The sequence below is a fragment of the Mycetocola reblochoni REB411 genome (genome assembly GCF_900163835.1).
GTDB lineage: Bacteria > Actinomycetota > Actinomycetes > Actinomycetales > Microbacteriaceae > Mycetocola_B > Mycetocola_B reblochoni.
In genome coordinates, this window is the sequence record NZ_FUKR01000006.1 from 1 (window position 1) to 57125 (window position 57125).

Consider the following 57125-nt stretch of genomic DNA (forward strand, 5'->3'; position numbering starts at 1 on the left):
GCCCCGCCCCGGCGTCGTCACTCTTCCGCCGTTCCCCGACCACACCGACTGGGCACGGGTCGCGGACGGCATCGCCCGCGCGCGGACGCGGCGGGCCCGCGACGACCTCATGGCCCAGCTCAGGCAGCGACTACCGCGGGAGCTGTTCGTGCCCGGCTTCGTCGCCGCCGACCGGACCGAGGCGATCCGCAGCCTCGGCTCACTGCTCATCCAGCACGGCATCGTCGACGACGGCTACGTCGCCAGCGCCATCGAGCGGGAGCGGCTCTCGTCCACGCTGTTCGCGGAGGGGCTGGCGGTCCCGCATGCGATGGGGCTCACCGCACGCCGGACGGCGCTCGCGGTCGCCGTGTCTCCAGACGGGGTGCGCTGGGGGGACGACCGGGCCCGCCTCGTGGTGTTCCTGGCGATCAGCCCGACCGACAGGGAGCAGTTCCAGTCGCTGTTCGATCGCCTGGTGGAGCTCTTCGCCGACCCGACCTCGCTCGGCAGGGTCGTCCGCTCCGGTACGGACTACGACGCGTTCCTCTCCCAGATCGAGGACCTGTTCGACGCGTGAGCGTTCTGGAGCTGCCGTCGGCTCCGCTGTCCGCCATCCGCCGTTCAGCGCGCCAGCAGCACCGCGTTGATCCTGTCGGTCAGCTCCGCGTCCTGCGGAACCGGCCGGCCGTCGAGCGCGACGACCGGCACGAGCAGCCGGACGCTGGAGGCCAGCCAGATCGCGTCCGCCTCGGCGAGGGCCGACACGGGAACCGGCTCCGCCGCGGTCTCGACGCGCTCGGCGTCGAGCGCGACGAAGGCGTCGTGCTGGGTCGTGCCGGGGAGCACGCCGGCCTCGACCGCCGGCGTCACGATGCGCCCGCCGATCCGGGCGAGCACGGACGAGGTCGGACCCTCCAGGACGTAACCGTCCGTCGAGGTGTAGATGACGTCCTGGGCGCCCCGCCTGGCCGCCTCGCGCAGCGCAGCCATGTTGGTCGCGTAGGACAGGCTCTTCGCTCCGAGCAGTAGCCATGGCGACTCGCTCGCCGCCGTCGAGCTCACGCCGCGGTCGAGCGTGACCACACGGACGCCGGTGCGCCGCTCCGGTACGGCGCTCGGCGCGGACGACACGGCGATCCAGCCGGTCGGGCGGGGTGAGCCCTCGCGCCCGCGACTGAGCACGAGCTTGAGCACGCCGGTGCGGCCCGCGGGGACGGCTCGCGCCGCGCGATCGAGGGCGTACCGCCACTGCGCCCGGTGCGGACGTGCCAGGTCGAGCAGTTCCGCGGAGCGGACCAGCCGGTCGAGGTGCGCCTCCGACGCCTGGACCCTGCCGTCGACGACCGCGAGGGTCTCGAAGACACCGTCGCCCCTGCTGGCCGCCAGGTCGTCCACCGTCAGCGTGCTCTGCGAGCCGGCGAACTCCGTCACCGACTCCTCCAGCATCGTCTCCGGTGCGCTCACATGCGCGGCAAGGACATCAACCATGAAAACTCGCGTCGCCGTCATAGCCACAAGGATAATCCCGGCAGAGTGAACATCGGCCGGACATGCACGACGTGACGCGTCACCTCGGCGGCATGCCGGCCCCGGCGTCGGTGGGTCGCCCCCGACCCCGGCGCCCTAGGCGATGGGGACGGGCGTGACGCCGAAGGGCGCGAGGCCGGCCGCCCCGCCGTCGACCGCGGTCAGCACCCAGATGCCGTCGCGGTGCACGGCGACGCTGTGCTCCCAGTGGGCGGCGTCGGAGCCGTCCTCCGTCGCCACGGTCCAGTCGTCCTCACGGATGAAGCTGTCGATCGAGCCGCCGACCACCATGGGCTCGATCGCGACGACCAGGCCGGGCTTGACCTCGGGACCGCGCTGCTTGACGCGGTAGTTGAACACCGGGGGCGCCTCGTGCATCGACCGGCCGATGCCGTGGCCGACATAGTCCGTGAGGATGCCGTAGTCGCCGCGCTCACGCACGTAGTCCTCGACGGACTCGCCCACCTCGTTGAGGTGGCGTGCCCTGGCGAGGCGCGCGATCCCCGCCCAGAGGGAGCCCTCCGCCACGTCGGCGAGCCGCTGACGGTCCGCCACGAGCTCGGGCCGCGCCGGGTCGGGCACGACCACGGTGATCGCCGCATCGCCGTTCCAGCCGCCGAGGATGGCGCCCGAGTCGATCGACACGATGTCGCCGGGCTCGAGGACCCTGTCGTTGGGGATTCCGTGGACGATGTCGTCGTTCACGGACGCGCACACGGTGTGCCGGTAGCCGGGCTCGAGCTTGAAGTTGCTCGCCCCTCCCCTGGCGACGATCGCCGCCTCCGCGGCACGGTCGATCTGCAGCGTCGTCGACCCGGCCACGATCAGCTCGCGCGCGGCGGCGAGCGACGCCGCCGTGGCCAGGCCCGGCTCGACCATCAGCCGGAGCTGGGCGGGCGACTTGTAGATCGACTTGCGGATCATACGGAGCGGGGGGTGAGCGAGCGCTCGTCGAGCGCGGCCGCGATCGCCTGCGACACCTCGTCGATGCTGCCCATGCCGTCGACCTCGACGACGAGGCCGCGGTCCCGGTACACGGCGACGATCGGCTCGGTCTGCTCGCGGTAGACGTCCTGCCGGTAGCGGATGACGTCCTCGGTGTCGTCGGCGCGGCCGGAGTCGGCGGCGCGCTTGAGCAGCCGCGCGACGACCTCGTCGGTGTCGGCCGTCAGCAGGACGACCGCGTCGAGGGCCGCTCCGCTCGCGGCGAGCACCTCATCGAGCGCGCGAACCTGGTCGACCGTTCGGGGGTAGCCGTCGAGGAGGAAGCCGCCGACGGCGTCGTCCTGGCCGAGGCGGTCGGCGACGATCTCGTTGGTCAGGGAGTCGGGGACCAGGTTGCCCGCCGAGGTGATCTCCTGGATGCGCTGACCGAGCTCGGTCCCTCCGGCGATGTTGGCGCGGAAGATGTCGCCGGTGGAGATCGCGGGGATGCCGTACCGCTCGGCGATGCGGGCGGCCTGGGTGCCTTTGCCCGCACCGGGCGGGCCGACGATGAGCAGGCGCGTGCCCGCGGGGGTGGTGGTCATCGGAGGAGTCCTTCGTAGTGGCGCTGCTGCAGCTGGGAGTCGATCTGCTTCACGGTCTCGAGCCCGACGCCGACGATGATGAGGATCGACGCGCCGCCGAACGGGAAGTTCTGGTTGGCGGACACCGTGGCGAGGGCGACGAGCGGGATGAGCGCGATGATGCCGAGGTAGAGCGAACCGGGCAGCGTCACACGCGTGAGCACGTAGTCCAGGTACTCGGCGGTCGGGCGTCCGGCGCGGATGCCGGGGATGAAGCCGCCGTAGCGCTTCATGTTGTCCGCCACCTCTTCGGGGTTGAAGGTGATGGCGACGTAGAAGTAGGTGAATCCGATGATCAGCAGGAAGAACACCAGCATGTACAGCGGCGAGTCACCGCTGACCAGGTTGTTGCTCACCCAGGTGACCCACGCGGCCGACTCCTCGCCCGCTGCGGGCTGGTTGAACTGGACGAGCAGCGACGGCAGGAACAGCAGCGAGGAGGCGAAGATCACCGGCACGACGCCGGCCATGTTGACCTTGATCGGGATGTAGGTGTTGTGCCCGCCGTAGGTGCGGCGCCCGACCATCCGCTTGGCGTACTGGACCGGGACGCGACGCTGGGACTGCTCGACGAAGACGACCGCCGCCATGATGACGATCCCGACCGCGATCACCATGAGGAAGGTGTTGAAGCCGCGCGCCTCCTGGATGCCCCAGAGCGCTGCGGGGAACGTCGCGGCGATGGAGGTGAAGATGAGCAGCGACATGCCGTTGCCGACGCCGCGCTCGGTGATGAGCTCGCCGAGCCACATGATGAGGCCGGTGCCGGCGGTCATGGTGATGACGATGAGCAGCAGCGAGTACCAGGAGTCGTCCGTGAGGAGCTGGGTGCACTCGGCGGTCCCGCTCGCACCGAACAGCTGGCCGGAGCGTGCGACCGTGATCAGCGTCGTCGACTGGAGGACACCGAGGAAGATCGTCAGGTAGCGGGTGTACTGCGTCAGCTTCGCCTGGCCGGACTGCCCCTCCTTGTGGAGCGTCTCGAAGTGCGGGATGACCACGCGAAGCAGCTGCGTGATGATCGACGCCGTGATGTACGGCATGATGCCGAGCGCGAAGATCGACAGCTGGAGCAGCGCGCCGCCGGAGAACAGGTTCACCAGCTCGTACAGGCCGGACGCGCCCTGGTTCTGCTGCAGACAGGTCTGCACGTTCTCGAAGTCGACGAACGGCGCGGGGACGAACGAACCGAGACGGTAGAGCACGATGACCCCGAGGGTGAATCCGATCTTCCGACGAAGGTCAGGCGTACGGAAGATCCGCGCGATGGCGCTAAACAAGGAATGGCCTCCTGGTTTGAGAGTCGTGACGACCCCATGTACCGGTGAACGAGAAGCCCTTCAGAAACGGACTCAAGGATCAAATCTACCGGATTGTTACCGCCCTGTGGCAATTCGACGACGATTCGCGTCGTGAACGGTAGGCGAACCCTGACCCGTGCAGGCGCGCCGAACGACGACGACGGGGCCGCCCACCGAAGTGGACGGCCCCGTCGGGCAGCGCGTGGCTACTTGATCGAACCGCCGGCGGCGACGATCTTCTGCTCGGCCGAACCGGAGACCTTGTCGACGGACACGGTCAGCGCAACGCTGATGTCGCCGTCGCCGAGGACCTTGACCAGCTCGTTCTTGCGAACGGCACCCTTGGCGACGAGGTCAGCGGTCGTGACCTCTCCACCGGCGGGGTACAGCTCGGCGAGCTTGGCCAGGTTCACGACCTGGTACTCGACCCGGAACGGGTTCTTGAAGCCGCGCAGCTTCGGCGCACGCATGTGCAGCGGAAGCTGGCCACCGGCGAAGCCGGGGCGGACCTGGTAGCGGGCCTTCGTGCCCTTGGTTCCACGACCCGCGGTCTTACCCTTGGATCCCTCACCACGACCCACGCGGGTCTTGGCCTTCTTGGAACCGGCGGCGGGACGGAGGTGGTGCACCTTCAGGACCTGAACGCGCTCCTCCGACTCGTTGACCGCGGTGGCCTTCGACGAGGCGGCAGCCGTCTTGGCGGGAGCCTTCTTCGCCGGAGCCTTCTTGGCGGGAGCCTTCTTCGGGGCCTCCTCGGTGACGTCCTTCTTGTCGTCAGCCATTAGTCGATCTCCTCAACCTTCACAAGGTGAGCAACAGTGTTGACGTAGCCGCGGTTCTGCGCGTCGTCCGGGCGGATCACGGTCTGACCGATCTTCCGGAGGCCCAGGCTACGCAGCGTGTCGCGCTGGTACTGCTTCTCACTAACTTTGGACTTGACCTGCGTGATCTTCAGGCTTGCCATCAGGCACCTACCTTCGCAGCCGCAGCAGCCTGCGCGGCCTCAGCCTCGGCGCGCACCAGACGGGCGGGGGCGACCTGGTCGAACTCGAGACCGCGACGCGCGGCGACCGCACGGGGCTCCTCGAGCTGCTTCAGGGCCTCGACCGTGGCGTGCACGATGTTGATCGTGTTCGACGAACCGAGCGACTTGCTCAGCACGTCGTGGATGCCCGCGCACTCCAGGACCGCACGGACCGGACCACCGGCGATAACACCGGTACCGGCGACGGCGGGACGCAGCAGGACGACGCCGGCAGCGGCCTCACCCTGGACGGGGTGCGGGATGGTCTTCTCGACGCGCGGGACGCGGAAGAAGTTCTTCTTCGCCTCCTCGACACCCTTCGAGATGGCCAGGGGAACTTCCTTGGCCTTGCCGTAACCGACGCCGACCAGGCCGTTGCCGTCTCCGACGACCACGAGGGCGGTGAAGCTGAAGCGACGACCACCCTTCACGACCTTGGACACACGGTTGATCGTGACGACGCGCTCCAGGAACTGGTTCTTGTCGTCGCGGTCGCCGCCACGGCCACCACGGCCGCCGTCACGGCCGCCACGGCCCTGGCCCTGACCGCCGCGCTCGTTGCGACCGCCGCCACGGCGGTTGTCGCGACCGGCGTCACGGCCGTTCTGGGCGGTACCGGCAGCGGTCTCGACCGGCTTGTCGGCGATCGTCTCGGCAGCCACGTTCTGCTCCTTGTTCTCTTCGCTCACAGGTTCAAACCTCCCTCGCGAGCGCCATCGGCGATCGCAGCGACACGACCGGCGTAGCGGTTGCCGCCACGGTCGAAGACGACCTCGTCGATGCCGGCGCTCTTCGCGCGCTCGGCGACGAGCTCGCCGACCTTCTTGGCCTTTGCGGTCTTGTCACCCTCGAAGCTGCGCAGCTCGGTCTCCATGGTGGAGGCCGATGCGAGGGTGTGGCCCTTGCTGTCGTCGACGAGCTGCACGAAGACGTGACGGCTCGAGCGGTTGACGACCAGGCGCGGACGGATCGAGGTGCCCTCGATCTTCTTGCGGAGACGTGCGTGACGACGCGCGCGTGCCGCGGACTTGGATGTGGTGGCCATGGTCTACTTACCAGCCTTTCCAGCCTTGCGGCGAACGACCTCGCCGGCGTACCGCACACCCTTGCCCTTGTAAGGCTCGGGCTTGCGGATCTTACGAATGTTGGCGGCTGCCTCGCCGACGGCCTGCTTGTCGATGCCGGCGACCGTGAGCTTGTTGTTGCCCTCGACCGTCAGGGTGATGCCTGCGGGCGGGTCGATGAGCACCGGGTGCGAGAAGCCGAGGGCGAACTCGACGCTCTGGCCCTTCTGCTGCACGCGGTAGCCGGTGCCGACGACCTCGAGGCCCTTGGAGTAGCCCTCGGTGACGCCGACGATGTTGTTGGAGATCAGGGTCCTGGTCAGCCCGTGCAGCGAACGCGACTCGCGCTCGTCGTTCGGACGCGAGACGACGACGAGCGTCCCCTCGACCTTGGCCTCGATCGGGCTGGCGACGGTGAGCGCCAGCTCGCCCTTGGGGCCCTTGACGGTGACGACGGAGCCGTCAACGGTCACGGTGACACCCGCGGGAATGCTGATGGGGAGCTTTCCGATACGTGACATGTCGCGTTACCACACGTAGGCGAGGACTTCCCCGCCGACGCCCTTCTTATTGGCCTGCCGGTCCGTGAGGAGCCCGGAGGAGGTGGACAGGATCGCCACGCCCAGACCGCCGAGGACGGTGGGCAGTTCGGTCGAGCGCGCGTAGACGCGGAGACCGGGCTTGGAGACGCGCTTGATGCCCGCAATGGACGACTCGCGGTTGGGGCCGAACTTGAGGTTCAGCGTGAGGGTCTTGCCGACGCGGGCGTCGGTGACCTCGAAGCCGGCGATGTAACCCTCGCTGGTGAGGATCTCGGCGATCTTCGCCTTCAGCTTCGAGTGGGGCATCGACACGGAATCGTGGTGGGCCCCATTGGCGTTACGCAGTCTGGTCAGCATGTCTGCGACCGGATCTGTCATCGTCATAGATGGTTTCCTTCGTTCACCAGGTTTCGACGCCCCGTTACACGAGGGCCGACCTGTGGTGGTCAAGGGGCGGCGGATGCCGCTCCTCCTGCATACAAGTGGCCTGCCGGGCCCGAAGTGATCCGGACCCGGACAGGCAACCTGTACAGCATATATTCAGTTGAACGAAAATCCCAGTTGAATTACTGGGCTGCCTCGTTCGACTTGAACGGGAAGCCGAGCGCCTTGAGCAGCGCGCGACCCTCGTCATCCGTCTTCGCGGTGGTGACGACGGTGATGTCGAAGCCGCGGACACGGTCGATGCGGTCCTGATCGATCTCGTGGAACACGCTCTGCTCGGTCAGACCGAAGGTGTAGTTCCCGTTTCCGTCGAACTGGCGGTCGCTGAGACCACGGAAGTCGCGGATGCGGGGCAGAGCGAGCGAGATCAGGCGGTCCAGGAACTCCCAGGCGCGGTCACCGCGGAGGGTGACGTGCGCGCCGATGGCCTGGCCCTCACGCAGCTTGAACTGCGCGATGGACTTGCGGGCCTTGGTGACCTGGGGCTTCTGACCGGTGATCTTGGTCAGGTCCGTGATGGCACCCTCGATGACCTTCGAGTCACGAGCGGCCTCACCGACACCGGTGTTCACGACGACCTTGACGAGGCCCGGCACCTGGTGCACGTTCGTGAAGCCGAACTGCTCCTTCAGCGCCGAGACGATCTCGGCCTTGTACTTCTGCTTCAGGCGCGGCTGGATCTTGCCAGCCGGCGCGGCAGCGGTGTCCGTCATTAGAGGTCCTTACCTGACTTCTTGGCGTAACGAACGCGGACCGTCTTGCTGACGCCGTCCTTCGTCACCTGCTCGTTGCGGTGGCCGACGCGGGTCGGCTTCTTGGTCTCGGGGTCGACCAGCGCGACGTTCGAGATGTGGATCGGGGCCTCGAAGGTCTCCAGGCCACCGGTGCGCGTGCCGCGCTGGGTCTGACCCTGGCGGACGTGCTTGGTGACGTAGTTGACGCCCTCGACGAGCACGCGGTTGCGCTCGACGAAGACCTCGAGGACCTTGCCCTGCTTGCCACGGTCTCCGCCGCGCTCCTGCTTGGCGCCCGAGATGACCTGAACCAGGTCACCCTTCTTGATCTTTGCCATGACTAGATAACCTCCGGCGCGAGCGAGACGATCTTCATGAATCGCTTGTCGCGCAGCTCGCGGCCGACCGGACCGAAGATACGGGTACCGCGGGGGTCTCCGTCGTTCTTCAGGATAACGGCGGCGTTCTCATCGAACTTGATGTAGGAGCCGTCGGCACGACGGGTCTCCTTCTTGGTGCGAACGATGACGGCCTTGACGACGTCACCCTTCTTGACGTTGCCGCCCGGGATCGCGTCCTTGACGGTCGCGACGATGGTGTCGCCGAGGCCCGCGTAGCGACGGCCGGAGCCGCCGAGGACGCGAATCGTGAGCAGCTCCTTGGCGCCGGTGTTGTCGGCGACCTTGACTCGTGATTCCTGCTGAAGCACTGTTTACTCCTTCTACAAAGTAAGCCGGGGGCTTACTTAGCCTTCTCGAGGATCTCGACCAGGCGCCACCGCTTGGTCGCACTCAGCGGACGGGTCTCGCTGATGACGACCAGGTCGCCACGGCCGGCAGTGTTCTGCTCGTCGTGCGCCTTCACCTTGGTGGTGCGGCGGATGACCTTGCCGTACAGCGGGTGCTTCACGCGGTCCTCGACCTCGACGACGATGGTCTTGTCCATCTTGTCGCTGACGACGTAACCACGACGGGTCTTGCGGTAGCCGCGGACGAGCTCCTCGGCGACCTTCTCGTTGGTCTCAGCCATGGTTACTTGGCCTCCTCAGTCTCGGTCTCGGCTGCCGCGGGAGCGGCGTCCTTGGTCGCGCTCTTCTTGGCCTTGGTCTTCTTCTCGGGGACCGCGGCCGGAGCGGGGGTGGCCCGGATCCCGAGCTCGCGCTCACGGATCACGGTGTAGATGCGGGCGATGTCGCGCTTGACCGCGCGCAGACGTCCGTGGGTCTCGAGCTGGCCGGTGGCCGACTGGAAGCGCAGGTTGAACAGCTCTTCCTTGGCCTTCTTCAGCTCGGACGCCAGACGCTCGTCCTCGAATGTGTCGAGCTCGACAGGGGTGAGCTCCTTGGAACCGATCGCCATTATGCGTCGCCCTCCTCGCGCTTGATGATGCGTGCCTTGAGGGGCAGCTTGTGGATGGCGCGGGTGAGCGCCTCTTTGGCGAGCTGCTCGTCGACGCCGGCGACCTCGAAGAGGACGCGACCCGGCTTGACGTTGGCGACCCACCACTCGGGGGAACCCTTACCGGAACCCATGCGGGTCTCGGCGGGCTTCTTGGTCAGCGGACGGTCGGGGTAGATGTTGATCCACACCTTTCCACCACGCTTGATGTGACGCGTCATGGCGATACGAGCGGACTCGATCTGACGGTTGGTCACGTAGGCGGGGGTCAGTGCCTGGATACCGTACTCACCGAAGGCCACCTTGGTGCCGCCGGTCGCCTGACCGGTTCGCTTGGGGTGGTGCTGCTTGCGGTGCTTGACTCTGCGTGGGATCAGCATTCTTTAGCCTTCCGCTCCTGCCGCGACCGGCTGCTGCTCCTGGCGGGGAGCGCGGCGCGGGCGGTCGCCTCGGTCGCTGCGGCCGGGCTTGCTTGCCTGCTCGCGAGCGAGTTCCTTGTTGGTGATGTCGCCCTTGTAGATCCAGACCTTCACGCCGATGCGGCCGAAGGTGGTCTTGGCCTCGTAGAAGCCGTAGTCGATGTTCGCGCGGAGGGTGTGCAGGGGCACACGGCCTTCGCGGTAGAACTCGCTGCGGCTCATCTCGGCGCCGCCGAGGCGGCCGGAGACCTGGATCCGGACGCCCTTGGCGCCGGCGCGCTGTGCACCCTGCAGGCCCTTGCGCATGGCGCGACGGAACGCGACACGGGCGGAGAGCTGCTCGGCGATGCCCTGCGCGACCAGCTGAGCGTCGGCCTCGGGGTTCTTGACCTCGAGGATGTTCAGCTGGATCTGCTTGCCGGTGAGCTTCTCGAGGTCGGCGCGGATGCGCTCGGCCTCGGCGCCGCGGCGGCCGATGACGATGCCGGGACGGGCCGTGTGGATGTCCACGCGGACGCGGTCACGGGTGCGCTCGATCTCGATGCGCGAGACGCCGGCGCGGTCCAGCTGGGTGGTGAGCAGCGCACGGACCTTGATGTCCTCGGCGACGTAGTCGCTGTAGCGCTGACCGGGCTTCGTGCTGTCCGCGAACCACCGCGACACGTGGTCGGTGGTGATTCCGAGACGGAAGCCGTAGGGGTTGACTTTCTGACCCATTAGTTGCTCGCCTTCTTGCTCGTACGACCGACCACTACCTCGTCCGGAGTGGCAAGCACAACGGTGATGTGGCTCGTGCGCTTGTTGATCCGGAACGCGCGGCCCTGGGCACGCGGCTGGAAACGCTTGAGGGTCGTGCCCTCGTCGACGTATGCCTGAGCGACGTACAGGTCCTGCTCGTCCAGGAAGGTGTTCGCGGCGTCGGCCTTGACCCGGGCGTTCGCGACGGCGGATGCGACGAGCTTGTAGATCGGCTCGCTCGCGCCCTGCTGGGCGAACTTCAGGATGGCAAGCGCCTCCTGGGCCTGACGGCCACGGATGAGGTTAACAACGCGACGAGCCTTCTGGGGGGTGACGCGGATGTGTCGCACACGTGCGATTGACTCCACCATTTCTTCTCCTCCTTACGTCCCCGCCTTAGCGGCGACGGCCCTTCTTGTCGTCCTTCACGTGACCACGGAAGGTGCGGGTCGGGGCAAACTCACCGAGCTTGTGGCCGACCATGGCCTCGGTCACGAAGACCGGGATGTGCTTGCGACCGTCGTGCACGGCGATGGTGTGTCCCAGCATGTTGGGGACGATCATCGAGCGGCGCGACCAGGTCTTGATGACGTTCTTGGAACCGGCTTCGTTCTGAGCAACAACCTTGCGAAGCAGGTGCTCGTCAACGAAGGGGCCCTTCTTAAGACTGCGTGGCATCTTCTACAACTCCTACTTACGCTTCTTGCTGCTGGGACGACGACGAACGATGAGCTTGTCGCTTTCCTTGTTCGGGCGACGGGTACGGCCCTCGGGCTTACCCCAGGGGCTCACCGGGTGACGTCCACCGGACGTGCGACCCTCACCACCACCGTGGGGGTGGTCGACGGGGTTCATCACGACACCACGCACGGTTGGGCGGACGCCCTTCCAGCGCATGCGGCCGGCCTTGCCCCAGTTGATGTTCGACTGCTCGGCGTTGCCGACCTCGCCGATGGTGGCGCGGCAGCGGGCGTCGACGTTGCGGACCTCGCCCGACGGCAGACGGAGCTGCGCGTAGGGACCGTCCTTGGCGACCAGACGCACCGAGGCACCCGCCGAGCGGGCGATCTTGGCGCCGCCGCCGGGCTTGATCTCGATGTTGTGGATGACCGTACCGGTGGGGATGTTCTTCAGCGGCAGGTTGTTGCCCGGCTTGATGTCCGCGCCGGAACCCGACTCGACGACGTCGCCCTGCTTCAGCTTGTTGGGGGCCAGGATGTAGCGCTTGGTCCCGTCGACGTAGTGCAGCAGTGCGATGCGCGCCGTGCGGTTGGGGTCGTACTCGATGTGGGCGACCTTGGCGTTGATGCCGTCCTTGTCGTTGCGACGGAAGTCGATCACGCGGTACTGGCGCTTGTGGCCACCACCGATGTGACGGGTCGTGATGCGACCCTGGTTGTTGCGGCCACCGGTCTTGGGCAGCGGGCGCAGCAGCGACTTCTCGGGCGTCGAGCGCGTGATCTCAGCGAAATCGGCGACGCTCGAGCCGCGACGACCAGGGGTCGTGGGCTTGTAGTTACGAATTGCCATAATCTGTGTCCTCTAGTCCCGGCCGCTTAGCTGGCTGCCGTGAAGATGTCGATGGAACCGGACTTCAGCGAGACGATGGCACGCTTGGTGTCCTTGCGCTTGCCGATGCCGAAGCGGGTGCGACGGGTCTTGCCCTGACGGTTCAGGGTGTTGATCGTCGCGACCTGGACGTTGAAGATCTTCTCGATGGCGAGCTTGATCTCGGTCTTGTTCGCGCGCGGGTCGACCTCGAAGGTGTACTTGCCCTCGTCGATCAGGTTGTAGCTCTTCTCAGAGATGATCGGACGGACGATGACGTCGCGGGGGTCCTTGTCGTGGACGGCGCTCATGCGGAGACCTCTTCCTTCTTCGACTTGGCGGCGACGAATGCCTCGAACGCAGCCTTCGTGAAGACGATGTCGTCGGAGACCAGAACGTCGTACGCGTTCAGCTGGTCGGGGGTCAGGATGTGCACGGTCGGCAGGTTCCTGACCGAGAGCACGCTCGCCTGGTCCTCGCGGTCGACGACCACGAGAACGTGCTTGGACGTGGCGATGCCGGCCAGGAAGGCCGCAGCGGCCTTGGTCTGACGCTCCGCGGCGACGGCGAGCGACTCGACGACGTGCACGCGGGAGCCGCGGGCGCGGTCGCTGAGCGCACCGAGCAGCGCGGCGGCGATCATCTTCTTGGGGGTCCGCTGCGCGTAGCTGCGCGGAACCGGACCGTGGACGATGCCACCACCGGTCATCTGGGGCGCACGGATCGAACCCTGGCGGGCACGACCGGTTCCCTTCTGCTTGAACGGCTTGCGTCCGGCACCGGACACCTCACCGCGACCCTTGGTCTTGTGGGTTCCCTGACGGGCGGCGGCCAGCTGGGCCACGACGACCTGGTGAATCAGGGGAACGTTGGTCTGAACGTCGAACAGCTCCGCGGGGAGGTCGACCGAGCCGGCCTTCTTCCCTGCGGTGTCGATAACGTCGAGCTTGGTAGCCATGGAACTAGGCTCCCTTCACTGCGTTGCGGACGAAAACGAGGCGGCCACGAGCACCGGGAACGGCGCCCTTGACGAGGATGAGGCCCTTCTCGGCGTCAACCGAGTGAACGCGGAGGTTGAGAACGGTGACCCGCTCGCCACCCATGCGGCCGGCCATGCGCATGCCCTTGAAGACACGGCTGGGCGTCGCCGACGCACCGATCGAACCGGGCTTGCGGTGGTTGCGGTGGGCACCGTGGCTGGCGCCGACGCCGGAGAAGTTGTGACGCTTCATGACACCGGCGAAGCCCTTGCCCTTGGAGGTACCGACGACGTCGACCTTCTGGCCAGCCTCGAAGACGCCCTCGACGGTCAGCTCCTGGCCTGCGCTGTAGTCAGCGGCGTCGGCGGTGCGGATCTCGGTGACGTGGCGGCGCGGGGTGACCCCAGCCTTGTCGAAGTGGCCGGCGTCGGGCTTGTTGACCTTGCGCGGGTCGATCTGGCCGGCGGCGATCTGGACGGCGCTGTAGCCGTCGATCTCGGGCGTGCGGACCTGGGTGACCACGTTCGGCGCGACCTGGATCACGGTGACGGGGACAACCTTGTTGTTCTCGTCCCAGACCTGGGTCATTCCGACCTTGGTGCCGAGCAGACCCTTGCTGGTCTTGTTCTGGATAGACATTGTTCCGGGCCCCCTTACAGCTTGATCTCGATGTTGACGTCGGCAGGGAGGTCCAGACGCATGAGCGAGTCGACCGCCTTGGGGGTCGGGTCGACGATGTCGATGACGCGCTTGTGCGTGCGCATCTCGAAGTGCTCGCGGCTGTCCTTGTACTTGTGAGGGGAACGGATCACGCAGACCACGTTCTTCTCGGTGGGAAGCGGCACGGGGCCGACGACGGTCGCGCCCGCACGGGTCACGGTGTCGACGATCTTGCGCGCCGAGGTGTCGATGACCTCGTGGTCGTACGACTTAAGTCGAATGCGGATCTTCTGTCCCGCCATGTGTGACTCACTCTCTGTCTTGCGTCTTACGGTTTCTCGCATTGGACGCGGTTCTGATGTGCGCTCCCCGTCTGGGACGGCTCGCCGCACCTCTATTCATCTGTCAATCCACGTGGTCACCCGCGTGGCCCCACCCGGGCGTCGCCCGTGCGGCGGGAGGGCCCACCGCAGCAGCGTGCTGACGGCACGCATCGAATTGACATCCGATGCTTGTGAGGAGGTGTCCTGCTACCCGCGGCCTAGGGACCGATTGCCCTATGCACTGCCTGGCAGTGAGCCGGCCCACTCGGAAGGGGGCAGACGTGTTGAACCCCCCAAGCTTAGCCGGAGCCGGAAGGCTCGTGCAACCCGGGCGTGTCACTTTTTTCGCCGCGTGTTTCCGGGGCTGTCGCACTCTTCCACCCGAGCGCTTCGCCGGCGACGGCCGACCCTGCTCCGACGGCTTTCCACACGCCCGTCAAACACTCTCGACGGCGGAGGGGCGATCGAGCTAGGGTAGCCTCACCTAACCGAACTGGGGCGACGTCTGCCCCGGGAACGCGCCTGGAGTGACACCGTGCCCCTGCCCCGGATCAGCCCGTACGAGCTGCCGCCCGTCGACACAACCCAGAATCGAACCAGCTGGCGGATCGAGCCCGACCGGGCCGTGCTGCTCGTGCACGACATGCAACGCCACTTCGTCGACGCCTTCGTCGACGCCCCCGAGGCCCAGATCTCCACGGCGATCACCGCGATCCGCGCTCTGCTCCGCCGCTGCAGGGCACAGGGGATCCCCGTCGTGTACACCGCCCAGCCCCCCGGGCAGGACCAGGCCGATCGCGGCCTGCTCACCGATCTCTGGGGGCCAGGCCTGGCCACCCCGGAGTCGGCCCGCATCGTGGACGAGCTCGAACCGGCCGCGAGCGACGACGTCCTGACGAAGTGGCGCTACTCCGCCTTCCACCGCTCCGACCTGGCGCACCGGATGCGTAACCGCCGGCGCGATCAGCTCATCGTGACGGGCGTGTACGCGCACATCGGCTGCCTGACGACCGCGCTCGACGCCTTCATGCAGAACATCGAGGTGTTCTTCGCCGCCGATGCCCAAGCCGACTTCTCTCTCGAGGAGCACGAGATGGCGATCCGCTACGTCGCGGGGCGATGCGGACAGGTGACGACGGCCGCGGGGCTCCTCGACGACCTCGACCCGCAGCCGGCGCAGGCCGCGGGAGCCGCGCTGTGAGCGCCGATCGGCGCCAGGCCATCGTCGTCACGGGTGCCGCGGGCGGAATCGGCTCGGCGATCGTGTCCGCGATCCTCGCCGGGCCCGCCGACCACGGTGCGGCGCGCGTGTACGCCCTGGACGCCCACTGGCCGGACGACGCCCCCGCCGACACGGCCGATCTCGTGCGCCGGCGCATCGACGTGACCGACGAGGAGGCCGTCGCCTCGTTCTTCGACGAGCTCGGCGAGCGCGAGACGCTGCGGGCACTCGTCAACGCCGCGGGGGTGCTCGCCACCGGGCCGGCCGTCGAACTGGATCGGAGGACCCTCGACCGCGTGCTCGCCGTCAACGTCGTCGCCGTGATCGGCGCCTCCCTCGCGGCGGCGCGACTCATGCTCCGTCAGGGGGCGTCGGCGGCGCGGCACAGGGATCGGTCCATCCTCACCGTCGCCTCCAACGCGGGGACGATCCCCCGGGCCGGCTTCGCCGCCTACGGTGCCTCGAAGGCCGCGGCATCGCAGTTCACCCGGAGCCTCGGGCTGGAGCTCGGCCCAGCGGGGATCCGCTGCACCGTGCTCAACCCCGGGACGACCCGCACGGCGATGGTGGAGCGCATGTGGGGCGGCAGGGACAGGAGCGCGGAGGCGATCGCGGGCGACCCGGCGCTCTTCCGCGCCGGAATCCCGCTCGGACGCGTCGCCGAGCCGGAGGACATCGCCTCCGTCGCGGCGTTCCTGATCGGGGACGGAGCACGTCACATCACCGCGGAGGAGATCACCGTCGACGGGGGTGCGACCGCACGATGAGCCCGAGCAGCATCCCCCCCCTCCTCAGCCGGACGACCCCGACGGCGGACGAGCGCCGCGGAACCCCCGGGCCCGGCCACGGGTCGGAGGCGACCGGCGACGGGACGACGGACGTCGGTCCGGCGCAGCTGCAGTTCTCCTCCGGGCCGTGGACGCTCCGGGCCCGGGGCGGACGGACGATCACGCCCGCCTTCGGGGCCGACCCGGCCGAGACGGCCAGGACGATCATGGCCGGGCTGGCGCGGCAGGCCGAACGGACGGGCGGCTCCCCCATCGTCTGCGGTCTGATCCCCTTCGAGCTGGACCGGCCGGCACTGCTGCACGTGACCGACGACGCCGTGTTCACCCCGCGTTCGGTCCCGCCGGACGCGGAGCCGAGCGCCGCAGGCGGGGCCCCGCTCGCGGCCGCACCCGCCCCCGCCGCCGTGCCCGACTCCCCCCGCTACCGGGACATCGTGGCGCGGGCGATCCGCGCGATCGACGCCGGACGGCTCGACAAGGTCGTGCTCGCCCGCACGATGGACGTCGCCGCTCCGGATGACATGGACGCCGACGAGCTCACCCGGGTGCTGCTCGAGCGACTCGCGGCCGCCGACCCCCTGGCCGACGTGTTCGCCGCACGGCTGCCTGACGGCGGCACCTGGCTGGGCGCCAGCCCCGAGGTCGTCGCCGACGTGCACGACCGTTCCTTCGTCACCCACCCGCTCGCCGGCTCCCGCCCGCGATCGGACTCCTCCGAGCCCGCCCCGGCGTTCGACGGGGTGGACAAGGACGCGCGCGAGCACGCGCACGTCGTGGAGCACATCAGGGACGCGCTGAGCCCGCTGGTCGAGGCGCTCGAGGTGCCGCCGACGCCGACGGTCATGGCCACCGACCGCATGTGGCACCTCGGCACCCGGATCACCGCGCGCCTCCGGCCGGGCGTCTCGGCCCTGGAGGCGGCGGTCACACTCCACCCGACACCGGCGGTGTGCGGCGTGCCGACCGCGGCCGCGGCGGAGGCCATCAGCCGGCTCGAAGATCGGCCGCGCGGCTTCTACTCCGGACTGGTCGGCTGGACGGACGCCGACGGGAACGGCCGCTGGTCCCTCGTGCTGCGCGCGGCACTGCTGGCCGACGGCCACCTCACGCTGCACGCCGGCGCGGGCATCGTGGCCGGGTCCGACCCCGCCGAGGAGCACGCGGAGACGGCGGCGAAGTTCGGCACCGTTCTCGGTGCACTGAAAGGAACGCGATGACACCCACCACGGACCGGACCCGGCCGTCGGACGGCGCCCCCCTCCACGACGCGGGCGACCAGGATTACCTCCGCCATCCCGCGACGGCGGCCGCGCGCTACCTCGCCGACGGCCTGTGGGGCACGTCGACGATCGACGAGCTGCTGCTCGCGCCGGGGCTGCGCGCAGGGGCCGACGCCCCCGCGGTCACCGCGGACGGCCGGACGGTGAGCCACGCCGAGCTGGGCACGCTCGTCGACGCCGCGGCGGGTGCGCTCGCCGACGCCGGCGTCGAGCGAGGCACCCGGCTCGTCCTGCACCTGCCGAACGGTCTCGACGTCATCGTCCTGACGATCGCCCTGCTCCGTATGGGCGCCGTGCCGGCCTTCGCGCTTCCGGCGCACCGGGCAAGCGAGATCGTGCACGTGGCACGGACCGCGCGTGCGAGCGTGCACCTGCTCGGCGAGCTCCCCGGCCTCGACGCGCGCTCGGGCGAGCGCCTGCGCACCGAGACCGCCGCCGGAGCGCCGGGGATCGTCACGCTGGACTGGCCGACAGGGCTCTGCCTGCGACTCGCGGAGCAGCGGCGCGCGCCCTCCCCGCCCGCGGCGACCGTCGCCCCCGGCACGGGCGATGCCTCCGCGCTGGCGTTCTTCCAGCTCTCCGGCGGCACGACGGGACCGTCGAAGCTCATCCCCCGCGCCCACAGGGAGTACGCGTACTCGTTCCTGCGCAGCACCGAGGTCTGCGGCTTCGACTCCTCGACCGTGCTGCTGCCGGCCATCCCCCTGACGCACAACTTCCCGATGTCGTCGCCGGGCTGGATGGGTGTGCTGGCCGTCGGCGGCCACGTCGTCGTGCCGTCCGCGCCCGATGCCGTGACCGTCGGGGCGGCGATCACGGAGCACGGCGTCACGCACGTGCAGGCCGTCCCTCCCCTCGTGCACAGCTGGCTGGACGCGGAGTCCTTCCCCCGGCGGGCGCTGACACGGATTCTCGTCGGGGGCGCCCGGCTGGCGCCGAGCATCGCGCGGCGCGTGCACCGCGAGCTCGCACCGCTGCAGCAGGTGTACGGCATGGCCGAGGGGCTGGTCTGCTACACCCCGCTCGAGGCGGAGGAGGAGCTGATCGTCCGGACGCAGGGCCGTCCGATGTCGCCGGCGGACCGGGTCAGGGTGGTCGATGCCGACGGCGCCGAGGTGCCGCCGGGGACACCCGGCGAGCTGCAGGTCGCCGGTCCGTACACGATCCCGGCGTACTACCGCGCGGGAGCGGCGGGCGAGGCGTCGTTCTGCGCGGACGGCCACTACCGGACCGGCGACATCGTCACGCGCACCGCCGAGGGCGACCTGACGGTCGTCGGCCGGGTGAAAGAGCAGATCAATCGCGGCGGCGAGAAGGTGGCGCCCGCCGAGGTGGAGTCGGCGCTGCTGCGCCACCCCGGCGTGGCCGATGTCTGCGTCCGCGGCATCGAGGACGAGGTCCTCGGCGAGCGCGTCGAAGCGTACGTCGTCGCCAAGCCGGACGCCGACGGCGTCGACACGCGGACGCTGCGGCGCCACCTCAGGGACGCCTCGCTGGCCGACTTCAAGATCCCCGCCCGCTTCCACCTCGTCGACCGCTTGCCGCAGACCGCCGTCGGCAAGATCGACCGGCGGGCGACCGGCGGGGACGGTGACGCGGCGAGCACTGTGGACGCGACCGCGGGCAGCACGACCGCGGCATCCGGACGGTCCGCCGACGGGGCCGACACCGAGGTGGACGTCGAGGAGGTCGACGTACTCGGGATCGGCTTCGGGCCGGCGAACATGGCCGTCGCCGCCGCGCTGCGCGACGTGCCCCGGGACCGCGCACCGCGCGCGCTGTTCCTCGACGCCGCCGACGGGCCCGGCTGGCACACGGGGATGCTCCTGCCGGGCGCGAGCCTGCAGGTGTCCTTCGCCAAGGACCTCGTGACCTTCCGCAACCCGCGCTCGGAGCTGAGCTTCCTCAACTTCCTCGTCGAGCAGGGCCGCATCCACGACTTCTTCAACCGGGGCAGCACCGCGCCGCTCCGGGCCGAGTTCGCCGCCTACCTGCGCTGGGCGGCGGAGCGGCTCGGCGACAGCGTGCGCTACGGCCACCGGGTGGAGTCCGTCGAGCCCGTCGTCGAGGGCGGTACGATCGTCGGCTACCTGGTCCGGGCCGCCACCGCCGGGGGCCCGCGCCTGTTCCGTGCGCGGGACGTGGTCGCCGCCGCGGGGCTGCGCGCGCACACGCCCGCGGAGTTCGGCTCGCACCCGCGGCTGCTGCACTCGTCACGGTACCTGCACGAGATCGACGACATCCCCGTCGACGCCCGCCGCGAGGGCGGGCCGCAGCTCGTCGTCATCGGCGGGGGCCAGTCGGCGGCGGAGGTCGCCCTCGACCTGCGGACGCGCCACCCCTCCGCGACGGTGCACCTCGTGCACTCCCGCTTCGGCCTCATCCCCTCCGACGCGACGCCGTACGCGAACCGCATCTTCGACCACGACGCGGTCGACCGGCTCTTCGACGCCCCCGCCCCCGTCAGGGAGCGCCTGGACGCGGAGCACCGCAACACCAACTACTCGGTCGTGCACGAGAACACGCTTCAGGAGCTGTACGACACCGAGTACGCGGACAGCTGGGCCGGCCGGCGGCGGCTCGTGATCCACGACGCCTCCCGCATCGCCCGGGTCGGCGCGCGGACGGACGACGCGGACGGGACCGGCCTGCTCACGGTCGACATCGAGCACGAGCTCGACGGGGGCGGCACGAGTGTCGCCGCCGACGTCGTCGTGGCCGCGACCGGATACCGCGCCTTCGACCCCTCCGAGTTGCTCGGCGCCTCGGCCGCGTCCCTCGTCCGCGACGCGGCCGGCCGGCCGGTGGCCGAGCGCGACTACGCGCTGCGCTGGCGGTGCCCCGCCGAGGGACGGTTGTTCTCGCTCGGCTCCAGCGGTCACCAGCACGGGATCTCGACGACGCTGCTGTCCGGGGTGGCGCTGCGGGCGGGCGAGGTCGTCGACACCCTGCTCGTGGCACCGGACGCCGCGTCAGCACACGGGCGAGCGGACGGGCACGGGAGCGCCGCACGCGAGCGGGTGGAGGCACGATGAGCACGTCGACGCCCCTCGCGTCGTCGGCCCCCGACGGCGGAGCCACGATCGCCTGCCGATCGCTGTCGGCGAGCTACGACGGCGAGACCGCCGCGCTGGCCGAGGTGACGCTCGAGCTGCCGCGCGGCCGGTTCACCGCCGTCATCGGCCCGAACGGCAGCGGCAAGTCGACGCTGCTGTCCTGCCTGGCCCGGCAGATGCCGCACACCGGAAGCGTCCTGCTCGACGGTGCGGAGGCCGGCACGATCCCGCGCAAGGCCTTCGCCCGCCGGGTGGCGTTCCTGCCGCAGTCCCCCACGGCGCCGGACGGCGTCATCGTGCGCGGGCTGGTCGAGCGCGGCAGGGGTCCGCACCGCTCCCCCTTCGCTCCGCTGCGCGCCGCCGACCACGCCGCCGTCGACGCGGCCCTGTCGCGGCTCGGGCTGGACGAGCTCGCGGACCGGCCGCTCTCCTCACTCTCCGGCGGCCAGCGGCAGCGGGCCTGGATCGCACTCGTGCTCGCCCAGGACGCGCCCGTGCTGCTGCTGGACGAGCCGACGGCGTTCCTCGACCTGGCCCACCAGGCGGCGCTGCTCGAGCTGGCGCGCTCCCTCGCCGGGGAGGGCAGGACCATCGTCGCGGTGCTGCACGACCTCAATCTCGCCACGGCCTTCGCCGACGAGATCGTCGTCCTCGGCGGCGGAGGCGTCCGCGCCCAGGGCGCCCCGGCGGAGGTGGTGACGCCCGCGCTTCTCGGCGAGGTCTTCGCGCTCCACTCGGACGTGATCGACGACCCCGTGACGGGCGCCCCCGTCATCCTCCCCCGACCGGCCGCCACGGCCGGAGCCGAAAGGACACCCTCATGATCCGCGCAGCCGACGTCCTCGAGCAGCTCCGGCTGGCCTCCGGCCTGGACTCCGTCGACCCCGCCGAGGAGCTGTTCGACCTCGGGATCGACTCCGTCCGGCTCATGCGGCTGACGGAGGGCTGGCGCGCCGAGCGGCCGTCCCTCGACTTCGCCGCCGTCGCCGGTGCGGGCACCGTCGCCGAGCTGCTCGACGTGCTCGGCGCCGAGCGCTGACCCGCCGCCGCACCAGCCGCGACAAGCGCGACCGGCTCGACCGGCGCAACCGACCCGCCCACCGCAGCACCACACCGCACTGCACCACACAGCACAGGAAGGCACCACCATGACCCGTCCCCCCACCCGCCGCCGCACGGCCCTCGCGGCGACGCTCCTCACCTCGGCGCTCGTCCTCACCGGCTGCAGCGCGCAGTCCGCCGACGATGCCGGAACGACCTCCAGCTCCGAGACCGTCTCCGTCGACACCGCCTTCGGTCCCGTCGACATCCCCGCCGAGCCGGGCACCGTCGTCGCGCTCGAGGGCGCGGTCGGACCGCTGCTGAGCGCGGGGATCACCCCCGTCGCGACGGCAGACGGCGACAACCCTGAGGGGCTGCTTCCCGACGAGTACGACGCCGTGAAGGATCTGCCCATCGTGCTCGGCCCCGACGGCTGGGACTACGAGGCCATCTCCGCCGCCGAGCCCGAGCTCATCATCGGCTTCGTTCGCGCGGGAACGACGGAGGAGATCTCCCCGGAGTCCAGGGACGAGTACGAGCGCCTGTCCGGCATCGCCCCGACGGTGTTCGTCCTCGCCGAGGGGTCCGCGTCGACGAAGGACGCGACCCTGGAGATCGCCGAGATCGTCGGCTCCGGCGCCGAGGCGGAGAAGGCGAAGTCCGAGTACGACGCCAAGGCGGCGGAGATCGCCAGCGAGCACGCGGATGTCCTCGATCAGGTGACCTTCGCGCCCATCGACCACTACGAGGGCACCGTGACCGTGTACACGCCGATCTCCTGGCTCGGCGGCATCCTCACCGACGCCGGGGCCACGATCGACCCGATCGCCGCCGAGGTGACCGACAGCAACGGGGTGGACATCTCGACCGAGGAGCTCGGCACGCTGAGCGACGACAGCGTCATCCTCACCGAGAAGACCGTCGACGGACAGCCGGGCCTCGGGGCCGAGGAGCTGGAGTCCGTGCCCACGTACACGGAGCTCCCCGCCGTCGTCGACGGGCGCAGCTTCGGCGTGAGCTACTTCTTCGCCGACCGCTACGAGACCGGCATCCTCGTCCTCGACCAGCTCGACGGCATCCTCGACGAGCTCTGAGCCGATGACCCCCTCCCCCTCCACCCGGAACCCGGCCGTGCGCATCCCCGCGGTGCTGCCCGCGGAGCCCGCGCCGCTTCCGCTCACCGGCTCGCAGCGCGGGATCGTGGCGGCCTGCCTGGTCGACCCCTCGTCCACCGACTTCGTCGTCGGCGACGTGCTGCACCTGGCCGGTCTCCCCGCGGGCGCGCCGGGGCAGGAGCCGCACGGCGAGCTGCGCAGTGCGATCCTCGGCGTGCTCGCCGAGACGCCCTGGCTGGGGTTCCGGGTGTCCGGTGCCGGGGAGGGGGACGCCGCACGGCTCGTGCCGGGGAACGGGGTGACCCTGGAGGTCCATGACGTCAGGGGCGACAACGACGCCCTGGCGCTCGCACTGGCCGCCGCCCGCACCGACGCCTCCACCCCGCTCGCGCCGGATGCCGACTGCCTCGCCCGGCTGCGGCTGTGGCTGCTGTCCGACGACGAGGCAGCCGTGTCGCTCGTCGTGCACCACGTCCTGCTCGACGGCTACGGCGTGCACGCCGTGCTCCGGCGCTTCCTCAGCGCGTACCGCTACCTCCGCGGCGAGGGCGAGCTGCCCCGCCCCTGGACCGACCCCGCCGAGGTCGTCGCGCTCGAGGCCGCCTACGCCTCCTCCACGCGGGCCGAGGAGGACAGGCGGCACTGGGCCACGGCCCGCCCCGCCGCGGAGGCGGTGCACTCGTTCCAACTCCCCCGCGACCCCTCGGCCCCACCCGCGCACGCCGAACCGCTCGTCCTGCACCTGGGGGCGGGGCCGGAGGAGCTCGCCGAGCGCACCGGCACGACCTTCGTCGACGTCCTCGCCGCCGCGCACGCGATCGCGCTGTCACGGTGGTCGGGCGCGAGCCGCGTCGTGCTCGGCGTTCCGCTGATGAACCGCACCGGTGCCGCGGCCGGGGCGCCCAGCTGCACGGTCAACGTCCTCCCGCTCGCCCTGACCGTGGACAGGGGGGCGGACGCGCGCGCCCTGCTCGCCGAGGTCGCCGCCGCACGGCGCCTGCTGCGCCGGCACGGACGATACCGCGCCGAGGAGCTGATGACCCTGCACGGCCACCTCGCCGAGGGGACGACGGCGACCGGCACGGAGCTGAACGTCAAGCTCTTCGAGGCGCCGCCGCGGGTGGAGGGGCTGAGCAGCCGCGTGATCCCCGTCGCCGAGGGCCCGGTCGACGACGTGTCGATCTCCGTCCTCGCCGACGAGGCGGGGCTGCAGCTGCACCTCCGCGCCCCGGAGGGGAGCTCGCGGGAGGCGCTGCGCGCCGTCGCCGACCTCGTCGTCGACGGCGTGGCCTCGCTCGTCGACGCCGCCGAGGGGGAGCCCCTCGCCGCAGCCGCCGCCCGCATCGCCAGCGCCCGGCTCACCGCCGCCGGTTCCCGTTCCAGCACCGGCACCGGCAGCGGCACCGGCACCGGCAGCGGCGTCTCGGTCAGCCCCGGCGGGCCCGCGCCCCAGCCGCCCGCCCCGCGGCTGCACGAACGCCTCAGCGCCGCGGCCGCCGACCACCCCGACCGGGCGGCCCTCCTCCACGGCGAGCAGCTCTGGACGCATGCCCGCCTGCACGCCGAGGTCCGCACGCGGATGGCGGTCCTCTGCACCAGGGCCGCCGTCGGCCAGCCCGTCGTCCTCGGCCTGCCCCGCGACGCCGACGGCCTGGCGTGGTACCTCGCCGCGGCGGCCTCCGCCCGGCCCGGGGTGCCCGTCGACCCCGCCTGGCCGGCGAGCCGGACCGCGGCGATCACCGCCCACCTGACGGCCGCGGCCCCGGACGATGCCGCGCCGATCGTCCTCACCCCCGCGCGCGCCGCGCGCTGGCTCGCCGCGAGCGCTCCCCTCGACGACGCCGCGGAGCAGGCCCTGCGCGACCGGCTCCGGGCGATCCCCGACGACGCGCTCGCCTACGTGATCCACACCTCGGGGTCCACGGGAGCGCCGAAGCCGGTCGCCATCACCCAGGCCGGCCTCGCCCGCCACCTGCACAGCTACGGCAGCCACATGTGGGGCAGGCCCCTCCCCGGAGGCGACGGCCACGCGGAGCACCGGTCGGCGCTCACGCTCCCGCTCGTGTTCGACGGCTCCTGGGACATGCTCAGCGCCCTCAGCTGGGGGCACGGCGTCGTCCTCGTCGACCATGCCGTCGCCCAGGACCCGCGCGCCTGCGTGCAGGAGATCCGGCGCACGCGCGCGACCGCGATCGACTCGACGCCCACGGTCGTCGCGGCCCTCATCGACGACGGCCTGCTCGCGGACGGGCACAGCCTCACCCAGATCAACGTCGGCGGCGAGGCCTGCCCCCCGGCCCTCTGGGAGCGCCTCCGCGCCGCGCGCACCTCCGACGGGCGGCCGATCAGGGCCCAGAACTACTACGGCCCCACCGAGTCGACGGTCGACGCCACCCGGCTCGTCTCCACGGACCCCGACGACACGGCGAGCGCCGCCGTCGCAGCTCACAGCGGCGGCTCGGCCATCGGCCGCGCCGTCGAGGGCACGAGCGCGATCGTGCTCGACTCCTGGCTCCTGCCCTGCCCGCACGGGGCCAGGGGCGAGCTCTACCTGGCGGGCGAGCAGCTGGCGGCGGGCTACCTCGGTCTGCCCTCACGGACCGCGGAGCGCTTCGTCGCCCACCCGCTGAGCACCGACGGCTCGCGCCTGTACCGGACGGGGGACGTCGTGCGGATGCTGCCGAGCGGGCACCTCGTCTACGAGGGCAGGAGCGACGACCAGCTCAAGGTGCGCGGCTACCGGATCGAGCCGGGCGAGGTCGAGGCCGCGCTCGAACGGCTCGACGGGGTGCGCCAGGCGCTCGTGCGCGCGGACGACAGCAGGCTGCTCGCCTGGGTCCGTGTCGACGGCGACGCGGGAGCCGGCACGGACGGCGACGCTGCCCGTGCCGAGCCGCTCCTCGACGCCGCCTCCGCCGTGCTGCCCGGCCACCTGCTCCCCGCCGCGATCGTGCCCCTGACGACGTTCCCTCTGACTCCGACGGGGAAGATCGACGTCGCCGCGCTGCCCCGCCCCGCGCGGAGCGAGACGGGCAGGGCGGCCGGTACCGCCGCCGAGCGTGCCGTCGCGGCCGCGTTCGCCACGGTGCTCGACATCGACCCTCCGGGTGCCGACGCCGACTTCTTCCGCCTCGGCGGGGACTCGATCCGAGCGATCCGCCTCGTCTCCCTGCTGAGGGAGGGCGGCTGGGCCACGAGCGTGTCCGACATCTTCACCCGGCGGACGCTGGCCCGGATCGCCGAGGCGTGCACCACGGCGCGACCCGCGGCCGAGGCGGAGCCGGAAGGGACTGCCCCCGGCGGTGCCGAGCTGCTCACCGACCCGGGCGCGCTCGCCGCGGTGACCGCCCTGCTGCGCTCACGGACGACACGACCGGAAGGACGACTCGACGGATGACCACCCCCCTCCTCTGGCCGACCACCCCGCTGCAGCGGGGCCTGCTCGCCTCCCCCACGGCCTACCTCGGCCGGACCGTGATCGCCGTCGACGGGCCGCTGCGCCCCGAACGCTTCACCCGCGCCGTCACCGCCCTGCACGAGGCCTACCCGCAGCTGAACGCCGGCTTCCTCGTGACGGCCGACGTCGAGCCGACCCAGTTCGTGACCGCGGTGGCCCCCCGAGTGAGCACGACCGTGCTGGACGGGGACGTCGACGACGCCGAGCTCGACCGGAGGGCGGAGGGCATCGCCGAGGCCTGGGCCCTCGATCCCGTCGAGCTGAGCGACCCCCCTGCACTGCGCTGGCATCTCCTCACCACCGGTGCACGCGGCCGCATCGTCCTCGTCGCGCATCACGCCGTGCTGGACGCCTGGTCCGTTCCGCTGATCGTCGCCGAGCTGGGGCGGCTGTCCTCGGACGTTCCCGGGCCGGCCCCGGCGAGCTGCGACTACGCCGCGCACCTGCAGCTCCTGCAGGGCGCGGACCGCGCGGCCGCCGCGGAGCACTGGCGCGACGCGCTCGGCCACCTCACGCGGCTGAGCGTCCCGCGCTGGCTGGAGCTGCCGGGGGCGGACGGCGCCGGCACGGCGACGGCCCCGCAACCGCCCACCGCGAGGACGACCGCGGAGGAGGTCCTCGACCCTCGTCTCACAGCCCGCATCACCGCCCGCGCGGAGGAGAGCGGGCTCACCGTCGCCGACGTGCTCCGTGGCGCCGTGGCGCTCGCGGTCGACTGGCTCTCCGGCGCGCAGGGAACCCCGCTGGTCACGCCCGTGCACGGCAGGGACCCGCGGCTGCCGGGGGTGGAGAACACGCCCGGCCTGTTCACGGACTCGGTGATCGCCGGGCATCCCTGCCGCCCCGGTGCGCTCGGGGACGCGCTCGCCGAGCACGCGGCCGCGTGGGCGGCGGGGCTGGACCACCACCACGTCGGCCTGTCCGGGATCCTCGGCGCGCTGGGGATCGCCGACCCGTCGCGCGTGCTGTACGCGCACGAGGTCGACGCCGGGCCCGTGTCCTCACCGGTCGCCTACGACGACGGGGAGACGGCCACGCTGCGGCTGCTCCGCGTGGAGGACACGACCCACTACCCCGTCGAGGCGACGACCGTGCTGCGAACCGCCGGAGGGGACGGTCCGACCGTCGCCGTGCGGGTCGACGCCGACGAACGGCTCGCCCCCCGGTCGGCCCGGCGGCTCGTCCACGCGATCACCGTGCTGCTGCGCGCCCTCGCGGACGCGCCGACGACGCCGCTGAGCGCGCTCGACCTGCGGCTGCCGGAGGACGCCGTCCTCGCCAGGACGTCGGCGGCGGCCGACGGCCCCGGCGACGCCGCCACGGCTCCGCTCCTGCCCGAGGCGCTGGCGACGGCGCTGGCCGCCGCACCGTCGGCGACCGCGCTGGTCACCGATGAGGGCAGCTACACCGCGGCCGAGCTGTCCGCCGCGATCGCCGAGACCGCCGGACGGCTGCTGGCCGCCACGTCCTCCGCGGGGAACGCCGACGCGGGCCGCGGCGAGCGCCGGCCCCTCGTCGCGCTCCAGCTGCCGCGGACGGCCGCCGCGGTGATCACGCTCCTCGCGGCGGTGAGCGCCGGGCTGCGGTGCCTCGTCCTGGACCCGGCGATGCCGCCACGGCTCCTGGACGAGACCCTGGACGAGCTGGACGCCGCCCTCCTCATCGACACCGACGGCCTGCACCGGCGCGGGGACCACGGTGCCACGGCCCCGGAGGGCGCCCCGCCCGCGCCCCACCCCGTCCGCGGAGGCGACACCGCGTTCATCGTGCTGACCTCCGGCTCCACCGGGCGCCCGAAGCCCGTCGCCGTGCCGCACCGGGCCATGGCCGCTCTGCTCGACCACCACCGCACGCGGCTCTGGAACGACAGGGTCCGGGTGCTCGCCCACACCAACGCGCTGCACTTCGACGCGCACTGGGACGCCCTGCTCGGGCTGTTCGACGGCCGCACGGTCCGACTCGTCGACACCGCCGTCCTGCTCGACCCGCGTGCGCTCGCACTGCTGCTTGAGCGGGAGCGGATCGACTACCTCGACATCGGCCCGGCCGTGTGGTCGTCGCACCTCGCCGCGGGGACGATCCGGCGGTTGCCGGCCGTCTGCGTCGCGGGCGGCGAGGCGTTCCCTCCCGAGCTCTGGCGGCGGATGGGGTCGCTCGCTGCGGCGCAGCGGCGGTACGGCGGCCCCGCGGCACGCGTGCTCAACCTGTACGGCCCCACGGAGAACGCCGTCGACGCCCTCCTGGCCGACGTCGCCGACTCGGACGAGCCGCGCGTGGGACGGCCGGTCGGCGCGACGACGGCGCGCGTGCTCGACGACTGGCTCCGGCCCGTGGCTCCGGGGACGGAGGGCGAGCTCTACCTCGGCGGGGACCAGCTCGCCCACGGCTACCAGGGACGAGCGGCGCTCACCGCCGAGCGGTTCGTCGCCGGGGACGGTGGCGAACGCCTCTACCGGACGGGCGACAGGGCCTGGCTCGACGAGGACGGGTCGCTGGCCCTGCTCGGGCGCAGCGACGAGCAGATCGCCCTCAACGGCTTCCGGATCGAGCCGGGGGAGGTGGCCGCAGCGCTCAGTGCCCTGCCCGGCGTCGCCCAGGCTCACGTCGCGGCGCTGGCGCACCCCCGCGGGGGTGCGCGCCTGGTCGGCTGGGTGGTGCCCGCACCCACCGCGGAGGGCGAGGCGGTCGCCGCGGCGCCGGCCGCGCTGCGTGAGGCACTGACGGCGCGGCTCTCGCCCCACCTCGTCCCGACCAGCGTCCTCGCGGTCGACGGCTTCTCCGTCACGAGCAACGGCAAGCTCGACGTCCGCGCCCTGCCCCGACCGGTCTGGGCGGAGGAGCGGGCGACGCCGCAGACGACGGATCAGCGGCGGCCGTGGCCGGACGGCACGGGTACCGCTCCGGCGGCGACGTCCGGCGCCACGGCGGCGCTGCTCCGGGCGACCGAGCACGTCCTCGGCACCGCCGATGCGGGCAGCAGCCTGCTCGCGCTCGGCGGGGACTCGATCTCGGCGATCCGGGTGTGCGCCGCCCTGCGGCGGGAGGGCTGGACCCTCGCTCCGTCCGCCCTCCTCGACGGCTCCCCCCTCGCGGTCGCCGCCGGCCGGGCCGACGCGCGGAACGGGGGCTCCGACGCCGACGCCGTCACGGGCACAGACACAGACACCCGCTCCAGCGGGGACGCCGCCGTCCCCGGCCGCCGCGCAGGCGACCCCCCGAGGACGGCTCACCCCTGGTCCGCTGGTGCGCCCGGCTCGGCACTTCCCGCAGAGATCGCCGCGGGCCTGCCCGACGGCGCGGGCGTCGAGGAGGTCCAGCCGCTCGGCGGCTCCGCCACCGGGATCTACGTCACGGGCATGCGCGCGGGCGGCGACGACCCCTACCGGACGGCGACGCTGCTCCGGGTGGACGGTCTCGGCCCCGACACCGACGCCGCGGCGCTGGCGACGGCGTGGGATGCCGTCGTCCTCGCCCACCCCGCACTCCGGGTGGTGGCGGTCCAGGGCGCCGCCGACCTCCCCTCAGCCGTCGTGATCGACCGGTCGACGACCGTGCACCACGTCGTCGAGGCGTCCGAGCAGGACGCCGAGGCGGCCAGGACACGGGCGCTCGCGCTCGCACTGTCCGAACAGGACCTCGCGGCCGGCCGGCTGAGCGTCGCGGTCTGGCTGCGGCTGACCGGTCCCGACGGCTCCGTGCGCGTCGAGCTCGCTCTCGGCCTGCACCATCTCCTCGCCGACGGCTGGACGACCCCGCTCCTCGCCGCCGAGCTCGCCCGCGCGCTCGGCGGCCTGCCCCTCGCACCCGAGCGGGTGTGGCTGGACTATCTGGCCTGGCTCGACGCGCAGGACGACGACGCCTGGCGGCGGCTGTGGCGCGAGCGGTTCCCCTCCGACGGGCCCGTGACGCTGCTCGCCCCGTCCCGCGACGCGGGTGCGGCTCCGGGCACGGCAGAACGCCGGATCGCGCGCTGGACCCCCGGCGCGGCGGCCACCGCGGCTCTCGGCTCGGCCTGCCGCTCGGCGGGGGTGACGACGGCCACCGCCGTGCAGGCTGCGTGGGCGCTGACCCTCGCCGAGCGCACGGGTCGCGGCCGCATCGTGTTCGGCCTCACCGCGGCGGGAAGGGGCGTCCCGCTCGACGGCGTCGAGGATGCCGTCGGTGCCTTCCTCACCACCCGGCCGATGGCCGTCGACACGACGCCGCCGGCACCGGAGCTGTTCGCCGCGATCGTCGCGGAGACGGCGGCCACGGAGGAGGCCGCCCACCTCGGGCCTGCGGCGATCGCCGCGGAGACGGGGACCCGGTACGACTCGCTCGTCGTGGTCGAGGCCGAACCGCGGGCGGCGCGGGGACGGCCGGACCCGGGCGAGACCGCCGCGGTGTCGGTCGTCCCCGTGCGCGGCGAGGACGCCTCCGGCTTCCCCGTCACCCTGACGCTCGGACACGGCCCGACGGGCACGAACTACGAGGTGGAGCTGGACCACGCGGGCGCCGACGACGACACGGCCGCGGAGCTGGTGTCCGCGTTCGCGCGACGGCTGGCCTCGCTCCTCGGCGTCACGCTGCCCCCGATCACGGTGACGACCCCGCGGCAGCTCGGGACACCGCCGGGCCCCGGTGACGCCGCCCCTGCCGCACCCGCCGCCCTCCCCGAGGCGGCGGAGGAGGGTTCGGCTCCGCTCGACGAGGTGCGCCGGGTCATGGCCGCGGTGCTCGGCGTCGGCGAGGTCGGCGCGCACGACGACTTCTTCGATCTCGGCGGCGACTCGATCCTCGTCATGGCACTGGTCGGGGCGCTGCGCCGGGCGGGCCACGACGCCGCCGTCGCCGCGGTGTTCCGCGGCCGGACGGCGGCGGGCATCGCCGCCGCGTCGACGCCTGTCGCGTTGCCCCCTGCCGGCTCGCCGCCGGCTCACGGCGGGAATGCGGAGCCGCTCCCGCTCACCCCCGCGCTGCGCTGGTATCGCGACCACGTGGGCGACTCCGACGACCCGTTCGTCCAGTTGCGCGTCGTCGCGCTGCCCACAGGAATCCCGAACTCCCGGCTCGCCCGTGCCCTGGACGAGCTCGTCGCCCGGCACGAGGCACTCCGGCTCCGGCTCATCGACGGCGGGGAGACGGTGCGGATCGCCGAGCCGGCCGCAGCCGGAGGGCGGGGGCTCCTCGTCGACGGAACCGGTGCGGACGACCCGCTCGCGACCGCCCGTGCCGCGGCCGGACGGCTCGACCCGCGCCGCGGTCGCCTGCTCGCCGGGGTGCGTCTCGACGGAGATCGCCTCCTGCTCATCGCCCACCACCTCGGTGTCGACGCCGTGTCGTGGCCGATCCTGCTCGCGGAGCTGCGCGAGCTGAGCGAGGGCCGCCCGCTCCGGGCCGCGCCGTCGTTCACGGCCGCGGCACACGCGCTCGCGCTGGCCGGTGAGGCACGGCGACCGCAGGCCGAGGGGATCGCCGCCGTGCTGGCCGGGGCCGATGCCGCCCAGTGGGAGGAGCACGCCGCGCACTCGGGCGATGCCCCGATCCCTGGCGCCGCGGCTCAGGAGCCGGCGGCGGGGGCAGGGGCGGATGCTCCGGCGCTGTCGACGGTCGCACAGGCCAGGCGCCTGACCGTCGCCATCGGTGCCGAGGCGACCGGGGCGCTGCTCGCCCGCACGGATCGGGCGCTCCCCCTGGACGTCCTGCTCGCCGCCGCGGCCGCACGGGCAGCCGGTCGGCCGCTCACCGTCGAGTTCGAGGGCCACGGGCGGCCGCTCGACGCGACGGGCGACGCCAGGGACGACGTCGACCTCGCCGGGACCGTCGGCTGGTTCACCTCGACGTGGGCGCTCACGCTCCCCGGCCCGGCGGGCGCGGACCAGGGGTCGCACCTTGCCGCGTGCGCCGCGGCGGCGGCCGCGGTCCGCCGCCTCGCCGACCCCATCGCGCTGTGCGACGTGCGGCCGCCGCGGACCCCGGAGCTCCTGGTCAACTACCTCGGCTCGGAGGGACGGGCGGACCCCGGCCCCTCCTCCGCGTGGGACGTGGTCGACGATGCGGCAGAGCTGGAGGACGCGCTCGGCCTCGGCGGCTCGCTGCGGGCCTCACACGCCTGGGAGCTGAACGCGGGCCTGTCCGGTGGCGAGCTGGTCCTGCATTGGCAGTGCGCGGACGACACCGTGTCCGACGCCGAGGTGGAGGAGCACATCGCCGCGACCGTCACGGCCCTGCACGCTCTGGCGGGGCGGACGCCCGACCGCGCCCGGCCCCCGGCGGTCGCCGGGGCGGACTCGGGTGCCGACGCGAACACCGTTGTCGACGCCGCACGGACCGCGGCCGGCACGCCCCTCGACCTCGTCGGCCTCAGCGGACGGCGGCTCGCGGCCCTCGCCGCGGAGGGCGTCGACGGTGTCTGGCCGCTCAGCCCCGCGCAGACCGGCATCGCGCTCGAGAGCATCACCGACCCCCACGGCCGCTACCTGGCCAGGACCGAGCTCGTGCTCGACGGGCCGCTCGACGCCGACGCGCTCCGCGCGGCGGTCGACCGGCTGGCCGCCGCCGAGCCCGCACTCCGGATGCGCCTCGTCGCGGAGGGGCGCGGACACGTGCTGACCTCGGCCACGACGTCAGCCGTCCGGCTGCGCGTCCTCGACGCCGCCGAGGCGGAGGCCTGGCTGTCGTCACCGCTGGACGTGCTCGGCGACCCGCTGCTGCGCTGGGCGCTCGTACGGGAGTCGCCGCGGCGGCACCGGCTGGTGCTCGCCGACCACCACCTCGTGCTCGACGGCTGGTCCGTCCCCCGCGTCGTCGACAGGCTGTTCGCCCACTACCGCGCGGAGCTGGCCCGAGGGGACGCTCCCCCCGGCCCCTCCGCGTGGCGGGGCGGCCTCGCCGACCTCGTGCTGACGCGCACCGGATCGGCACGTCCCGCCGCGCAGGCCGCCGAGGAGTGGGAGCGCGTGCTGCCTGTGGCCGCCGGCGGCGCGCTCGTCCCGGCGGCGGAGGGCGAGCACGTGGCCGCCGAGGCAGCGATCAGCGCCGACCTCGCGCTGGCGGCGAGCACTCACGGGCTCTCCGCGGCCGAGGCGGTGTCCCTGGCCTGGCTGAGCGTGCTGGCCGCCCTGTCCGGCCGGTCCCGGGTGGTCGGAGGCCAGGTGGTCTCCGGCCGCTCGGAGGCGAGCACCGACACGATCGGCATGCTGCTCGGCACCGTGCCGATCGCCGCGGCCCTCGATGCCCCGACGCTGACGGACACGGTCGGCTCGCTGAGCGCGACGACCCGGCTCGCGCAGACCGTCGTCGACGCCCCGCTGACCAGGCTCGCCCGCGCCAGGGGCGAGGCGGTCCTGTTCGACACCCTTCTCGTCGTCGAGAACTACCCGTCGCCGGCCGGGGCCGACCTCGCCCCCGGCGTGCACCTCGTCGAGGTGTCCGGCGAGGACGACACCCACTACCCGCTGTGCCTCACGGTCGAGCTCGCGCCGACGCGCCGGGAGGCCGAGGGCGACCGCGCGCTCGCCTCGGGCTCGGGCCCGGGCTCGGTGGCAGCGGCCTCCGTCACGGGGCACTCCGTTCCGGGGGCGTCCCGGCACACCGTCGGCTCGCTGCGCCTCGACCACGCCTCGGGGCTGTTCAGCACCGAGGCCGCCAGAAGCGTGCTCGCGGCCGTCGACGCGGCGGTCTCCGCCTTGGCCCGCTCCTCAGCGGGCACCGACCCCGCGGTCCTCGTCGACGCGGCGAGCGCGGCCCTCACCGCCGAGGCGCAGCGGGCGCTCGACGGGGAACGGGGCGGTCCCGGGGGGACGGCGCCGGACGGTGCCGCGCCCCGCGTGGCGGCCGAACCCGCGCCGGGCGCCCTCGACGCCGTCCTCGACGCGATGACCGAGACGATGGGGCTGTCCGTGAGGCCGACGGAGGACTTCTTCTCCCTCGGCGGCGACTCGCTCACGGCCATCGCCCTCGTCACCGCCGTGCGGTCCCGCGGCTGGGAGCTGACACCCGCGATCGTGTTCGGGCACCCGACGGCGGAGCGGATGGCGGCGCAGCTGCGTCCGCTCGCGGCGGAGCCGGCCACGCCGCCCGCGCCGGCCGACCCCGGCATCCGGCTCGACGATGCGGGCGCGCAGGCCCTCGGCGCCCTGCTGGCGGGCATCGAGGGGCTCGGCGGGCTCAGCGACCTCAGCGGGTTCGGCAGCTCCGGCGGCACGACGACGAACGACGACAACGACGGAGGAACACCATGACGACCACTCCCGCCGTGCAGCTCTGGCCGCTCGCCCCGCTCCAGGAGGGGCTGCTCTTCCACGCCCTCGGCGACGACTCCGCGCTCGACGTGTACACGATGCAGTCCAGCTACCGCTTCACGCCCGCACCGGGCAGCGATGTCGTCGCCCGCGCCTGCGCGGCACTGCTGGAACGACACGAGGTGCTGCGCGCGGGCTTCACCACCGCGGTGGCCGAGCGGCCCGTGCAGTTCGTCCCCGCCACGGTGCGTCTGCCCCTGGTCGTCGAGGACCTGCGCGGCCTCCGCCCCGACGAGGTCGAGCCGGCCCTCGACCGCATCCAGCGCAGGGAACGCCAGACCCGCTTCGTGATGGACCGGCCGCCGCTGATCCGCTTCGTGGACGTCCGGCTGCCGGAGCGCGACGGCGCACCCTCCTCGATGCTCGTCGTGACCAACCACCACATCCTGTTCGACGGCTGGTCGGACGCGCTGCTGGTCACCGAGCTGCTCGCCCACCTGGCCGCCGGGGGCAGGGACGAGACGCTTCCTCCGCCGCCGTCGTTCCGCGACTACCTCGGCTGGCTCGGCGCGCGCGACACGGAGGCGGCAGCCCGGAGCTGGCGGACCGCGATGGACGGGGTCCGCGGCGGGACGCTCGTCGCGGAGAGCGCGTCGTCCGACACGGTGCTGCCCGGGGTCGTCGAGCGGGACCTCGGCCCGCGGCTGACCGCGGCCGTCGACGCACTCGCGCGGCGCTGCGCCGTGTCCGTGTCGACCGTGTACTCGACCGCCTGGGGCCTGGTGCTGCGGGCGCTCACCGGGTCAGACGACGTGCTGTTCGGGACGACGGTGTCCGGCCGCCCGGCCGAGCTCCCCGGCGTGGAGCGGATGGTCGGCCTCTTCCTCAACACCGTCCCCCAACGGGTCAGGGTCCTGCCGCACCGCAGCGTCGCCGAGCTGCTCGTCGAGAGCCAGCGGATGCAGGCGGCCGTGCTCGACGCCCACCACGTAGGGCTCGGCGCGATCCAGCAGGCGGTCGGCGTCGGGCCGCTGTTCGACACCCTCTACGTCATGCGCAACACCCCGGAGGACGACGAGGGGCTGGACGCGCTCTCCGCCGCGACCGGCCTCACGGAGCTGGAGGGCGGCGACGCCACCCACTACCCGCTCACCGCGATCGTCCACCCCGGCCGCGACACCCGCCTCACCCTCAGCTATAGGGAGGACGCGTTCTCGGCCGCCGACGCCGAGCGCATCGTCGCGGCCCTGGGCCGGACCCTCGCGGCCATGACCGACGACCACAAGGCCCCCGTCGGCTCGATCAGGGCGTGGCCGGAGCCGGTCGCGGACGTGCGACGCGGTTCCGGGACGCTCGGGCCCGAGTCGCTCGGGCCCGAGTCGCTCATCGCCCTCCTCGAGCGCTCCGCGCGGGCCCACCCGGACCGCATCGCGCTCATCGACGCCGACGGACCGCTCAGCTACGCGCAGCTGTGGACCGGCATCGTCGACACGGCGACGGCACTCGGCGACGCGGGCGTCAGCGCGGGGCAGCTCGTCGGCATCGACCTGCCGCGGGGCTCGGCGACCGTGGTGGCGATCCTCGGCGTCCTCGCGCGCGGGGCCGCCTACGTCCCCGTCGACCAGTCCCACCCCGCCGCGCACCGGGCGGCGCTGCTCAGCGGTGCGGGGGTGCGCTGCGTGCTCGCGGCCGGGGACGCGGCCGACGCGAGCGTCCCCGTCGTCGCCGTCCCCGCGGCGGCCGAGGTGACGGCCCCGCCGTCCGCCACGACCGCGGACGAGCTGCACCCCGGCTACCGCCACGACGACCTCGCCTACGTCATCCACACCAGCGGGTCGACGGGCGCCCCGAAGGCCGTCCAGATAGCCCACGCGGGGCTGGTCAACATGCTCGACAACCACCGCAGGCGGATCTTCGAGCCGGCCGGCGCCGACCCGTCGACGCCGTTCACTGTGGCGCACGCCGTGTCCTTCGCCTTCGACATGTCGTGGGAGGAGCTGCTCTGGCTGGTCGACGGGCACACCGTCCTGGTCCTGGACGAGGACACCCGCCACGACCCCGCACTCATGGTCGCCGCGCTCGAGCATCACCGGGTCGACGTGGTCAACGTGACGCCGTCGCTCGGCCAGGTCCTCGTGGAGGCCGGGCTGCTGCGCGGGCACAGCCCCCGCCTCGTGCTGCTCGGGGGCGAGGCCGTGACGTCCGGGCTCTGGGAGACGCTCCGCGACGCCCCCGGCGTGGTCGGGTACAACCTGTACGGGCCGACCGAGTACACGATCAACACCCTTGGCGGCGGCACGGAGGACTCCCCCACCCCCATCGTGGGACGGCCCATCGACCGCACCGAGGTGCACGTGCTCGACTCCTCCCTGCACCCCGTCGCCGTCGGCGTGCCCGGCGAGCTGTGGGTGACGGGGATCGGCCTGGCGCACGGCTACCGCGGCAGACCGGGCCTGACGGCCGAGCGCTTCGTCGCCTGCCCCTTCGGCCCCGAGGGCGCGCGGATGTACCGCACCGGCGATGTCGTCGTCCAGCGCCCGAACGGCCAGCTCGACTTCGTCGGCCGCGGGGACGACCAGGTGAAGATCCGCGGCCACCGGGTCGAGCCCGGCCAGGTCCAGGCGCTCGTCGCCCGGTCCGCGCTCGTGGCCTCGTGCGCGGTCGTGGCCAGGACCGCGCCGTCGGGCGGAAGCGTCCTCGTCGCCTACGTGGTCCCCTCCGCCACCGACCCCGGCGACCCCGGCGACCCCGGCGCCGGAGAGCTGGCCGATCGGCTGCGCTCGGAGCTGCGCGCGCAGGTCCCCGAGCACCTCGTCCCCTCCGCCGTGGTCACGCTGGACGCCCTGCCGCTGACGGTGAACTCCAAGCTGGACGTCCGCGCCCTGCCCGAGCCGGAGCTCGGCACGGGCGCGCGGGTCCCGGCCAGGACACCGCTCGAGCAGCAGCTGTGCGACGCCTTCGCCTCCGCGCTCGGCGTGGACGAGGTCGGAGCGGAGGACGACCTGTTCGCCCTCGGCGGGCACTCGCTCACCGCCATGAGGGCGGCGAGCCTGGCGACGGCGAGCACCGGCAGACGCGTCTCCGTCGGCGCGGTCATGGCCGCCGCCACCCCGCGGGCTTTGGCGGGACGGGTCGGCACCGCCGCCGACCCGCACGCCGTGCTGCTCCCGCTCGGGACGGGTGGCGCGGGCGGTCGTCCCGGCCGTGCGCACCGCTCCGGCGCCGCCGCAGCGATGCCAACGGTCTTCGTCCACGGTGCCCTCGGTCTGGGCTGGTCGTTCAGCACCCTCGCCGCCCGTCTGCCGGGTGCCCCCGCCGCGTGGGCGCTCCAGTCCCCCGGCCTGAGCGGCTGGCCGGACGGCGTGCCGGCCACCGCAGCACAGCTCGTCGGGCCGCTCGCCGCCGCGGTGGACGAGGGCACGCGCCACGCCAGGGGTGACGGCGGGCTGCGACTGGTCGGCTGGTCGTTCGGCGCGCACCTCCTCGGTCACCTGGAGGCGGCCCTGGCCGATCGCGGCGTCTTCGTGACCTCGGCCGTGCTGCTGGACCCTGGCCCGCCGTCGACCGCCGAGGCCGCGGCCGCCCCCGACGCCGGGGGCACGTCCGATACGGCGCTGACGGACGGCCAGAGGCACGAGCCCGCCGCGGAGCAGGAGGCCCTCGCCTTCCTCGTCCGCGCCTCGGGCTCCGAACCGCCGGAGTGGCTCACACCCCCGTACCGGCGTCGCGAGGTGCTGGCGCACCTGGCCGAGGGCGCCGGGGTGTTCGCGACGTTCAGCGAGCAGGAGCTGGAGGCGATGCTCGACTGCTTCGCCGTCAACAGCCGGCTGCTCGCCGGTCTCCCCGCGCGCCCTCCGCGCGCCGAGACCGCGCTCGTCTCGGCGACGATCGGCACCACCACGGCGGAGCTGGACCTCGCCGAGCGCGGGTGGTCGGGGCTCGCGGCGTCGGTCGGGTCCACGCTTCGCACACTGCGGCTCGACGTCGACCACGACTCGTTCACCACGCCCTCCGGGGCCGAGCAGCTCATGCGGCTGCTCGCCCACGAGGACGCCGACACCGCCGGGGACGCACCGCGCTCCTCCCCGGCCCCCACCCCTCCACACGACAAAACGACCACCACCACGACCACGACCACGACCACAGGAGAGTCATGAACCCCTTCGACGATCAGACGGGAACCTTCCTCGCCCTCGTCAACCCCGCCGGCCAGCACAGCCTCTGGCCGGAGTTCGCCCCGGTCCCCGGCGGCTGGACCGTGGTGCACGGCCCGGGCGCCAGGGACGAGGTCCTCGCCTGGATCGATGACAACTGGGCGGACATCACCCCGGTCGTCGATGCGTAGCTTCCTCGCCGAGTGGGGGATCGACGTCGGGCTGCTGCGCTCCAACCCGATCTTCCGCACCCTGTTCATCGGCCGGCTCGTGGCGGTCTTCGGGCTGTCGATGCTGTCGGTGACGGTCTCCATCCAGGTCTTCGAGCTCACCGGCTCGTCGCTGCAGATCGCCCTGGTCACCTCCGTGCTGGGGGTCTGCTCCGTCGCGGGATCGTTCATCGGCGGTGCCGTCGCCGACCGCGTCGACCGCAGGACCGTGATCCTCGTGGCCCGCGGCGTCGCCGCCCTCGGCTTCGCCGCGCTCGCCGTCAACGCCATGCTCCCCGGCGCGACCCTGCCCTGGATCTACCTGATCACCGCCGTCGACGCCGCGGTCGCGTCGGCGGGCGCCGCCGCGTTCGGGGCGGCCGTCCCCGCGGTGGTCGACCGGAAGGACCTGCCGTCGACGGGGGCCGTCATGGCACTGAGCATCGACATCGGCTCCGCGCTCGCCCCCGTGCTCGCGGGCGCGCTCATCGCCTCGGCCGACATCGCCACCGTCTACTGGCTGGTGCTCGCCCTCGCCGTCGGATCATGGCTGGTGCTGTTCCGGCTCCCCCCGCTGCCGCCGCGCCACGACGACGCGGACGACGCCCCCGTCACGCCGGGCCGGCGGCGCTCGATCCGGGCCCTCGCCACGGCGGGCCTGCACCGTCTCGGACAGCAGACGGCCCAGGCCTGGCGCTTCTCGCGCGGCGACCGGGTCGTCGGCACCGTGCTGCTGATCGGCTTCATCCAGATCCTGCTGGCCTCGCCGTTCGCGCTCATCCCCGAGTTCGTCACGACCCGCCTCGGCGGGGGCACGACCGAGATCGGCCTTCTCTACGCCGCCCCGGCGGTCGGGGCGCTCGTCGCCGGGCTCGCCTCCGGCTGGATCACCCGGGTGCGACGGCTCGCGACGACGGCGGTGGTCGTCTTCGCCGCCTCGGCCGTCTGCATCGGCGCGCTCGGCCTCAGCTCCTGGCTCTGGGCGGCCGTTCTCCTGCTCGCCCTCGCGGGCGCGGGCGACGTGGTCGGCGAGATCGTCCGATTCACGATCCTGTCCGCGCGCACGCCGGACCACCTCCGCGGCCGCATCACCGGTCTGTGGCAGGCTCAGGCCACGGTGGGAGACACCCTGGGCGGTCCGCTGCTCGCCCTACTCGCCCGCGCGGTCGGCCCCGGACCGGCCATCGCGCTCGGGGGGTTCCTCGCCGCGGCCCTCACCGCGGCGACGCTGCTGCGGGCCCCCGTCAGAAACCACCGTCACGACCCGGAAGAGGACACCACACGATGACACGCAACCCCATCATCCCCGAGGCACCCCGCGGCCGCTGCTGGACCGGTGAGACACCCGACACCGACGGCGAGTTCAGCTCCGCGTTCTGGTTCGAGCTGAAGCCGCGGACCCTCACCGTCGAGGAGGTCGCCGCTCTGTCCCCCACGCTGGTGCGGATCCGGTTCAGCTCCGACGACGACTTCGACGGCTTCCCGACGGCCGGGCCCGAGGACCACGTCAAGCTGTTCTTCGACGTCGACGAGGCGGGCGCTCCCGTGCTCCCCTCGATGGCGAACGGCCGCTGGTCGCCGCGCGGCCTGACGTTCCGCGACTACACGATCCGCTGGTTCGACCGCGACACCCGTCGCCTGGACGTCGACTTCGTGCTGCACGACCACGGCGTCGCCGGGCGCTGGGCCATCGACGCCGCCCCCGGCGACCGGATCGGCGCGCTCGGCCCGCGCGGGGCGCACGTCATCGCGGACGTCTTCCCCTGGTACGTGCTCGCCGCCGACGAGACCGCCCTGCCCGCGCTCGCCCGCTGGGTGGAGGGCCTGAGGCCCGGCGTGCCCGTCACGGCGTACGTCGAGGTCGACGACGAGGCATCGCACATCCCGCTGCCCACCGAGGCCGAGCTGACCGTGGTGTGGCTGCACCGCTCGGACCCGGCGTCCCCGAGCACGCGGCTGTCCGATGCGGTCATCGCCCACGACTACCCCGACCTCGACGGCTTCGTCTGGGTCGCCGGCGAGGCGCTGAGCATCAAGCCGGCCCGGCGATTCATCAAGTCGACCGGTTTCGACCGCGACCACTGGGACGTCGACGGGTACTGGCGCCGCGGCGTGGCCAACCTGGACCACCACCAGGACGACGACGAGGACGAGACCCCCGGCGACGCCTCGTGACCGGGCTCGGACCGACGGCGTCACCGGCGCTGCGGGCGCTGTCGGCGTCGGGGCCGGGGGCGGGGGCGCACGCCGCCGCGGTGGTCTGCTTCCCCCCGGCCGGGGCGGGGGCGTCGTTCTACCGTTTCCTCCCCGAGGCGATCGCCGGGTCCGCGGGGGACGAGCCGACGATGGGCAGGACGGGGACGACGGCCGTGCCGTCCGTCTTCGCCGTCCAGTACCCCGGGCGTGAGAGCAGGACGGGTGAGCCCGCCGCGACCGGGAGGGCCGCGCTGGTCGACGAGGCCGTCGACGCGATCCTCCGCGTCCTCGCTCCGGGCAGCCCCGTGGTGCTGCTCGGTCACAGCCTCGGCGCGCAGCTGGCCTACGAGTGCGGCCTGCGGCTGCGCGAGCACGGCAGGACCCCGGACGCCCTCGTGCTGTCGGCGCGCGCGGCGGACACGGTCCCGCACACGGCTCCTGACCCGCGGTCGGCCACCGACGACGAGCTGCTGGACTGGCTGCTGACGCTCGGCGGCACCCCGCGGGTCGTGCGCGAGCACCCCGAGCTGGCCGCGCTCGTCGCCGACGCCCTGCGGGCCGACCTGCTCGTCTCCGCCGACCCCGGACCGGTCGATCCGGCACCGCTGACGATCCCCGTCCTCGTCCTCGCCGGGGACGCCGACCCCGCCGTGCCGATCGGCGCGACGGAGGGCTGGGCGCAGCGGAGCACGGCGGCCGTGACGACGCTCCGGCTCGCGGGCGATCACGATGCCATCCGCACCGACCGGAGCTGGCTCCCCGCGCTGGGCCGCCTGCTCGCCCCCGCCGGACTCGCCGACGCTGGACGCGGCGACACCGGACGCGCCGACACCGGATGCGACGTCGGGCGCGACGGCACTCGACGCGACGACACCCCGGCGAGCCCGCCCCGGACGTCCGCCGTGACCGGCGCCCGACGATGACCGGCTCCGGCGCGGCGGCGACGTCCGCGCGCACCGCCACCCGACCGGGCGCGCGGGCGGATCGGCCCAGACGACGACTGCTTCTGTGGTCGGCGCTCGTGCTCCTGCTCGTCGCCGCGACCGCCGCCAGCATCGCCGTCGGCACCCACCCGCTCCCGCTCGACGCCGTGGCGTCGGCCCTGGCCTCCCCCGACACGGCACCCGCCGCGGACACGGCGATCGTGTGGGGCCTTCGTCTGCCACGCACCGTGCTCGGCCTGGTCACGGGGGCGTGCCTCGGACTCGCCGGGGCGCTCGCCCAGGTGCACACCCGCAACCCGCTCGCCGACCCCGGGCTGCTCGGCGTCACCTCGGGTGCGGGGCTGGCCGTGGTGGCGGGGATGGCGTTCCTCGGGCTCACCTCCCCCGTCGCGGCGGTGTGGCTCGCGCTGCTCGGCGGGCTCGCCGCCGGGGCGGTCGTCCTGGTGATCGCCGCGCGCGTCCGCGCCTTCGGGCAGCTGACGACGCTCATCCTCACCGGTGCGGTCACGAGCGCGCTGCTCGGAGCCCTGAGCACCGCGATCCTGCTCACCCACGAGCCGATCATGCGGTCCTTCCAGGGCTGGTCGACCGGCTCCCTGCTCGACCGCCCGCTCGAGCTGCTGCCCGCCACGGCACCGCTGCTCGTCGCCGGGCTCGTGCTGACACTCCTGAACCTGCCCGCCTGGTCGTCGCTCACCCTCGGCGACGCGCTCGCCGAGGGTCTCGGCCGCAACGTCGCCATCGACAGGGCCGTCGGCGTGACCGCCATCGTGCTGCTCGCGGCCGTCGCGACCGCGATCGCCGGTCCGATCGCGTTCGTCGGCCTGTTGTCTGCACACCTGGCCAGGGCGCTCGCGCGGGGGTCCGCGGTCGCCGGCGTGCTGCTCGCCGCACCGTGCGGTGCCGCCCTGCTGCTCGCCGCGGACGTGCTGGGACGGATCGCCGCGCCCGCGGGCGAGCTCTCGGTGGGCGTCGCCGTCGCCGTGGTCGGCGCCCCGGTGTTCGTCCTGCTCGCGCGGGCGGCCACGCGATGACCGCCCGCGACGCAGCGACGCACCGTCCAACGCAGACGCGGACGCGGACGCGGACGCGGCGTCCCCGGCGCCTGATCGTCGCGGCCGCGCTCGGCGCCGTCGGGCTCGGCATCGCGCTGCTGTCCCTGTCGACCGGCGAGTCGACGGTCCCGCTGTCCGTCGTGGTGGACGCGGTCGTCGGACGCGACACCGCGGGGGCCGGGTACATCGTCGCGGAGTTCCGTCTGCCCCGCGTCCTCGGCGCGGTGCTCGTCGGCGTCGGACTCGGCGCGGCGGGGGCGGTCACCCAGTCGCTGCTGCGCAACCCGCTCGCCAGCCCCGACATCATCGGGGTCACCTCCGGTGCGAGCACCGCGGCGGTCGTCGCCCTCGCCGCCACGGCCGGCCTCGCCTCCTCCCCCGCGGGGGCCGTCGCGGGGATGCCCGTCGCCCTGGCCGCACTGCTCGGCGGGCTGCTCGCGGGCGCCCTCGTGCTGGCGGGGGCGTGGCGGCGCGGCCTCGAGCCCGGACGGGTCGTGCTCGTCGGACTCGGCGTCAATGCGGGCTTCGGGGCGTTGACCTCGTGGGTGCTGCTCCGCGCCGAGCTGCCCGGCCTGCAGACCTCCCTCGTCTGGCTGACGGGGAGCCTCAACAACGCCAGGATGACGACGATCCTCCCGGTCGCCCTCATCGTGCTGCTCGCGCTGACGCTGCTCGCACTCGGGTCGCGCACGCTCGGCATGCTCCGCTACGACGCCCGCGTCGCCGCCGCGCTCGGCGTGCGCGTGTCGGCCGCGCAGCTCGTGCTGCTCGGGCTGGCGGTCGTCCTGGCCTCGGCCGTCACCGCCGTTGCCGGACCGGTGCCCTTCGTCGCCTTCGTGGCCCCGCAGATCGCGCTCGCGCTGTTCCGGACCGAGGGCCCGCCGCTGGCGTACTCCGCGCTGCTGGGGGCGGTGATGATGCTGGCGTCCGACCTGATCGCGGCGCGGGCGTTCGCGGTCCCGCTCCCTGTCGGCATCGTGACCGCGGTGCTCGGCGTCCCCGTGCTGCTCTGGATCCTGCTGCGCGCCGGCCGGCGCGAGCGCGGTCGTGGGCGACGAGGCCGGCGCCGGAAGCGGGGGCAGCTCGAGCGGCGGGGGCGAGGCGGACGTGAGCGGTCAGGCCGGCCCGAACACGGTTCGGGCGCCCGACGATGAGAGCGCTCAGCTGGTCCCCGCTCCCGCCCGCTTGCGCGGGAGGGATTCCTTCGCTGCTCACGCTGACCGCGGCCGCGGAGTGCGTCCGCCCGGACGCAGGGCGCATGCCCGGACAGCGAACATCCGCGGAGGGTGAGACGTCCCCGGAGCCGACGACGCGGCCCTCGACACGGCCACGTGCGCTCGCGCCGCCCGAGGCGCCCACTGCGCGCGTCGGGATCGACAGGATCGACAGGATCGACGGGATCGACGGGGTCGACGTCTTCCTCGCCGACCTCGACGCCGCCGCCGTCACCGTTACCGGAACACCGTGTGAGCGGGCCCCCGCACCCCTCGGGCACAGCCTGCAGGAGTGGGCGCTCGCGAGAACCGACGTGCTCTCCGCCGAGGAACGGCACCGCGCGGCCCGGCTGCGCCTGCCCGCCCTCGCCGCACGGTGGAGCGCCGCGCACGTGCTGCTGCGAATCCTGCTCTCGGCACGGACGGGCGTTCGGCCACAGGACCTCCGCTTCGCCACGGGCGAGCACGGCAAGCCACGCATCGATGGCTGTGGCCCTCACCCGCCCTCGTTCTCGCTCTCCCACACCGGCCCCCACGTCCTCCTCGCCGTCGCGACCGGCGGCGTGGAGCTCGGCGTCGACATCGAGTCGGCCATCGGCGTGGCGGCGGCCCGCGACGTGGCGGCCGCCCTGCACCCGCGGGAGCGCGCCGAGCTGGACGCGCTCGGCGATGCCGCTCTGCCGACCGCAACCGCGCGCGCATGGACACGAACGGAGGCGGCGCTCAAGGCACTCGGGACCGGGCTGAGCCGTGACCCCTCGATCGACTACCTCGGCACCGGTCCGCAGCCGGCGCAGCCGAGCTGGCTCGGCGCGCACGGTCTCGTCAGCGATCTGCCCGCTCCGCCCTCCGCGGCACGGGTCCGTGCGGCGATCTGCGTGCTCCCGGCCCCGGGGGAGAACCCCTGACCGTCGCTCGCGGCCGGCGCTGACACGCGGGAGGGGCCCCGGCTCGATGAGCGAGACGGGGCCCCTCCGTGTGCGAGCGACGTCAGCTGATGGACGGCGTCTCACTGCTCGGCGGCGTCTCGCTGCTCGGCGGGGTGCTGCTGCTCGGAGGCGTGGGCTTCGACCAGTCGCACCAGGAGTGGATCCAGTCGAGCTTCTTCTGGATGATCGACGACACGATGTCGCCCTTGCCGTGGTCGCCCCAGCCGAAGGTCGTCTGGACCTGCGTGGCCGCCGCCCCGCTCGCCGGAGCGGCCTGGGCCGCCCCCGCCGCGCCGAGCGATCCGATCGCCAGTACCGCGCCGACGCCCGCGGCAACCGCGGTCCGTCGGATGACGTGTGAGTTCTGAGACATGTGTCTCCCCCTTGTGTGTACGCCGGCTCTGCCGGCTGGACGCACCGCAGCCGTCTGGATGCGGCGGTCGCTCCCCCGATGCGCGACATCGCGCTGACGTCCCCCGTTCGGGGGTGGCGACGGCGACAGCATATGCCCTCCCACCGGCACGGTCCGCGGACTTATCCACGGTCACCGGAGGACGTCCGGCGGTGGCCCCACCGTGCGCCGACCGCCCCGTAGGCTCGTGGTTCGTGACCCCAGGCCCGTCCCCCTCCCTACGCCGCGGCCGTTCCCCCCGGCAGACGCTGCTCGTCGCGGCCGGCGTCCTGTGCCTGGCCGCGATCGCCGCCATCTGCCTGTGGCCGCAGCACGTGGACGCCGAACTCCGCGCCCCGCTCGGTGGATGGCTCGACTCCGCGCACCGGAACGGGCTGCCCTCCTGGATCGGCTACGCCACGGTCGAGTCGCTCGCCAACGTCGCGCTGTACCTCCCCGCGGCCGCCATCGCGGGCGCGCTCGTCCCACCCCGGTTCGTGCCCGCCGTGCCCGTCGCCGCGCTGCTGCTCTCTGTCGGAGTCGAGCTGACCCAGGATCTGCTCCTCCCCGGGCGCACCGGGGATCCGCGCGACGTGCTCGCGAACACCGCGGGCGCGGCCATCGGTGCCGCGATGCTGCTGCTCATTCGTCGGCGACGACGTCGACGGGCGGGCACCGCCCCCGCCACGGAAAAAACACCCGGCCCCGGAGCGTGAGCTCCGGGGCCGGGTGAAACCAGCAGTAAGGCTACTTACTTGTTGATCTTGGTGACGGTACCGGCACCGACGGTGCGGCCACCCTCACGGATCGCGAAGCCGAGGCCCTCCTCCATGGCGATCGGCTGGATCAGCTGAACGCTCATGTCGGTGGTGTCGCCGGGCATGACCATCTCGGTGCCCTCGGGCAGCGTGATGACGCCGGTGACGTCGGTGGTGCGGAAGTAGAACTGCGGGCGGTAGTTCGTGTAGAAGGGGTTGTGACGCCCACCCTCGTCCTTGGACAGGATGTACGCGGTGCCCTCGAACTCGGTGTGCGGCGTGACCGAACCCGGCTTCACGACGACCTGACCGCGCTCCACGTCCTCGCGCTTGGTGCCGCGGAGGAGCAGACCACAGTTCTCGCCGGCCCATGCCTCGTCGAGCTGCTTGTGGAACATCTCGATACCGGTGACCGTGGTCTTCTGCGTCGGGCGGATGCCGACGATCTCGACCTCGGAGTTGATCGCGAGGGTACCGCGCTCGGCACGGCCGGTGACGACGGTTCCACGACCGGTGATCGTGAAGACGTCCTCGACGGGCATGAGGAACGGCTTGTCCTTGTCGCGCACGGGGTCGGGGATCGAGTTGTCGACCGCCTCCATGAGCTCGAGAACGGCGTTGACCCACTTCTCGTCGCCCTCGAGAGCCTTGAGGCCCGAGACGCGGACGACGGGAGCGTTGTCGCCATCGAAGTCCTGGCTGGAGAGCAGCTCGCGGACCTCGAGCTCGACGAGCTCCAGGATCTCCTCGTCGTCGACCATGTCGGACTTGTTCAGCGCGACGAGCAGGTAGGGAACGCCGACCTGCTTGGCGAGCAGAACGTGCTCGCGGGTCTGAGCCATCGGGCCGTCGGTGGCGGCGACCACGAGGATCGCGCCGTCCATCTGAGCGGCACCAGTGATCATGTTCTTGATGTAGTCAGCGTGGCCCGGGGCGTCAACGTGAGCGTAGTGACGCTTCGGGGTCTCGTACTCGACGTGCGAGATGTTGATGGTGATACCGCGCTGACGCTCCTCCGGAGCGGAGTCGATCGTCGCGAAGTCGCGCTGAACGTTGGTGTCAGACGGGTACTTGTCAGCCAGAACCTTCGAGATCGCCGCGGTGAGAGTGGTCTTACCGTGGTCGACGTGACCGATGGTTCCGATGTTGACGTGCGGCTTGGTCCGCTCGAACTTGGCCTTAGCCACTGTGGGTCCTCCTCAGGACTTCATGTAGCACAGGAACGAACGCTGGATTGCGTCCGGCTGACTACGGGGTGTGTATTTATGTTACGGGATTCGGCTGGGCGGATGAACCCACCCGGTGCCGGGGGCGCGACCTCACGGGCACGCCCCCGACCAGGCGTCGGGACTACTCGCCCTTGGCCTTCTGGACGATCTCGTCGGCAACAGCCTTCGGGACCTCGGCGTAGCTCTCGAAGCTCATCGAGAACACCGCGCGACCCGAGGTCTTCGACCGAAGGTCACCGATGTAGCCGAACATTTCCGACAGCGGGACGCTGGCACGGACAACCTTCACGCCCGACGCGTCCTCCATCGACTGAATCATGCCACGGCGCGAGTTCAGGTCGCCGATGACATCACCCATGTACTCCTCGGGCGTGCGAACCTCGACGGCCATGAGCGGCTCGAGCAGCACGGGCTGCGCCTTACGGACAGCCTCCTTGAAGCCCATCGATCCGGCGATCTTGAACGCCATCTCGGAGGAGTCGACATCGTGGCTGGCGCCGTCAAGCAGCGAGGCCTTCACGCCGACCAGCGGGTAGCCGGCAAGGATGCCGACGTTCATCGCGTCCTGGAAGCCAGCGTCGACCGAGGGGATGTACTCGCGCGGAACGCGGCCACCGGTGACCTTGTTCTCGAACTCGTAGGTCTTGTCGCCCTCGACCTCCATGGGCTCGATCGCGAACTGGATCTTCGCGAACTGACCCGAACCACCGGTCTGCTTCTTGTGGGTGTAGTCGTGACGCTCGACGGCCTTCTTGATCGTCTCGCGGTACGCGACCTGCGGCTTACCGATGTTCGCCTCGACCTTGAACTCGCGCTTCATGCGGTCCACGAGGATGTCGAGGTGCAGCTCGCCCATACCCTTGATGACCGTCTGACCGGTCTCCGGGTCGAGCTGGACGCGGAAGGTCGGGTCCTCTTCGGCGAGCTTCTGGATGGCGACGGAGAGCTTCTCCTGGTCGGCCTTCGTCTTCGGCTCGATGGCGACCTCGATCACGGGGTCGGGGAAGGTCATCGACTCGAGCACGACAGGGGCAGCCGGGTCGGTCAGGGTGTCACCGGTGGTGGTGTCTTTCAGGCCGATGACCGCGTAGATGTGGCCGGCGGTGACCTCGGGAACCGGGTTCTCCTTGTTGGAGTGCATCTGGAAGATCTTGCCGATGCGCTCCTTCTTGCCCTTGGTGGAGTTCAGCACCTGAGCACCGGACTCGACCTTGCCCGAGTACACGCGGACGTAGGTCAGACGACCGAAGAAGGGGTGGACGGCGACCTTGAAGGCCAGCGCGGAGAAGGGCTCGGTCGCGTCGGCGTGCCGGAGGATGACCTTCTCTTCGTCCTTGGGGTCGTGCGCCTCGATGGCGGGAACGTCCAGGGGCGAGGGCAGGTAGTCCACGACCGCGTCGAGCATCGGCTGAACACCGCGGTTCTTGAACGCGGAGCCGCAGAGCACGGGGTAGATCTCGCTGTTGACCGTGAGCTTACGGATCGCAGCCTTGATCTCGGGGATCGTGATCTCTTCGCCGCCGAAGAACTTCTCCATGAGCTCGTCGCTGGTCTCAGCAACGGTCTCGAGGAGCGCGTTGCGGTACTCCTCGGCGCGCTCCTTGAGGTCCTCGGGGATCTCACGGGTCTCGTAGGAGGCGCCCATGGTGACGTCACCCTTGGCGTCTCCCGGCCAGACGAGGGCCTTCATCTCGACCAGGTCGACGACGCCGACGAAGTCGTTCTCGGCACCGATCGGCAGCTGCATGACGAGCGGCTTCGCACCGAGGCGCTTCACGATCGTGTCAACGGTGAAGTAGAAGTCGGCACCCAGCTTGTCCATCTTGTTGACGAAGCAGATGCGGGGGACGTCGTACTTGTCGGCCTGGCGCCAGACGGTCTCGGACTGGGGCTCGACGCCCTCCTTGCCGTCGAAGACGGCGACCGCGCCGTCGAGCACGCGGAGCGAGCGCTCCACCTCGACGGTGAAGTCGACGTGCCCGGGGGTGTCGATGATGTTGATCTGGTTCTTGTCCCAGTAACAGGTCGTCGCGGCCGACGTGATCGTGATGCCGCGCTCCTGCTCCTGCTCCATCCAGTCCATCGTCGAGGCACCGTCGTGGGTCTCACCGATCTTGTGGTTCACACCGGTGTAGAACAGGATGCGCTCGGTGGTGGTGGTCTTACCAGCATCGATGTGCGCCATGATGCCGATGTTGCGGACCTTGTTCAGGTCGGTGAGCACGTCAAGTGCCACGGGGTTCCTCCAGGGAGTTGGGTGGGGTGAGGTCGAACTTGGCTGAGGAGCCGGCCGGGGAGGGGCCCGATACCTTCCGGCATCAGACCCCGCCCCGAACTGCCGCCACCAGGTGGCGCCGGCGGCTCCGACGCGCTACCAGCGGTAGTGCGCGAAGGCCTTGTTCGACTCGGCCATCTTGTGGGTGTCCTCGCGACGCTTCACAGCGGCGCCCAGACCGTTCGAGGCGTCGAGGATCTCGTTGGTGAGACGCTCGGTCATCGTGTTCTCACGACGGCCCTTCGCGTAGCTGACCAGCCAGCGCAGGGCCAGCGTGTTCGCACGGTGGGGCTTGACCTCAACGGGGACCTGGTAGGTCGAGCCACCGACGCGGCGCGAACGCACCTCGAGGGTCGGCCGGACGTTGTCCAGGGCCTTCTTGAGCGTGGCGACGGCGTCCTGACCGTTCTTCGCGGCGACACCGGCGAGCGCGTCGTACACGATGCGCTCGGCGAGGCCCTTCTTGCCGTCGATGAGGATCTTGTTCACCAGCTGGCTGACGATCGGTGCGCCGTAGACCGGGTCTGCGACGACGGGGCGCTTCGGAGCGGGGCCCTTACGAGGCATTACTTCTTCTCCTTCTTCGCGCCGTAGCGGCTACGGGCCTGCTGACGACCCTTGACGGCCTGGGTGTCCAGGGCGCCGCGGACGATCTTGTAGCGAACACCGGGGAGGTCCTTCACACGACCACCGCGGACTAGCACCATCGAGTGCTCCTGCAGGTTGTGGCCCTCACCGGGGATGTAGGCGGTGACCTCGGTGCCGTTGGAGAGCTTCACACGAGCGACCTTGCGCATCGCCGAGTTCGGCTTCTTCGGGGTGGTGGTGTACACACGGGTGCACACACCACGCTGCTGGGGGTTGGCCTTCAGGGCGGGCGCCTTGGTCTTCGAGACCTTGGGGCTGCGACCCTTGCGGACCAACTGCTGAATAGTTGGCACTGCTTCTCCTTGATTACGCTGCACGGTGACAGCTGCTCCATGACGGGCTAGCATTCACACCACGGCGAGCCGGGTGTGAGTTCAGATGGATCCGCCCGGAACCGGGGACCGGGACCGTGATGGACGGATATGCCGTGGGGGCACCGCGGACGGCACCCGATGGGCCGGTCCAGGGAACCGAATCCGAGGATCCCGCTCTCCGCTACTCCCGCCTCGCGGCGAGGATGCTCCAGCCCTGCGGCGAGGATCGGCACCCGCTCGCCCTGCTTTTGGGCAGGGTCCACCGGCGCGTCAAAACGCACACTGGATCAGTTTATGCTCGGCGCGCCTGCCGGTCAACTGGACACAGACAGGGCATGGCGGCGCTCACCAGGCGGTCGGCGGCAGCTCGAGGCTGTCCCCCAACTCGCCCAGCAGCGCGGTGACTTTCGGCTCGACGTCGGCGGCCACCGCCTGCCCGATCTCCCCGCGGTATCCGGCGAGGAGCTCGCACACGCGGTAGCCGAGCTGGCGGGCGCACACGTCCGCCCTGCCGATCTGCTCGCGCAGCAGCGCGGCGTGCTCCGCGTCGAGCGGATCGTGGTGCTCCCCCTGGCCGTGCTCGGCGTCCTCATCCGTTGCACCGCTCGCCTCGCGCCGCCCGTCGCCCGGCCCCTGCGCGGCCAGCGGCTGACCGGCGAGCTCGGCGAGGGTGAAGAGGTACGGCGCCCCGTCGACGGGCTCCGGGTCCAGCGGTGCGCCGCTGAGCTCGGGGGGAAGCCCCCTGTCGGGTCGGTACCTCCGCGCGTTCCGCCGCTCCGCCCTGCTCAGCTCGGCCGCGAGCAGGGGCAGCTCCGCCGCGGTGAAGCGGTCGACCTCGTCGTCGATGACCGCCGTCAGCCTGGTGGCGAGCGAGTGCTGGACCGCGTGCGGCACGTCACCGTCGAGCCCCGCGGAGGCGATGAGCGGCGACCCGAAGCAGCGCCGGCAGATCCGGGTGCGCCCCCGGTGGGTCGACGGCTGCCACGAGGGCAGCCAGTCCAGCCACGCGACGACCGCGTGGCCGACACGGGACTCGAGGGTGTGCTCCACACCACAACGCTAGCGCGCCGACACGCCCGAGACGCGGAGGCGGCTGCGCGGGCGGCGCGTGTCAGCGGCCGTCCTCGTCCTCCCACGGCCAGCGGGCGGGGCCGCCCGGCTCGTCCGGCGAGGCGACGAGCAGCGCACACAGCAGCACCGTCGGGACGGCGAGCACGCCGTCGGCGATCGTGAACGGCGACCCCAGGCGGTCCCCGGCGAAGCCGAGCCCGTGCAGCACCGATCCGCTCTCGACCCACACCGCCAGGCCACCGGCGACCGCCGCGCCCAGCCAGGCGGCGACGCCCCCGACGAGGGCCGCGCCGACGGAGGGCCGCATCGGCGCGGTGGGCTGTGCCCTGCGCGCCAGGACCCGCAGCTGCGCACCGCGCAGGCAGGCCACCCCGACGACGGTGACCGCCGTGATCGGCATGACGAGCCCGACGAGGATGCTGTGCTCCCCCTCGACGACGTCCCGGTCGAGCAGCAGGCTGAGCACGCCGGACACGGCGATGACCAGCGCCGCGTACACCAGCGTCGCCAGGAGAGCGACGACGACGGCACGCGACGCGAAACGGTCGGGAGCGGGGGACGGATCAGTCATCGCCGCTCCGGGAGATCCGCAGGGGGCACTCGCCGAGGACGACGATCGACCCGGAGACCGCGAGCACGTCAGTGGCGTCCCCGGCGGGGAGCGGGACCCCGGCCGGCGACAGCACGACGGTGCCGTTTGTGGACGACAGGTCGCGGACGAGGACGCCCCCGGCGACGGGGACGAGCAGGGCGTGCGTCGCGGAGACGCTGAGGGCCGACTCCCCCCTCACGGGGACGGACACCGTTCCGGGCCGGGGCCGGGGAGCGCGCCCGAGCAGCAGCGGGACGTCGAGGGCACGGGAGGCGCCGTCGGGGAGCAGCAGGACGAGGGCGTCGGCTCCGCCGTGCGGCACCGGCTCGGCTTGACCCGGCGCGTCGTTGAGGAGCGCATCGCCGACGAGGAAGCGCCGCACGCCGGCGGTGGAGGCGGTCGGGGGCGTCGGGCCGGCGCCCGGCTCCGGCCCGTTCCCCTCCGACGCGGTCGCGGCCCCCGGAGGCGGGCCGATGCGGCCGGGGACGGCCCGGTCGGGGGAGGTCTGCGCCATGCCGTCCCTCCCGTGATCACTCGGCCGTGCGCCGACGGCGTGCGAGCCGGAACAGGCTCCGCAGTCGGCGGTGCCAGTTTAGCCCTCGCGCCATCCGGTGCTCCTGCTCAGCCGCGACCGCCCAGAGCCGGGCGACCTCGTCGCCGTCGGGCTCGGCGCCGGAGAACACCGCCCTGTCGACGTCACGGGCGAGGCCGAGCAGCTGCGCGTCCTCCTCCTCCCGCATGCGCGCGGCCGCGCTTTCGCGGTGCTGGCGCCGTGTGGACGCCGCGTCCGGCTCGCCTCCCCGATGCCCGGATGCGTGGTCGACATGGCCGGAGGCGTCGGCGGCGGCGTGGCCTCGCCCGATCGGACGGGGCCCGCTGCCGACCGGGGCGTGCCCGCTCCGGGCCGAGGGGGGTCCGCTCCGATGACCGGGGGGCTGCGCGGCGAGCACCGCGTTCAGCCGCGCCGCCCTGTGCTCCCTGCTCCCTCCCTCCGGCACGGGCCAGCCCAGCTCGACGCCCCGGTCGATGAGCTCGTCCCACGCCGCGGCGGCGACACGATCGGGCCGTCCCGTGCGCCGTCGACGCCAGGACCGCCCGGCCCGCACGGCCGCGAGCGCAGCGGCGACGGCCGCGAGCGCCGCGGGCAGGGCCAGCACGAGGCCCGCGGCGCGGAGCCACACGAGCCAGTCGTCGTCCCGTCGATCGCGCTCCTCGTCCCTGTCGTCGAGCTGGGCGGAGCCGAGCAGCTCGTCGACGGGCGCGTCGGCGCGCGGCGGCTGACGGATCTGCGGCTGGGGCTCGGCCTGCGGCTCGGGCTTCTGGTCCTGCGGGATCTCGGTGTCGTCCGGCGTCGGGTCGAAGCTCACCCAGCCGACCCCCTCGAAGGGGACCTCCACCCAGGCGGTCACGTCCGCCCCGGTCACGGGCGTCGACGCGTCCCCGTTCCCGTCCCCGTCCCCGTCCTCGGCGGAGGCGTCGGGGAGGAACCCCATGACGACACGGGCCGGGTACCCGAGCGTCCGGGCCATGAGGGCGAAGGCGGAGGCGTACTGCTCCTCGTCGCCGATCATCTGCGACCGGCTCAGCAGCTCGTCGACCCGGTCGGACCCGTGCCCCGCGCGCGACGGCGCCGAGTCGTCGGGCAGGCCGTGGCTGAGGTAGCCGGTCGTGGCGAGACGGTGCTCGATCGCGCGCAGCCGGGCGATGGCCCCCTCCTCGCCCGCGGCGAGACGCGTCGCCGTCTCCCGTACCGACTCGGGGACGTTCCGGGGCTCCGGCAGGGCGATGTCGGCCACGGGCACGCCGTCGAGCTGTGCGTCCGACACCGCGGGAGCATCGGCTGCACCGACCGCGTACTCCGCGCCGGGGGGCACGCCGCCCACGACGACGGCGCTCATGTCGGCGGCGCTGTAGCGGAGCAGAGGGAACGACCGCCCCGACGACGCATCGTGGTCGTCGATCGTCCGAGCCCTGCCCGGCAGGGGCAGCCAGATGCCCTCGTAGTCGACGAGGCTGATCGTCGTCGTCGTCTCTCCGCCCTCCGGCCCCGGGTCGACGACGGGAAGCCGTCGGCCGACCACCGTGAATGCCCCGCTGACGTCCCGCGCGCCGCCGGGATCGGCGAGCGCCCACACCCTGCCGTCGAAGTCCGTCATCGCCGCCAGTCTGATGCGCCCGCCCGGCTCGCCACCCCGGACGCGGAACAGCTCCTGATCGGCCCTGTCCTTGGTGAAGGCGCGGAAGCCGGCGAGCGGGCTCGGCACCTCCCTCGCCTGGACGGGCGGCACGACCTGATCCCTGAGCACCGTCCTCGATCCGTCGGGGAGCAGCAGGACCGCCCCCGCGCCGACGACGGCCGCGGCCGCGAGGGACCCGGCCATCCGCAGCACGCGGGAACCGGACCGTGGGGATCCGTCGCGTCGGAGGCGCGGGGCTCCGCGCGAGGCCGGCCGCCCGCTCCCCCCGCGCGCCGGCCGCGGCCGCGCGGCGTCGGCAGGGGGCAGGTGCACCGACCAGGACAACCAGAGCACGGACAGGGCGACGACGGCGATGGCACGGGGCACGGGGAGGAACGGCTCGGCGGTGCCGATGCAGGCCGTGAAGACGTAGAGCGCCAGCCCCGGCGCGAGCACGAGCAGCAGACGCGGGACGCGCCGCGGCCCCCACGGCGACAGCGAGACGGCGAGCCCCACCCCGGCCAGGGCCGCGACGACCGTGCACACGAGCGGCAGCACCCGCACCGTCGCCGGGTCGACGATGGGCGGCTGCACGGTGAACACGTCCCGCCACGACGACACCGAGCCGACCAGGACCGTCCGAAGCGCGTCCGCCGACGGGAACACCCCTCCGAGCGTCTGCTCGGGGACCACCACCGCCGGGCCGATCAGCAGCGCTCCCGCGGCCGCGGCCGTCAGCGTCAGCGGCACCCCCCACCTCCGCCACGAGGCCAGCAGCGCCACCGCCGTGCCGAGGCCGATGCCGGCGAGCGCGGGGGCGAGGGCGGCCGCGCCGAACACGGGAACGAAGCCGAGGGAGGCGACGAGGGTCAGCAGCACGGGGACGGCCACGTCGACGCCGCGCACCCGCCCGGCCGTCATCCGAGGACCCCGAGTGCGCGGTCGAGCTGGTCGAGGGCGCCGAGGCGCACCGAGCGGATGTCGCCCAGGGAGCTGACGCGGGCCGGCATTCCCGGCGCGGACTCCAGGTGCACGACGGCCGTCCCCCTCCCGACCAGCGCGCCGGCCGAGCGCAGCTCGGTCACGGGGATCCCCCTCCCCCCGACGATGACGAGGATCCCCGGGGCCTCCTCGCCGGCGAGCATCGGCCGCATCCGCTCCCGCAGGCCCGCCGTCCCCTGCGGGTCGGTGACGAGCCGCGCGCAGTCGTCGAGCAGCGCCGTCGGTGTGTGCGTGCGGCACCGGACGCCCTCGCTGAGCAGCGACACCGCCCTGCCGGAGCGGATCATCGCGGCGGCGATCGACGCCGAGGCGCGCACGGCCAGCTCGAGGTCCTCGCCGTCGCCACCGTCGTCGTACGCCCTCGCGTCCCTCGTGAGGAACACGACGATCCGCGAGCGCCGCGTCTCCTCGAACTGGCGCACCAGCAGTGATCCGGTCCTGGCGCTGGAACGCCAGTGCACGAAGCGGATGTCGTCGCCGGGCACGTAGTCGCGCAGCGTCCGGAAGCTCAGGTCGTTGTCGGTCACCGTGGAGGACTCTCTCCCGTCGAGGTCGCGCATGACCCCCGTCGCGGTCGGGCTCAGCCGCCGCGTCTCCGGGTGGACGAACAGCTCGATGCGTTCCGTCCAGCTGACGGCGCGGCGGAACAGCCCCAGCGCGTCGCCGCGGATGGAACGGGCGGGGCCGGCAAGGATCACCGAGCGACGCCGGGTCGGCACGGCGAAGAGCTCCTCGTGTGACTCGTCGGGCCGGAGCGAGGGCACGCGGAACTCGACGGCGCCCCGCCCCACGGGGACCTCCATGAGCACGGGCAGCGACCGCAGCGGCGCCTCGTTCACGACGAGCAGCCGGCCGAGCGCCCGCTCGCCCTCGACCACCCGGACCGGCGACAGCTCGATCGTGACCCGGAACAGCGGCCGGCCGAACAGCGACAGGGCGGCGAGCGCGGCCGCGGCGAGCAGGACCGCCCCGACGACGATGAGCTCCGTCCAGCCGAGCAGCACGCCGCTGAGGCCGAAGAGCGCACCGCCCCCGAGCGCGGTCCACCCCAGCGGGGTCACCGTCTCCCTGACCGGCCGGAGCCGGGACCGTGAGACGCTCAGCAGCCGTCTGGCCGTCCGGGTGACCGCGGGCAGGCCCGCCCTGGCCCTGGCCGTGTCGTCCCGCCCGTCGACGCCCCCTGGCCCTGCGCTCATGCGGACCGGTGCTCGGGCAACGGCAGCTCGGTGAGGATGGCGGCCACGACCGACGCCCCGTCCGCACCGGCGAAGCGGCTCTCCGGGTCGAGCACGAGCCGGTGGGCGAGGACGGGGACGGCGAGCCGGGACACGTCCTCCGGCGTGACGAAGGCCCGTCCGGCGGCGAGCGCCCACACGGCCGCGAGTCGGGCCAGCGCCAGGCCGCCGCGCATGCTCGCCCCGAGGGCGACGTCGCGGTGGCTGCGGGTGCGTTCGAGCAGCTCGGCCACGAAAGCCATCACCGAGCGCTCGACGTGCACCCGCGAGGCCATCTCCGACATCGCCGACAGCTCGGCC

At 72.6% G+C, this 57125-nt stretch carries 54 protein-coding genes (1 of these 54 running past the window's edge); 19 read left to right on the forward strand and 35 right to left on the reverse strand.

The genetic code is table 11. From position 1 onward, the window contains the following. On the forward strand, positions 1-559 hold a 559-nt coding region (locus tag FM119_RS00795; RefSeq protein ID WP_143822587.1), incomplete at its 5' end, for a PTS sugar transporter subunit IIA. A gap of 44 nt (positions 560-603) precedes the next feature. Here the strand turns inward: FM119_RS00795 and FM119_RS00800 are convergent. From FM119_RS00800 to rpsJ, 24 genes are all read right to left on the reverse strand, one after another. Further along, entirely contained in the window at positions 604-1491 is an 888-nt protein-coding gene (locus tag FM119_RS00800) for an aminotransferase class IV (RefSeq protein WP_087135795.1), read from the reverse strand. A gap of 114 nt (positions 1492-1605) precedes the next feature. Continuing rightward, positions 1606-2433 carry a type I methionyl aminopeptidase gene (map, locus tag FM119_RS00805; RefSeq protein WP_087135796.1) on the reverse strand — a complete coding sequence of 276 codons (828 nt, stop codon included), beginning with the start codon at positions 2431-2433 and terminating at the stop codon, positions 1606-1608. Continuing rightward, entirely contained in the window at positions 2430-3038 is a 609-nt protein-coding gene (locus tag FM119_RS00810; protein ID WP_087135797.1) for an adenylate kinase, read from the reverse strand. The genes map and FM119_RS00810 overlap by 4 nt, the downstream gene beginning before the upstream one ends. Next, on the reverse strand, positions 3035-4357 hold the full coding sequence (gene secY / locus FM119_RS00815) for a preprotein translocase subunit SecY (RefSeq protein ID WP_087135798.1): 1323 nt from the start codon (positions 4355-4357) through the stop codon (positions 3035-3037). The genes FM119_RS00810 and secY overlap by 4 nt, the downstream gene beginning before the upstream one ends. Before the next feature lie 227 nt (positions 4358-4584). Continuing rightward, on the reverse strand, positions 4585-5160 hold the full coding sequence (gene rplO / locus FM119_RS00820; RefSeq protein ID WP_087135799.1) for a 50S ribosomal protein L15: 576 nt from the start codon (positions 5158-5160) through the stop codon (positions 4585-4587). Then, positions 5160-5342 carry a 50S ribosomal protein L30 gene (gene rpmD / locus FM119_RS00825; protein ID WP_179205142.1) on the reverse strand — a complete coding sequence of 61 codons (183 nt, stop codon included), beginning with the start codon at positions 5340-5342 and terminating at the stop codon, positions 5160-5162. The genes rplO and rpmD overlap by 1 nt, the downstream gene beginning before the upstream one ends. Continuing rightward, on the reverse strand, positions 5342-6091 hold the full coding sequence (rpsE, locus tag FM119_RS00830) for a 30S ribosomal protein S5 (protein WP_087135801.1): 750 nt from the start codon (positions 6089-6091) through the stop codon (positions 5342-5344). The genes rpmD and rpsE overlap by 1 nt, the downstream gene beginning before the upstream one ends. Further along, entirely contained in the window at positions 6088-6447 is a 360-nt protein-coding gene (gene rplR / locus FM119_RS00835) for a 50S ribosomal protein L18 (RefSeq protein ID WP_087135802.1), read from the reverse strand. Before rplR ends, rpsE begins: the two co-directional genes overlap by 4 nt. A gap of 3 nt (positions 6448-6450) precedes the next feature. After that, positions 6451-6987 carry a 50S ribosomal protein L6 gene (gene rplF / locus FM119_RS00840; RefSeq protein WP_087135803.1) on the reverse strand — a complete coding sequence of 179 codons (537 nt, stop codon included), beginning with the start codon at positions 6985-6987 and terminating at the stop codon, positions 6451-6453. Positions 6988-6993: 6 nt separating this feature from the next. Then, positions 6994-7392, reverse strand: coding sequence for a 30S ribosomal protein S8 (gene rpsH, locus FM119_RS00845; protein ID WP_087135804.1), 399 nt, complete (start codon positions 7390-7392; stop codon positions 6994-6996). A gap of 182 nt (positions 7393-7574) precedes the next feature. Continuing rightward, the gene (gene rplE / locus FM119_RS00850; protein WP_087135805.1) at positions 7575-8165 is read right to left on the reverse strand and encodes a 50S ribosomal protein L5; all 591 of its coding nucleotides are present in this window, start codon (positions 8163-8165) and stop codon (positions 7575-7577) included. Then, positions 8165-8524 carry a 50S ribosomal protein L24 gene (gene rplX / locus FM119_RS00855; protein ID WP_087135806.1) on the reverse strand — a complete coding sequence of 120 codons (360 nt, stop codon included), beginning with the start codon at positions 8522-8524 and terminating at the stop codon, positions 8165-8167. The genes rplE and rplX overlap by 1 nt, the downstream gene beginning before the upstream one ends. Positions 8525-8526: 2 nt before the next feature. Next, on the reverse strand, positions 8527-8895 hold the full coding sequence (rplN, locus tag FM119_RS00860) for a 50S ribosomal protein L14 (protein WP_087135807.1): 369 nt from the start codon (positions 8893-8895) through the stop codon (positions 8527-8529). 32 nt (positions 8896-8927) lie between these two features. Continuing rightward, positions 8928-9215: a 30S ribosomal protein S17 gene (gene rpsQ, locus FM119_RS00865; protein WP_087135808.1), complete on the reverse strand. Its 288-nt coding sequence runs from the start codon at positions 9213-9215 to the stop codon at positions 8928-8930. A gap of 2 nt (positions 9216-9217) precedes the next feature. After that, positions 9218-9544: a 50S ribosomal protein L29 gene (gene rpmC, locus FM119_RS14285; protein ID WP_087135809.1), complete on the reverse strand. Its 327-nt coding sequence runs from the start codon at positions 9542-9544 to the stop codon at positions 9218-9220. Next, positions 9544-9963: a 50S ribosomal protein L16 gene (gene rplP, locus FM119_RS00875; protein WP_087135810.1), complete on the reverse strand. Its 420-nt coding sequence runs from the start codon at positions 9961-9963 to the stop codon at positions 9544-9546. Before rplP ends, rpmC begins: the two co-directional genes overlap by 1 nt. A 3-nt stretch (positions 9964-9966) precedes the next feature. Next, positions 9967-10719, reverse strand: a complete 753-nt coding sequence (gene rpsC, locus FM119_RS00880; protein ID WP_087135811.1) for a 30S ribosomal protein S3 — start codon at positions 10717-10719, stop codon at positions 9967-9969. After that, positions 10719-11111 (reverse strand): 50S ribosomal protein L22, encoded by a 393-nt coding sequence (rplV, locus tag FM119_RS00885; RefSeq protein WP_087135812.1) that lies wholly within the window; start codon positions 11109-11111, stop codon positions 10719-10721. The genes rpsC and rplV overlap by 1 nt, the downstream gene beginning before the upstream one ends. Before the next feature lie 25 nt (positions 11112-11136). Continuing rightward, positions 11137-11418, reverse strand: a complete 282-nt coding sequence (gene rpsS / locus FM119_RS00890; RefSeq protein WP_087135813.1) for a 30S ribosomal protein S19 — start codon at positions 11416-11418, stop codon at positions 11137-11139. 12 nt (positions 11419-11430) lie between these two features. Then, positions 11431-12270, reverse strand: coding sequence for a 50S ribosomal protein L2 (rplB, locus tag FM119_RS00895; protein ID WP_087135814.1), 840 nt, complete (start codon positions 12268-12270; stop codon positions 11431-11433). A gap of 26 nt (positions 12271-12296) precedes the next feature. Further along, positions 12297-12599 (reverse strand): 50S ribosomal protein L23, encoded by a 303-nt coding sequence (gene rplW / locus FM119_RS00900; protein WP_087135815.1) that lies wholly within the window; start codon positions 12597-12599, stop codon positions 12297-12299. Beyond that, a complete protein-coding gene (gene rplD, locus FM119_RS00905) occupies positions 12596-13246 on the reverse strand; it encodes a 50S ribosomal protein L4 (RefSeq protein WP_087135816.1) in 651 nt (216 codons plus the stop codon). The genes rplW and rplD overlap by 4 nt, the downstream gene beginning before the upstream one ends. Positions 13247-13250: 4 nt before the next feature. After that, positions 13251-13907 (reverse strand): 50S ribosomal protein L3, encoded by a 657-nt coding sequence (rplC, locus tag FM119_RS00910; protein ID WP_087135817.1) that lies wholly within the window; start codon positions 13905-13907, stop codon positions 13251-13253. 14 nt (positions 13908-13921) lie between these two features. Continuing rightward, entirely contained in the window at positions 13922-14230 is a 309-nt protein-coding gene (rpsJ, locus tag FM119_RS00915; RefSeq protein WP_087135818.1) for a 30S ribosomal protein S10, read from the reverse strand. Positions 14231-14786: 556 nt separating this feature from the next. On the opposite strand from rpsJ, the gene FM119_RS00920 reads away from it, so the two are divergent. The 17 genes from FM119_RS00920 to FM119_RS01000 all read left to right on the forward strand — a co-directional run bounded on the left by FM119_RS00920 (position 14787) and on the right by FM119_RS01000 (position 45112). Next, positions 14787-15452 carry an isochorismatase family protein gene (locus tag FM119_RS00920; protein WP_087135819.1) on the forward strand — a complete coding sequence of 222 codons (666 nt, stop codon included), beginning with the start codon at positions 14787-14789 and terminating at the stop codon, positions 15450-15452. Further along, positions 15449-16240, forward strand: coding sequence for an SDR family oxidoreductase (locus FM119_RS00925; RefSeq protein WP_245827163.1), 792 nt, complete (start codon positions 15449-15451; stop codon positions 16238-16240). The genes FM119_RS00920 and FM119_RS00925 overlap by 4 nt, the downstream gene beginning before the upstream one ends. Beyond that, positions 16237-17478 carry an isochorismate synthase gene (locus tag FM119_RS00930; protein WP_087135821.1) on the forward strand — a complete coding sequence of 414 codons (1242 nt, stop codon included), beginning with the start codon at positions 16237-16239 and terminating at the stop codon, positions 17476-17478. Before FM119_RS00925 ends, FM119_RS00930 begins: the two co-directional genes overlap by 4 nt. Next, entirely contained in the window at positions 17475-20576 is a 3102-nt protein-coding gene (locus FM119_RS00935; protein ID WP_087135822.1) for a SidA/IucD/PvdA family monooxygenase, read from the forward strand. Before FM119_RS00930 ends, FM119_RS00935 begins: the two co-directional genes overlap by 4 nt. Continuing rightward, complete coding sequence (locus FM119_RS00940) at positions 20573-21421, forward strand: ABC transporter ATP-binding protein (RefSeq protein WP_087135823.1); 849 nt, start codon at positions 20573-20575, stop codon at positions 21419-21421. The genes FM119_RS00935 and FM119_RS00940 overlap by 4 nt, the downstream gene beginning before the upstream one ends. After that, positions 21418-21636, forward strand: coding sequence for a phosphopantetheine-binding protein (locus FM119_RS00945; protein ID WP_087135824.1), 219 nt, complete (start codon positions 21418-21420; stop codon positions 21634-21636). Before FM119_RS00940 ends, FM119_RS00945 begins: the two co-directional genes overlap by 4 nt. Positions 21637-21745: 109 nt before the next feature. Beyond that, positions 21746-22732 (forward strand): ABC transporter substrate-binding protein, encoded by a 987-nt coding sequence (locus FM119_RS00950; RefSeq protein ID WP_087135825.1) that lies wholly within the window; start codon positions 21746-21748, stop codon positions 22730-22732. Between the two features lie 4 nt (positions 22733-22736). Beyond that, a complete protein-coding gene (locus FM119_RS00955) occupies positions 22737-26150 on the forward strand; it encodes an AMP-binding protein (RefSeq protein WP_087135826.1) in 3414 nt (1137 codons plus the stop codon). Then, entirely contained in the window at positions 26147-34432 is an 8286-nt protein-coding gene (locus FM119_RS00960) for a condensation domain-containing protein (RefSeq protein WP_087135827.1), read from the forward strand. The genes FM119_RS00955 and FM119_RS00960 overlap by 4 nt, the downstream gene beginning before the upstream one ends. Beyond that, positions 34429-38589: a non-ribosomal peptide synthetase gene (locus tag FM119_RS00965; RefSeq protein WP_087135828.1), complete on the forward strand. Its 4161-nt coding sequence runs from the start codon at positions 34429-34431 to the stop codon at positions 38587-38589. The genes FM119_RS00960 and FM119_RS00965 overlap by 4 nt, the downstream gene beginning before the upstream one ends. Next, on the forward strand, positions 38586-38777 hold the full coding sequence (locus FM119_RS00970) for an MbtH family protein (protein WP_087135829.1): 192 nt from the start codon (positions 38586-38588) through the stop codon (positions 38775-38777). The genes FM119_RS00965 and FM119_RS00970 overlap by 4 nt, the downstream gene beginning before the upstream one ends. Next, positions 38770-40083, forward strand: a complete 1314-nt coding sequence (locus FM119_RS00975; protein WP_179205143.1) for an MFS transporter — start codon at positions 38770-38772, stop codon at positions 40081-40083. Before FM119_RS00970 ends, FM119_RS00975 begins: the two co-directional genes overlap by 8 nt. Beyond that, positions 40080-40970: a siderophore-interacting protein gene (locus FM119_RS00980; protein WP_087135831.1), complete on the forward strand. Its 891-nt coding sequence runs from the start codon at positions 40080-40082 to the stop codon at positions 40968-40970. Before FM119_RS00975 ends, FM119_RS00980 begins: the two co-directional genes overlap by 4 nt. Next, positions 40967-41914: a thioesterase II family protein gene (locus FM119_RS00985; protein ID WP_179205144.1), complete on the forward strand. Its 948-nt coding sequence runs from the start codon at positions 40967-40969 to the stop codon at positions 41912-41914. The genes FM119_RS00980 and FM119_RS00985 overlap by 4 nt, the downstream gene beginning before the upstream one ends. Continuing rightward, entirely contained in the window at positions 41911-42969 is a 1059-nt protein-coding gene (locus FM119_RS00990; protein WP_087135833.1) for a FecCD family ABC transporter permease, read from the forward strand. The genes FM119_RS00985 and FM119_RS00990 overlap by 4 nt, the downstream gene beginning before the upstream one ends. Continuing rightward, positions 42966-44144, forward strand: a complete 1179-nt coding sequence (locus FM119_RS00995; protein WP_087135834.1) for a FecCD family ABC transporter permease — start codon at positions 42966-42968, stop codon at positions 44142-44144. The genes FM119_RS00990 and FM119_RS00995 overlap by 4 nt, the downstream gene beginning before the upstream one ends. Positions 44145-44248: 104 nt before the next feature. After that, entirely contained in the window at positions 44249-45112 is an 864-nt protein-coding gene (locus FM119_RS01000) for a 4'-phosphopantetheinyl transferase family protein (protein ID WP_121657526.1), read from the forward strand. An 82-nt stretch (positions 45113-45194) separates the two neighbouring features. On the opposite strand, the gene FM119_RS13445 is transcribed toward FM119_RS01000, so the two are convergent. Beyond that, positions 45195-45506, reverse strand: coding sequence for a hypothetical protein (locus FM119_RS13445; RefSeq protein WP_143822588.1), 312 nt, complete (start codon positions 45504-45506; stop codon positions 45195-45197). A 233-nt stretch (positions 45507-45739) separates the two neighbouring features. Here FM119_RS13445 and FM119_RS01010 point away from each other — a divergent pair, with 233 nt between their 5' ends. After that, complete coding sequence (locus tag FM119_RS01010) at positions 45740-46240, forward strand: VanZ family protein (protein WP_121657525.1); 501 nt, start codon at positions 45740-45742, stop codon at positions 46238-46240. 35 nt (positions 46241-46275) lie between these two features. Here FM119_RS01010 and tuf read toward each other — a convergent pair whose 3' ends face one another. From tuf to FM119_RS01060, 10 genes are all read right to left on the reverse strand, one after another. After that, positions 46276-47469: an elongation factor Tu gene (tuf, locus tag FM119_RS01015; RefSeq protein ID WP_087135838.1), complete on the reverse strand. Its 1194-nt coding sequence runs from the start codon at positions 47467-47469 to the stop codon at positions 46276-46278. A gap of 163 nt (positions 47470-47632) precedes the next feature. Beyond that, positions 47633-49747: an elongation factor G gene (gene fusA, locus FM119_RS01020; protein ID WP_087135839.1), complete on the reverse strand. Its 2115-nt coding sequence runs from the start codon at positions 49745-49747 to the stop codon at positions 47633-47635. A gap of 135 nt (positions 49748-49882) precedes the next feature. After that, positions 49883-50353 carry a 30S ribosomal protein S7 gene (gene rpsG / locus FM119_RS01025; protein WP_087135840.1) on the reverse strand — a complete coding sequence of 157 codons (471 nt, stop codon included), beginning with the start codon at positions 50351-50353 and terminating at the stop codon, positions 49883-49885. Further along, entirely contained in the window at positions 50353-50727 is a 375-nt protein-coding gene (gene rpsL / locus FM119_RS01030; RefSeq protein ID WP_087135841.1) for a 30S ribosomal protein S12, read from the reverse strand. The genes rpsG and rpsL overlap by 1 nt, the downstream gene beginning before the upstream one ends. 366 nt (positions 50728-51093) lie before the next feature. Then, the gene (locus tag FM119_RS01035) at positions 51094-51798 is read right to left on the reverse strand and encodes a hypothetical protein (protein WP_087135842.1); all 705 of its coding nucleotides are present in this window, start codon (positions 51796-51798) and stop codon (positions 51094-51096) included. 61 nt (positions 51799-51859) lie between these two features. Continuing rightward, positions 51860-52390, reverse strand: a complete 531-nt coding sequence (locus tag FM119_RS01040) for a hypothetical protein (RefSeq protein WP_087135843.1) — start codon at positions 52388-52390, stop codon at positions 51860-51862. After that, entirely contained in the window at positions 52383-52925 is a 543-nt protein-coding gene (locus FM119_RS01045; RefSeq protein ID WP_087135844.1) for an FHA domain-containing protein, read from the reverse strand. The genes FM119_RS01040 and FM119_RS01045 overlap by 8 nt, the downstream gene beginning before the upstream one ends. 16 nt (positions 52926-52941) lie before the next feature. Continuing rightward, entirely contained in the window at positions 52942-55509 is a 2568-nt protein-coding gene (locus tag FM119_RS01050; RefSeq protein ID WP_087135845.1) for a transglutaminase-like domain-containing protein, read from the reverse strand. Then, positions 55506-56786, reverse strand: coding sequence for a DUF58 domain-containing protein (locus FM119_RS01055; RefSeq protein ID WP_087135846.1), 1281 nt, complete (start codon positions 56784-56786; stop codon positions 55506-55508). The genes FM119_RS01050 and FM119_RS01055 overlap by 4 nt, the downstream gene beginning before the upstream one ends. Continuing rightward, on the reverse strand, positions 56783-57125 hold the 3' end of the coding sequence (locus tag FM119_RS01060; RefSeq protein ID WP_087135847.1) for an AAA family ATPase. 653 nt of this gene lie beyond the right edge of the window; 343 of the gene's 996 nt are visible here — the last part of the coding sequence; its start codon lies off the right edge, out of view — the gene reads right to left on this strand; the stop codon is at positions 56783-56785. Before FM119_RS01060 ends, FM119_RS01055 begins: the two co-directional genes overlap by 4 nt.

Excerpts from the sequence above, each read along its gene's own strand:
- FM119_RS01045 (WP_087135844.1), bottom strand. The coding sequence starts at position 52,925 with ATGGCGCAGACCTCCCCCGACCGGGCCGTCCCCGGCCGCATCGGCCCG.
- FM119_RS01050 (WP_087135845.1), bottom strand. The coding sequence starts at position 55,509 with ATGACGGCCGGGCGGGTGCGCGGCGTCGACGTGGCCGTCCCCGTGCTG.
- rpsC (WP_087135811.1), bottom strand. The coding sequence starts at position 10,719 with ATGGGTCAGAAAGTCAACCCCTACGGCTTCCGTCTCGGAATCACCACC.
- FM119_RS00930 (WP_087135821.1), top strand. The coding sequence starts at position 16,237 with ATGAGCCCGAGCAGCATCCCCCCCCTCCTCAGCCGGACGACCCCGACG.
- rplV (WP_087135812.1), bottom strand. The coding sequence starts at position 11,111 with ATGGTGGAGTCAATCGCACGTGTGCGACACATCCGCGTCACCCCCCAG.
- FM119_RS00960 (WP_087135827.1), top strand. The coding sequence starts at position 26,147 with ATGACCACCCCCCTCCTCTGGCCGACCACCCCGCTGCAGCGGGGCCTG.
- rplC (WP_087135817.1), bottom strand. The coding sequence starts at position 13,907 with ATGTCTATCCAGAACAAGACCAGCAAGGGTCTGCTCGGCACCAAGGTC.
- rpmD (WP_179205142.1), bottom strand. The coding sequence starts at position 5,342 with ATGGCAAGCCTGAAGATCACGCAGGTCAAGTCCAAAGTTAGTGAGAAG.
- FM119_RS00940 (WP_087135823.1), top strand. The coding sequence starts at position 20,573 with ATGAGCACGTCGACGCCCCTCGCGTCGTCGGCCCCCGACGGCGGAGCC.
- rpsQ (WP_087135808.1), bottom strand. The coding sequence starts at position 9,215 with ATGGCTGAGACCAACGAGAAGGTCGCCGAGGAGCTCGTCCGCGGCTAC.
- FM119_RS00970 (WP_087135829.1), top strand. The coding sequence starts at position 38,586 with ATGAACCCCTTCGACGATCAGACGGGAACCTTCCTCGCCCTCGTCAAC.
- FM119_RS00995 (WP_087135834.1), top strand. The coding sequence starts at position 42,966 with ATGACCGCCCGCGACGCAGCGACGCACCGTCCAACGCAGACGCGGACG.
- FM119_RS00990 (WP_087135833.1), top strand. The coding sequence starts at position 41,911 with ATGACCGGCTCCGGCGCGGCGGCGACGTCCGCGCGCACCGCCACCCGA.
- rplD (WP_087135816.1), bottom strand. The coding sequence starts at position 13,246 with ATGGCTACCAAGCTCGACGTTATCGACACCGCAGGGAAGAAGGCCGGC.
- FM119_RS00950 (WP_087135825.1), top strand. The coding sequence starts at position 21,746 with ATGACCCGTCCCCCCACCCGCCGCCGCACGGCCCTCGCGGCGACGCTC.
- rpsS (WP_087135813.1), bottom strand. The coding sequence starts at position 11,418 with ATGCCACGCAGTCTTAAGAAGGGCCCCTTCGTTGACGAGCACCTGCTT.
- rplE (WP_087135805.1), bottom strand. The coding sequence starts at position 8,165 with ATGACGGACACCGCTGCCGCGCCGGCTGGCAAGATCCAGCCGCGCCTG.
- FM119_RS00965 (WP_087135828.1), top strand. The coding sequence starts at position 34,429 with ATGACGACCACTCCCGCCGTGCAGCTCTGGCCGCTCGCCCCGCTCCAG.
- rpmC (WP_087135809.1), bottom strand. The coding sequence starts at position 9,544 with ATGGCGATCGGTTCCAAGGAGCTCACCCCTGTCGAGCTCGACACATTC.
- FM119_RS00810 (WP_087135797.1), bottom strand. The coding sequence starts at position 3,038 with ATGACCACCACCCCCGCGGGCACGCGCCTGCTCATCGTCGGCCCGCCC.
- FM119_RS00935 (WP_087135822.1), top strand. The coding sequence starts at position 17,475 with ATGACACCCACCACGGACCGGACCCGGCCGTCGGACGGCGCCCCCCTC.
- rplF (WP_087135803.1), bottom strand. The coding sequence starts at position 6,987 with ATGTCACGTATCGGAAAGCTCCCCATCAGCATTCCCGCGGGTGTCACC.
- rpsH (WP_087135804.1), bottom strand. The coding sequence starts at position 7,392 with ATGACGATGACAGATCCGGTCGCAGACATGCTGACCAGACTGCGTAAC.
- rpsG (WP_087135840.1), bottom strand. The coding sequence starts at position 50,353 with ATGCCTCGTAAGGGCCCCGCTCCGAAGCGCCCCGTCGTCGCAGACCCG.
- FM119_RS13445 (WP_143822588.1), bottom strand. The coding sequence starts at position 45,506 with ATGTCTCAGAACTCACACGTCATCCGACGGACCGCGGTTGCCGCGGGC.
- map (WP_087135796.1), bottom strand. The coding sequence starts at position 2,433 with ATGATCCGCAAGTCGATCTACAAGTCGCCCGCCCAGCTCCGGCTGATG.
- rplR (WP_087135802.1), bottom strand. The coding sequence starts at position 6,447 with ATGGCCACCACATCCAAGTCCGCGGCACGCGCGCGTCGTCACGCACGT.
- FM119_RS00955 (WP_087135826.1), top strand. The coding sequence starts at position 22,737 with ATGACCCCCTCCCCCTCCACCCGGAACCCGGCCGTGCGCATCCCCGCG.
- FM119_RS00975 (WP_179205143.1), top strand. The coding sequence starts at position 38,770 with ATGCGTAGCTTCCTCGCCGAGTGGGGGATCGACGTCGGGCTGCTGCGC.
- FM119_RS00945 (WP_087135824.1), top strand. The coding sequence starts at position 21,418 with ATGATCCGCGCAGCCGACGTCCTCGAGCAGCTCCGGCTGGCCTCCGGC.
- FM119_RS00980 (WP_087135831.1), top strand. The coding sequence starts at position 40,080 with ATGACACGCAACCCCATCATCCCCGAGGCACCCCGCGGCCGCTGCTGG.
- rplB (WP_087135814.1), bottom strand. The coding sequence starts at position 12,270 with ATGGCAATTCGTAACTACAAGCCCACGACCCCTGGTCGTCGCGGCTCG.
- rplW (WP_087135815.1), bottom strand. The coding sequence starts at position 12,599 with ATGAGCGCCGTCCACGACAAGGACCCCCGCGACGTCATCGTCCGTCCG.
- FM119_RS00800 (WP_087135795.1), bottom strand. The coding sequence starts at position 1,491 with ATGACGGCGACGCGAGTTTTCATGGTTGATGTCCTTGCCGCGCATGTG.
- FM119_RS01040 (WP_087135843.1), bottom strand. The coding sequence starts at position 52,390 with ATGACTGATCCGTCCCCCGCTCCCGACCGTTTCGCGTCGCGTGCCGTC.
- FM119_RS01055 (WP_087135846.1), bottom strand. The coding sequence starts at position 56,786 with ATGAGCGCAGGGCCAGGGGGCGTCGACGGGCGGGACGACACGGCCAGG.
- rpsJ (WP_087135818.1), bottom strand. The coding sequence starts at position 14,230 with ATGGCGGGACAGAAGATCCGCATTCGACTTAAGTCGTACGACCACGAG.
- rplO (WP_087135799.1), bottom strand. The coding sequence starts at position 5,160 with ATGGCTGACGACAAGAAGGACGTCACCGAGGAGGCCCCGAAGAAGGCT.
- rplX (WP_087135806.1), bottom strand. The coding sequence starts at position 8,524 with ATGGCAAAGATCAAGAAGGGTGACCTGGTTCAGGTCATCTCGGGCGCC.
- FM119_RS01000 (WP_121657526.1), top strand. The coding sequence starts at position 44,249 with ATGCCCGGACAGCGAACATCCGCGGAGGGTGAGACGTCCCCGGAGCCG.
- rplP (WP_087135810.1), bottom strand. The coding sequence starts at position 9,963 with ATGCTGATCCCACGCAGAGTCAAGCACCGCAAGCAGCACCACCCCAAG.